The organism is Pseudomonas halotolerans (assembly GCF_039581215.1).
In the GTDB taxonomy this organism is placed as follows: domain Bacteria; phylum Pseudomonadota; class Gammaproteobacteria; order Pseudomonadales; family Pseudomonadaceae; genus Aquipseudomonas; species Aquipseudomonas tehranensis.
The window spans coordinates 1-56809 of sequence record NZ_JBCNTJ010000015.1 but is presented as its reverse complement, the minus strand read 5'-3'; the positions used below and the strand labels follow the sequence as shown (position 1 = coordinate 56809).

At 59.6% G+C, this 56809-nt stretch carries 58 protein-coding genes (1 of these 58 cut by a window edge); 39 read left to right on the top strand and 19 right to left on the bottom strand.

The annotated features are described in order from the left end of the window. The 4 genes from AAIS01_RS19430 to AAIS01_RS19415 all read right to left on the bottom strand — a co-directional run. Positions 1-330, bottom strand: the start of a protein-coding gene (locus AAIS01_RS19430) for a VapE domain-containing protein (RefSeq protein ID WP_343470286.1). Its footprint begins 1890 nt before the window's first position; only the first 330 of its 2220 coding nucleotides appear in the window; the start codon lies at positions 328-330; its stop codon lies off the left edge, out of view. Further along, positions 320-547: a TraR/DksA family transcriptional regulator gene (locus AAIS01_RS19425; protein ID WP_343470285.1), complete on the bottom strand. Its 228-nt coding sequence runs from the start codon at positions 545-547 to the stop codon at positions 320-322. Before AAIS01_RS19425 ends, AAIS01_RS19430 begins: the two co-directional genes overlap by 11 nt. Further along, positions 540-1058 (bottom strand): phage regulatory CII family protein, encoded by a 519-nt coding sequence (locus AAIS01_RS19420; RefSeq protein ID WP_043042002.1) that lies wholly within the window; start codon positions 1056-1058, stop codon positions 540-542. Before AAIS01_RS19420 ends, AAIS01_RS19425 begins: the two co-directional genes overlap by 8 nt. A gap of 326 nt (positions 1059-1384) precedes the next feature. Then, the gene (locus AAIS01_RS19415; protein WP_343470284.1) at positions 1385-1609 is read right to left on the bottom strand and encodes a helix-turn-helix transcriptional regulator; all 225 of its coding nucleotides are present in this window, start codon (positions 1607-1609) and stop codon (positions 1385-1387) included. A gap of 102 nt (positions 1610-1711) precedes the next feature. Here AAIS01_RS19415 and AAIS01_RS19410 point away from each other — a divergent pair, with 102 nt between their 5' ends. From AAIS01_RS19410 to AAIS01_RS19355, 12 genes are all read left to right on the top strand, one after another. Continuing rightward, the gene (locus tag AAIS01_RS19410) at positions 1712-2461 is read left to right on the top strand and encodes an XRE family transcriptional regulator (RefSeq protein ID WP_343470283.1); all 750 of its coding nucleotides are present in this window, start codon (positions 1712-1714) and stop codon (positions 2459-2461) included. A 76-nt stretch (positions 2462-2537) separates the two neighbouring features. Then, positions 2538-2714, top strand: a complete 177-nt coding sequence (locus AAIS01_RS19405) for a hypothetical protein (protein ID WP_167352833.1) — start codon at positions 2538-2540, stop codon at positions 2712-2714. After that, positions 2711-3295 carry a hypothetical protein gene (locus AAIS01_RS19400; RefSeq protein ID WP_343470282.1) on the top strand — a complete coding sequence of 195 codons (585 nt, stop codon included), beginning with the start codon at positions 2711-2713 and terminating at the stop codon, positions 3293-3295. The genes AAIS01_RS19405 and AAIS01_RS19400 overlap by 4 nt, the downstream gene beginning before the upstream one ends. A gap of 10 nt (positions 3296-3305) precedes the next feature. After that, on the top strand, positions 3306-3590 hold the full coding sequence (locus AAIS01_RS19395; RefSeq protein WP_072348346.1) for a phage antirepressor KilAC domain-containing protein: 285 nt from the start codon (positions 3306-3308) through the stop codon (positions 3588-3590). A 158-nt stretch (positions 3591-3748) separates the two neighbouring features. Then, complete coding sequence (locus AAIS01_RS19390; RefSeq protein WP_343470280.1) at positions 3749-4078, top strand: pyocin activator PrtN family protein; 330 nt, start codon at positions 3749-3751, stop codon at positions 4076-4078. Positions 4079-4122: 44 nt separating this feature from the next. Further along, on the top strand, positions 4123-4539 hold the full coding sequence (locus tag AAIS01_RS19385) for a hypothetical protein (protein ID WP_343470279.1): 417 nt from the start codon (positions 4123-4125) through the stop codon (positions 4537-4539). After that, positions 4536-4757 carry a hypothetical protein gene (locus tag AAIS01_RS19380; RefSeq protein WP_343470278.1) on the top strand — a complete coding sequence of 74 codons (222 nt, stop codon included), beginning with the start codon at positions 4536-4538 and terminating at the stop codon, positions 4755-4757. The genes AAIS01_RS19385 and AAIS01_RS19380 overlap by 4 nt, the downstream gene beginning before the upstream one ends. Beyond that, entirely contained in the window at positions 4754-5296 is a 543-nt protein-coding gene (locus tag AAIS01_RS19375) for a phosphohydrolase (RefSeq protein WP_343470277.1), read from the top strand. The genes AAIS01_RS19380 and AAIS01_RS19375 overlap by 4 nt, the downstream gene beginning before the upstream one ends. After that, positions 5293-5877 carry a hypothetical protein gene (locus AAIS01_RS19370; protein ID WP_343470276.1) on the top strand — a complete coding sequence of 195 codons (585 nt, stop codon included), beginning with the start codon at positions 5293-5295 and terminating at the stop codon, positions 5875-5877. The genes AAIS01_RS19375 and AAIS01_RS19370 overlap by 4 nt, the downstream gene beginning before the upstream one ends. Next, the gene (locus AAIS01_RS19365; protein WP_343470381.1) at positions 5778-6926 is read left to right on the top strand and encodes a tyrosine-type recombinase/integrase; all 1149 of its coding nucleotides are present in this window, start codon (positions 5778-5780) and stop codon (positions 6924-6926) included. Before AAIS01_RS19370 ends, AAIS01_RS19365 begins: the two co-directional genes overlap by 100 nt. Positions 6927-6948: 22 nt before the next feature. After that, the gene (gene folE / locus AAIS01_RS19360) at positions 6949-7494 is read left to right on the top strand and encodes a GTP cyclohydrolase I FolE (protein WP_010456659.1); all 546 of its coding nucleotides are present in this window, start codon (positions 6949-6951) and stop codon (positions 7492-7494) included. Between the two features lie 103 nt (positions 7495-7597). Further along, a complete protein-coding gene (locus AAIS01_RS19355) occupies positions 7598-7969 on the top strand; it encodes a glutathione S-transferase N-terminal domain-containing protein (RefSeq protein ID WP_092400302.1) in 372 nt (123 codons plus the stop codon). Between the two features lie 215 nt (positions 7970-8184). On the opposite strand, the gene AAIS01_RS19350 is transcribed toward AAIS01_RS19355, so the two are convergent. Then, positions 8185-9351 (bottom strand): aminotransferase-like domain-containing protein, encoded by a 1167-nt coding sequence (locus AAIS01_RS19350; protein ID WP_343470274.1) that lies wholly within the window; start codon positions 9349-9351, stop codon positions 8185-8187. Positions 9352-9433: 82 nt separating this feature from the next. On the opposite strand from AAIS01_RS19350, the gene AAIS01_RS19345 reads away from it, so the two are divergent. The 5 genes from AAIS01_RS19345 to AAIS01_RS19325 all read left to right on the top strand — a co-directional run bounded on the left by AAIS01_RS19345 (position 9434) and on the right by AAIS01_RS19325 (position 17889). Next, positions 9434-9874: a MarR family winged helix-turn-helix transcriptional regulator gene (locus AAIS01_RS19345; RefSeq protein ID WP_343470273.1), complete on the top strand. Its 441-nt coding sequence runs from the start codon at positions 9434-9436 to the stop codon at positions 9872-9874. A gap of 348 nt (positions 9875-10222) precedes the next feature. Next, the gene (locus tag AAIS01_RS19340) at positions 10223-11572 is read left to right on the top strand and encodes an NCS2 family permease (RefSeq protein WP_076383799.1); all 1350 of its coding nucleotides are present in this window, start codon (positions 10223-10225) and stop codon (positions 11570-11572) included. A gap of 61 nt (positions 11573-11633) precedes the next feature. After that, positions 11634-12263 (top strand): LysE family translocator, encoded by a 630-nt coding sequence (locus AAIS01_RS19335; RefSeq protein ID WP_343470272.1) that lies wholly within the window; start codon positions 11634-11636, stop codon positions 12261-12263. Positions 12264-12403: 140 nt separating this feature from the next. Beyond that, positions 12404-16129 carry a calcium-binding protein gene (locus tag AAIS01_RS19330; protein WP_343470271.1) on the top strand — a complete coding sequence of 1242 codons (3726 nt, stop codon included), beginning with the start codon at positions 12404-12406 and terminating at the stop codon, positions 16127-16129. A gap of 272 nt (positions 16130-16401) precedes the next feature. Then, the gene (locus tag AAIS01_RS19325) at positions 16402-17889 is read left to right on the top strand and encodes a hypothetical protein (protein ID WP_343470270.1); all 1488 of its coding nucleotides are present in this window, start codon (positions 16402-16404) and stop codon (positions 17887-17889) included. 294 nt (positions 17890-18183) lie between these two features. On the opposite strand, the gene uraH is transcribed toward AAIS01_RS19325, so the two are convergent. Then, the gene (uraH, locus tag AAIS01_RS19320; protein ID WP_214913452.1) at positions 18184-18537 is read right to left on the bottom strand and encodes a hydroxyisourate hydrolase; all 354 of its coding nucleotides are present in this window, start codon (positions 18535-18537) and stop codon (positions 18184-18186) included. 412 nt (positions 18538-18949) lie between these two features. Here uraH and puuE point away from each other — a divergent pair, with 412 nt between their 5' ends. From puuE to AAIS01_RS19290, 6 genes are all read left to right on the top strand, one after another. Next, the gene (gene puuE, locus AAIS01_RS19315) at positions 18950-19891 is read left to right on the top strand and encodes an allantoinase PuuE (protein WP_343470269.1); all 942 of its coding nucleotides are present in this window, start codon (positions 18950-18952) and stop codon (positions 19889-19891) included. Continuing rightward, positions 19888-20403 (top strand): 2-oxo-4-hydroxy-4-carboxy-5-ureidoimidazoline decarboxylase, encoded by a 516-nt coding sequence (gene uraD / locus AAIS01_RS19310; protein WP_047229635.1) that lies wholly within the window; start codon positions 19888-19890, stop codon positions 20401-20403. Before puuE ends, uraD begins: the two co-directional genes overlap by 4 nt. Before the next feature lie 67 nt (positions 20404-20470). Beyond that, positions 20471-21466, top strand: a complete 996-nt coding sequence (alc, locus tag AAIS01_RS19305) for an allantoicase (protein WP_092400246.1) — start codon at positions 20471-20473, stop codon at positions 21464-21466. A 147-nt stretch (positions 21467-21613) separates the two neighbouring features. Beyond that, complete coding sequence (locus tag AAIS01_RS19300; RefSeq protein ID WP_343470267.1) at positions 21614-22117, top strand: ureidoglycolate lyase; 504 nt, start codon at positions 21614-21616, stop codon at positions 22115-22117. Positions 22118-22168: 51 nt separating this feature from the next. Further along, the gene (locus AAIS01_RS19295) at positions 22169-23470 is read left to right on the top strand and encodes a urate hydroxylase PuuD (protein WP_343470265.1); all 1302 of its coding nucleotides are present in this window, start codon (positions 22169-22171) and stop codon (positions 23468-23470) included. A 508-nt stretch (positions 23471-23978) separates the two neighbouring features. After that, positions 23979-24764 (top strand): outer membrane protein OmpK, encoded by a 786-nt coding sequence (locus AAIS01_RS19290; RefSeq protein ID WP_343470263.1) that lies wholly within the window; start codon positions 23979-23981, stop codon positions 24762-24764. Positions 24765-24983: 219 nt separating this feature from the next. Here AAIS01_RS19290 and AAIS01_RS19285 read toward each other — a convergent pair whose 3' ends face one another. Beyond that, the gene (locus tag AAIS01_RS19285; protein ID WP_343470262.1) at positions 24984-26138 is read right to left on the bottom strand and encodes a patatin-like phospholipase family protein; all 1155 of its coding nucleotides are present in this window, start codon (positions 26136-26138) and stop codon (positions 24984-24986) included. Positions 26139-26170: 32 nt separating this feature from the next. After that, a complete protein-coding gene (locus tag AAIS01_RS19280) occupies positions 26171-27103 on the bottom strand; it encodes a lipid A biosynthesis lauroyl acyltransferase (RefSeq protein WP_343470260.1) in 933 nt (310 codons plus the stop codon). 118 nt (positions 27104-27221) lie between these two features. On the opposite strand from AAIS01_RS19280, the gene minC reads away from it, so the two are divergent. The 6 genes from minC to AAIS01_RS19250 all read left to right on the top strand — a co-directional run bounded on the left by minC (position 27222) and on the right by AAIS01_RS19250 (position 31986). After that, positions 27222-27959 carry a septum site-determining protein MinC gene (gene minC / locus AAIS01_RS19275; RefSeq protein ID WP_092400256.1) on the top strand — a complete coding sequence of 246 codons (738 nt, stop codon included), beginning with the start codon at positions 27222-27224 and terminating at the stop codon, positions 27957-27959. Between the two features lie 200 nt (positions 27960-28159). Continuing rightward, the gene (minD, locus tag AAIS01_RS19270) at positions 28160-28972 is read left to right on the top strand and encodes a septum site-determining protein MinD (RefSeq protein ID WP_042728954.1); all 813 of its coding nucleotides are present in this window, start codon (positions 28160-28162) and stop codon (positions 28970-28972) included. Next, positions 28972-29226 carry a cell division topological specificity factor MinE gene (gene minE, locus AAIS01_RS19265; RefSeq protein ID WP_003179111.1) on the top strand — a complete coding sequence of 85 codons (255 nt, stop codon included), beginning with the start codon at positions 28972-28974 and terminating at the stop codon, positions 29224-29226. The genes minD and minE overlap by 1 nt, the downstream gene beginning before the upstream one ends. A gap of 182 nt (positions 29227-29408) precedes the next feature. Then, on the top strand, positions 29409-30044 hold the full coding sequence (locus AAIS01_RS19260) for an RluA family pseudouridine synthase (protein WP_092400258.1): 636 nt from the start codon (positions 29409-29411) through the stop codon (positions 30042-30044). A 207-nt stretch (positions 30045-30251) separates the two neighbouring features. Continuing rightward, complete coding sequence (locus AAIS01_RS19255; protein WP_214913461.1) at positions 30252-31541, top strand: M18 family aminopeptidase; 1290 nt, start codon at positions 30252-30254, stop codon at positions 31539-31541. Between the two features lie 262 nt (positions 31542-31803). Next, positions 31804-31986 (top strand): hypothetical protein, encoded by a 183-nt coding sequence (locus AAIS01_RS19250; RefSeq protein ID WP_047229644.1) that lies wholly within the window; start codon positions 31804-31806, stop codon positions 31984-31986. Between the two features lie 7 nt (positions 31987-31993). Here the strand turns inward: AAIS01_RS19250 and AAIS01_RS19245 are convergent, their stop codons facing one another. Further along, positions 31994-32725 (bottom strand): UTRA domain-containing protein, encoded by a 732-nt coding sequence (locus tag AAIS01_RS19245; RefSeq protein WP_343470258.1) that lies wholly within the window; start codon positions 32723-32725, stop codon positions 31994-31996. A 349-nt stretch (positions 32726-33074) separates the two neighbouring features. Here AAIS01_RS19245 and AAIS01_RS19240 point away from each other — a divergent pair, with 349 nt between their 5' ends. The 6 genes from AAIS01_RS19240 to AAIS01_RS19215 all read left to right on the top strand — a co-directional run bounded on the left by AAIS01_RS19240 (position 33075) and on the right by AAIS01_RS19215 (position 38435). Then, positions 33075-34142 (top strand): ABC transporter substrate-binding protein, encoded by a 1068-nt coding sequence (locus tag AAIS01_RS19240; protein ID WP_343470257.1) that lies wholly within the window; start codon positions 33075-33077, stop codon positions 34140-34142. A gap of 183 nt (positions 34143-34325) precedes the next feature. Beyond that, positions 34326-35132: an alkaline phosphatase family protein gene (locus AAIS01_RS19235; protein WP_343470256.1), complete on the top strand. Its 807-nt coding sequence runs from the start codon at positions 34326-34328 to the stop codon at positions 35130-35132. A 5-nt stretch (positions 35133-35137) separates the two neighbouring features. Further along, positions 35138-35974, top strand: coding sequence for an ABC transporter permease (locus tag AAIS01_RS19230; RefSeq protein WP_177218206.1), 837 nt, complete (start codon positions 35138-35140; stop codon positions 35972-35974). Continuing rightward, the gene (locus tag AAIS01_RS19225) at positions 35961-36761 is read left to right on the top strand and encodes an ABC transporter permease (protein ID WP_092458581.1); all 801 of its coding nucleotides are present in this window, start codon (positions 35961-35963) and stop codon (positions 36759-36761) included. Before AAIS01_RS19230 ends, AAIS01_RS19225 begins: the two co-directional genes overlap by 14 nt. After that, positions 36758-37747, top strand: a complete 990-nt coding sequence (locus AAIS01_RS19220; RefSeq protein ID WP_343470255.1) for an ABC transporter ATP-binding protein — start codon at positions 36758-36760, stop codon at positions 37745-37747. Before AAIS01_RS19225 ends, AAIS01_RS19220 begins: the two co-directional genes overlap by 4 nt. 34 nt (positions 37748-37781) lie before the next feature. Then, positions 37782-38435 (top strand): HAD family hydrolase, encoded by a 654-nt coding sequence (locus AAIS01_RS19215; RefSeq protein WP_343470254.1) that lies wholly within the window; start codon positions 37782-37784, stop codon positions 38433-38435. 86 nt (positions 38436-38521) lie between these two features. Here the strand turns inward: AAIS01_RS19215 and AAIS01_RS19210 are convergent, their stop codons facing one another. From AAIS01_RS19210 to AAIS01_RS19200, 3 genes are all read right to left on the bottom strand, one after another. After that, positions 38522-39310, bottom strand: a complete 789-nt coding sequence (locus AAIS01_RS19210; protein WP_343470253.1) for a DUF2182 domain-containing protein — start codon at positions 39308-39310, stop codon at positions 38522-38524. 2 nt (positions 39311-39312) lie between these two features. Further along, positions 39313-39948: a DUF1326 domain-containing protein gene (locus AAIS01_RS19205; protein ID WP_343470250.1), complete on the bottom strand. Its 636-nt coding sequence runs from the start codon at positions 39946-39948 to the stop codon at positions 39313-39315. Positions 39949-40253: 305 nt separating this feature from the next. After that, the gene (locus AAIS01_RS19200; RefSeq protein WP_343470249.1) at positions 40254-41216 is read right to left on the bottom strand and encodes a zinc-binding dehydrogenase; all 963 of its coding nucleotides are present in this window, start codon (positions 41214-41216) and stop codon (positions 40254-40256) included. Positions 41217-41355: 139 nt separating this feature from the next. Here AAIS01_RS19200 and AAIS01_RS19195 point away from each other — a divergent pair, with 139 nt between their 5' ends. Further along, the gene (locus tag AAIS01_RS19195) at positions 41356-43434 is read left to right on the top strand and encodes a carboxy terminal-processing peptidase (RefSeq protein WP_343470248.1); all 2079 of its coding nucleotides are present in this window, start codon (positions 41356-41358) and stop codon (positions 43432-43434) included. A 130-nt stretch (positions 43435-43564) separates the two neighbouring features. Continuing rightward, positions 43565-45352: a bifunctional diguanylate cyclase/phosphodiesterase gene (locus AAIS01_RS19190; protein ID WP_343470247.1), complete on the top strand. Its 1788-nt coding sequence runs from the start codon at positions 43565-43567 to the stop codon at positions 45350-45352. 167 nt (positions 45353-45519) lie between these two features. On the opposite strand, the gene AAIS01_RS19185 is transcribed toward AAIS01_RS19190, so the two are convergent. The 7 genes from AAIS01_RS19185 to bamJ all read right to left on the bottom strand — a co-directional run bounded on the left by AAIS01_RS19185 (position 45520) and on the right by bamJ (position 53398). Then, complete coding sequence (locus tag AAIS01_RS19185) at positions 45520-45837, bottom strand: contact-dependent growth inhibition system immunity protein (RefSeq protein ID WP_343470246.1); 318 nt, start codon at positions 45835-45837, stop codon at positions 45520-45522. Next, positions 45827-50500, bottom strand: coding sequence for an RHS repeat-associated core domain-containing protein (locus AAIS01_RS19180; RefSeq protein WP_343470245.1), 4674 nt, complete (start codon positions 50498-50500; stop codon positions 45827-45829). Before AAIS01_RS19180 ends, AAIS01_RS19185 begins: the two co-directional genes overlap by 11 nt. A 211-nt stretch (positions 50501-50711) precedes the next feature. After that, the gene (locus AAIS01_RS19175; protein ID WP_343470244.1) at positions 50712-51113 is read right to left on the bottom strand and encodes an SEL1-like repeat protein; all 402 of its coding nucleotides are present in this window, start codon (positions 51111-51113) and stop codon (positions 50712-50714) included. Continuing rightward, a complete protein-coding gene (locus AAIS01_RS19170; RefSeq protein ID WP_003179080.1) occupies positions 51114-51485 on the bottom strand; it encodes a hypothetical protein in 372 nt (123 codons plus the stop codon). After that, a complete protein-coding gene (locus AAIS01_RS19165) occupies positions 51482-51823 on the bottom strand; it encodes a helix-turn-helix domain-containing protein (protein ID WP_343470243.1) in 342 nt (113 codons plus the stop codon). Before AAIS01_RS19165 ends, AAIS01_RS19170 begins: the two co-directional genes overlap by 4 nt. Before the next feature lie 113 nt (positions 51824-51936). Then, positions 51937-52392 carry a YkvA family protein gene (locus tag AAIS01_RS19160; protein WP_076383782.1) on the bottom strand — a complete coding sequence of 152 codons (456 nt, stop codon included), beginning with the start codon at positions 52390-52392 and terminating at the stop codon, positions 51937-51939. Positions 52393-52684: 292 nt separating this feature from the next. Beyond that, a complete protein-coding gene (gene bamJ / locus AAIS01_RS19155) occupies positions 52685-53398 on the bottom strand; it encodes a BamJ family beta-barrel-assembly machinery protein (protein WP_092457149.1) in 714 nt (237 codons plus the stop codon). A 270-nt stretch (positions 53399-53668) separates the two neighbouring features. Between bamJ and AAIS01_RS19150 the strand changes: the two genes are divergently transcribed. Further along, on the top strand, positions 53669-55474 hold the full coding sequence (locus AAIS01_RS19150) for a di-heme-cytochrome C peroxidase (RefSeq protein WP_343470242.1): 1806 nt from the start codon (positions 53669-53671) through the stop codon (positions 55472-55474). A gap of 31 nt (positions 55475-55505) precedes the next feature. Next, a complete protein-coding gene (locus AAIS01_RS19145; protein WP_343470241.1) occupies positions 55506-56642 on the top strand; it encodes a catalase family protein in 1137 nt (378 codons plus the stop codon). The last annotated feature ends 167 nt before the right edge of the window (positions 56643-56809 follow it).

Below are 56809 nucleotides of genomic sequence, written 5' to 3'. Positions count from 1 at the left end.
GTTGGCCGCTCGACGTGCAGCGTTGGCAGCCTTCTCTGCGGCCTTGCGCTTAGCCTCCTCCTGACGAGCGCGCATGACTTCACGCTCTTCAGGCGTCATCCGGCCGGGTTTCACCTTGATCTTGTGCGTGTCCCCTGTACGCCAGTCGCCGAACGCACCGAAGATCAAAGTTTCGCCTTTCTCGGTGTGGTGCTCGTGTAGAACGTACCAGCCGTTTTTCTCTTTGCCCTTATCCAGGGCGGTCTTGCATCGAGTCAGCTTGCCGTAAAGCAGTGGCTGCGCGGGCTCCAGACCGAAGTCCGCAAATTGATTCAGCACGTCATCGAGCATGGCGAGCCTCTCGCATCTCATCGATGGACTGGCAGTTCACACATTGCGTGCAGCCCTGCTGGGCCAGTCGACGCGCCTCGGGGATCGGGTCGTCACAGCTTTCACAGAACAACAACGAATGCCCAGGCAACGTCGGCTTGAACGCACTGCGAGCAGCAAGCGCCTGATCGATACGCTCCTGTACCAAGTCATTGGCGAAATCAGCAATATCAGCCACGGCCGTCACCCCGCGTTGTGTGGTTGACGTACGTGGCGCGGTTGAACAGGCCCAGCAGCCCCTGGATACCTCGAAACACCTGCAGGCGGATCGCGGCCAGCTCGTGGTCGCTGACCACACCATCGCCAATACTCTTGGCCCAGGTATCTGCCAGGTCAGCCACCTGACGAAAATACTCGGCAAGACCGATGGTCAAGGTTTCGGGCATATCAGTGGTGTACACCTCGGACAGCTCATGCCAGATCGTATCGCCGACCAAGGCATGCACCGCATCCAGGATGCGTCTGTCCTTCGTCAGTTCGAGGATCTCGCCAAACTCTTGGATGTTCACCGAGTGACTGGGGTGCGTGGGGGACAGCTTGTGCTGCAGCGTGGTGGGGTTTCGGCCGGTGGTGGCGGCAATTGCAGCGGCGCCGCCAGGGTAGTCCCGAGCGGCATGGTAAAGCGCCAGATCGAGCGGCAGGACTTCCCGCTGTGCTCGTTCGACGCAACTCAGAGCGATTCGGCTCATGGCATTAATCCTAATAAGTTGCCAGTGCCGCGCGACATGCAGTGGTGATACATTGCCGCGTGGCTTGAAAGGGCCCAAACGCCGGCTAGATCTTAGGGATCGATACCGGCACGTGCCGGGGCGAACAATCCGTTGTTCACCCCTGGCGCAACAGCTGCCCAATCTGTGGTGGAGAAGGCAGCAACACCAAGGCTTCCGAGTCTTGGGAAAGCGCGATAAAGGGAGGTGGTTTGCATGTGGTGTGCCCGCCTACCTTTATCGCGACCCGGCAGCGCTGTGGTGGTGCGTGTCGGGAGGAACTGGGCGACCTTTGGGTCGCCTTTTTTCTATGCCGCTTGAGGGGCTTCGATTTCTGGAGGAAATACATCGTCCAATGTGCACACAGCTCCAAGCCTGTTCAACGCAGCAACAATTGCCCGGCATTCCGCTAAACCGGCGGTGCGCCTACCGGCTTCGTAGTTGCTAACCCTGGTTTGGGTCCAACCCAATGCAGCAACCAGTTCGCGCTGTCGAATACCGGATCTCTCTCTGTGCTCAGCAATGCAGTTCATACTTTGACCTCAGATGACTCGCGCCCATCTTAAGCACGAATCGTGAACTTTTCAACACGCAAAGTGCAAAAGAAATATTTCACTACGTGGTAAAAAAAGCACATGAACACATTAGGCCTACGCATCAAAAAACTCAGGAAAGCGAAGGGCATGACTCAGGAAGATCTTGCCCACGCTTGTCAATGGGAATCCCAGTCTCGGATAGGGAACTACGAGCGCGGAACCCGTCAACCGAACCTACAAGATCTGGAAAAGCTAGCTCAGGCTTTGGATGTGACTCTTCCTGACCTAGTTGCAGGACGTGATCGATCAGAACTCGAAACGTTACCTGATGCCATTCAGGGGCGCGTCCGGTCAGAAGATCGCTCCGTGCAGGCCTTTGGCCGCTCTAAGGATCACGGACAACCTGTAAGCAGTAATGCGGGATGGGCTAGAGAAGGAAGAGTCCCAGTGGTAGGAAACGCACAACTTGGAAATGAAGGATATTTTGAAGCCTTGGATTTCCCCCCGGGACATGGGGACGGCTACCTGAATATTCATAGTGATGACCCCGACGCTTATGGGCTTCGCGTCACCGGAGACAGCATGCTGCCTCGTATAAAAAACGGTGAATTCGTACTGGTAGAGCCGAACAAAAGCTTCTATAGCGGCGACGAGGTAATGGTGCGCACCACCACTGGACGTACGATGATCAAGGAGTTCATCTATTTGCGCGACGGGATGTATCGGTTGGACAGTGTCAATGCCGAGCACAACTCTATTCATATTGCGGAAAGCGACGTCCTGGAGATCCATCTCGTAGGCGGGATCTTGAAATCATCACGCTTTTTACACAGTGCCAGTGATATTTAAGCACGATACGTCTTGACGATAATTGCACGATACGTGATATTTGCCTCACTCTTCCACCACAGAGCGAGGCAAAACCATGCACACCACAGCATCCCTGCACGTCCATCCGGCCGTTGCCGACCTATCCCGCATCTTCGAAGTAAGGCGCCTGGCCCGTATCTACGGCTGCACCTTCATTCCGTCTAAACCCAAGCAACACGCCCGTACCGCACCGACTTCCTTCGATCCAAACGATGGAGGCCGGGCAGCATGAGCAAATACCTGATCGACAACCGCACACTGACATTGCTCAGCGCCCAGGTGAACCTGAGCGGGACTTTCAATCACACCCTTCGGCGCCTGTATCGACGCGATGTGTTGGCGTTTCGGCTAAAGGTTGAACGCAACAAGACCGACAGCACCTTCACCGTTGAGCTGGGTTCAGAGCGACACACCCTGACCGTGCCCAACACCAAAAAAACACACCTGAAGCTCGCCGACTTCATAGAGGAGGTCGTCAACGGCCCTGCTGACCTGACAGGCGAACCCCAGCCTAAACGACATGCTGAACGCGAGTACGGCGCTTTCAGCAGCCAGCAGCGGGAACAGGTTTACAGACTGGTTTCCACAGGTGGGTTTATCGACCTGGACCTGGGCTTTGAACTGCCGATCCGGCTCGCCGTGCACCGGACACGTACACGCTCGGGCATCACCGTAGTCATGAGCATCGGCGTCAAGAGCCCGCGCACCAAGTGCTTCACCGTGTACGGCACCGACGCCGAGATGTACGAGCAGGTTTGCGAATCCATCAACCACCTGGCTGCGCTGGCGACACCCGCCGCGCACGCAGCATAGGAGGGCTGAAATGGAGCGCAATCTCGAAAAAACCGCCAAGCACTTCGGCCTGACCCGCCCCGCCCTGATCAAGCTCATGCGCGAGAAGGGTCTGCTCACCGACCGCAACCTGCCGGCGTTCCCCGTCCGTGACCGTGAATACCTTCGGGTCAAGGACAGCAACTGGTACCACGACACGCTGGGCATGCAGTACAGCCAATCGACGCGAGTTCGACAGGCCGGCATCCCCTGGCTAGCAGAGCAACTGGGCCTCGACCTTCCTGCCATCCCGGCAGACAACCGTGACGTGGCCTAGGGAATACGCCCGCCAGATCATCGCCCTACGCACCCGAGAGGAGCGCAACGCCGCGCTTCTTGAGGTGCCGGAGCATCTGCGCGAGCTGACCAAACGCCATTGCCTAAATGCCTGGAACCACCCGGCCCGACACAAACACATGGAGAGCCAAAAACCTCATGAGTAACCAGCCTCAAAATCCGCTGCGCCTGATGCCGGCACCAGAGACGGCCACCATCGAGCTGCTGTATCGCACCTTCGGCGACGTGCTTATCCCCCTCGAAAAGCTGCGCGCGCAGTACTTCCGAAATATCAACGCTGAGCGATTTGCTGCGGAGATCAACAGCGGACGCATACAGCTTCCAGTTACGACCCTGGACGGTAGTCGTAAGGCCTTGAGGTACGCACACATCCGCCACGTTGCTGCACTCATCGACATCCAGGCGTACAAGGCCGACGAAGTCCACGCGAAGACCCACGCCGACGCAATTGAAGAAACCCAACCGTAACGGCTGCCACCACCAGCCACCCAAAACTACCTGGAGCACACCACATGACTGCAATTCAAATCTGCGCATTGATCGGCCTGATCCTAGGCTACGGTCTCATCTACTGGACCGGCTACCGAGGCGGGCTCATCGACGGCCGCGTCGAAGGCATCGAAGAGGGCACGAACGACGAACGCGCCGCCAACGCGAAAACCATTCGTGAGCTGGAGGCATCCCTCCAATTCATTCGCGCCGATCACAAAAACCTCGCAGCCCATGCGAAGCGGCTGAGGGAAAGCCAAGCCTTCGGCCCTCAAGAGCGCCAAACGCTTATGCAGATCGCCGAGAAACTGAGGTTGGCCTCTGACACCTTCCGCGCCATGAGTTCGAAGGCACAGGCACAGCAGGCGCTCGACCTGCGCGAAAAAGCGCTGGGCATGGCCGCTCTGCTGGATCAGATCAAAGTAGAGGACGCAGCATGAGCCGTCATTGCCCGACGCTACGCCTCTCACCTCAAGACGCCGGCGTGCTGCACCAGCAACACGCCAAAGCCACCGCCGAACTGCGCGAAGTGACTCGATTCCGCAAAGAGTTCGACCGGCAACTGTCGCTGCTGATCGGCTACGACGCCCTGCGCAAGTTGCATAAGGACACCCAGAACGCCCTGTTGCTAGCCGACTTGGTCAAGGAGGCAGCATGAACTGGATCCTCACGCATACCGGCAAACGCTTTGACTTGTTCGAGCCGGACGCCGACATGATCGACCCGAGGGATATTGCCCACTCACTGGCTCATTTGTGCCGCTTCAACGGCTACACCAGCGAGTTCTACAGCGTGGCCCAGCACAGTTGCTTGGTTGCGGATCTGGTGCCGGCCGAGCACAAGCTCGCCGCCCTCCTCCACGACGCGACCGAAGCCTACATCGGCGACATGGTGCGGCCGCTCAAACAGTGGATGCACGCCTACCACGACGTCGAGACATGGATCTGGGAACGCATTTGCACCCGCTTCAGCATCGATCAGGATCTGCCGGCATCCGTCACCCAAGCCGACCTGATCGCCCTGGCCACCGAGCGCCGCGACCTGATGCCACCCGACCCGGCCACCTGGGATTGCCTTGTCGGCATCGAACCCGCGCCCGAACGCATCCGACCGTGGTCACCCACCGAAGCCCGACTGACCTACCACCAGCGCCTGATGGACCAACTCGCTATCGAACACCGGAGGAAAGCGGCATGAAGCAGGAACAGTACGCCCCGCAAACCCAGTCCGCTTTGCTCCGCAGCGCCAGTTGGGTCGACGCGCCTGTAAACAACAGTCTCTGCTGCGCAGCAGCAGGCATTACTGCTTCTTTCCAAGCCACCGCCGAGGCACTTATACCCCACGAAAGGCTGCGCCGGGCAGCAGCACCTGAAGCCACGCTGATAGCTCAGCACCGCCCGCCCGCGCAGCCTGCCTTAGGGTATACGCATTTCGACACCGCAGCGGATCCGCCACCGCTGCAGTACCAAGTGGACAAGATTCCCGAGGACAAAATGGCCGAGCTGGTCGGTACGACCCGCCGAGCACTGCAGGGCAAACGAGCCAGAGGGGTCATCCCTAAAGGCGTCTGGAACACCATCGACAACCGCATCTATTACAGCATCAGGAGATACGAGGCATGGCTCGAAAGCCAATGGGATTGCCCACCGGAGTTGAATTTGTCGGCCAGTCCGTCAGGATTCGCTTCACTTGGAACGGGCAACGCCGTTGCGAAACCCTCCCCTATCCCCAGACACCGAAAGGCATTAAAGCGGCATCCGATCTACGCGCTAACGTAACCAGCCTGATCAAGCATGGCGTTCTCGACGACCAACGTTATGCGGAGCTGTTTCCCAACTCCACTTATGCCACCTACTCCGCTACTCCCCGCTTCGGGGAGTATGCCCAGGAGTGGTTAAACAGTCGGGAGGTGGTAGCAGGCACCCGCAAGAACTATCGAGCGTCCCTCAATCTGTATTGGATGCCTCACTTAGCCCTGCTACCCGTCGACGGCATCACCTCGGTGCTGTTGCGCAAAATCGTAGCCAGCACAGAATGGAAATCGCCGGGCGTTAAGCGCTCGGCAATCCAGCGGCTGACGACGGTGTTCAGCACCGCCGTCAAAGACGGCCTGATCAATCGCAACCCGGTCGAGTCCATCGAGCTTCCCGTGAAAACGAAAAAGCCCATCGACCCCTTCACGGTGGCAGAGGCCAACGCCATCATCGAGCACCTCTATAAAACGCTGACTCATTCGATGCGGGTCTACGCTGCTTACTTCGAGTTCGCCTTCTATACCGGAATGCGCCCTAGCGAAATAGCGGCCCTGCGCTGGGACGAGGTAGATAAGCAGAAACGCTTAGCCACCGTGTGTCGGATCGTCGCGGACTATAAGATTGAGGAGCGCACTAAAACCCGCAATGAACGGCAAGTGATGCTCAATAGCCGGGCCATGCGCGCCATTGAGGTCGCCGAGCAAATCGCCGAACAACGTGCGAAACAGAGCCGTAGAAAGCAGGCGAAGTCTCCTTATGTGTTCCCACCTACAAAGAATTTTGAGTTCATCCAGCAGTCCAGCGTCACCGACAAGCACTTCCAGGCGGCTCTGACCGAATTGGAGATTCGCGCCCGTCGGCAATACAACTGCCGACACACATACGCTACCATGTGCCTCATGGCGGGTATGAACCCTGCGTTTATTGCCACTCAGCTGGGTCACAGCGTTCAGATGTTGCTCTCGACCTATGCCCGATGGATCAACTCCAGCACCGACTGGGGCGAACTCGGGAAGCTCGAAAACAGCTTGAGTGGTACAAAATTGGTACAGACAGAACAAGTACCCTCCTGAAACCCTTATGGAATCAGCCTCTGTGACACTGGAACAGAACTACACCGCGATCCTCGGCCAATTGGGCGAGGACGTTTCCCGCGAGGGCCTGCTCGACACGCCCAAGCGCGCTGCCAAGGCCATGCAGTACCTCTGCCGCGGTTACGAACAGACCCTCGAAGAAGTCACCAACGGTGCCTTGTTCAGCTCCGACAACAGCGAAATGGTGCTGGTCAAGGACATCGAGTTGTACTCGCTGTGCGAGCACCATTTGCTGCCCTTCATCGGCAAGGCCCATGTGGCCTACATTCCGAGTGGCAAGGTGCTGGGGCTTTCGAAAGTCGCACGCATCGTCGACATGTACGCCCGTCGTCTGCAGATCCAGGAAAACCTCAGCCGCCAGATCGCCGACGCGGTCCAGCAGGTGACCGGAGCTCTGGGCGTGGCGGTGGTGATCGAGGCCAAGCACATGTGCATGATGATGCGCGGTGTGGAAAAGCAGAACTCCTCGATGATCACCTCAGTGATGCTCGGCGAGTTCCGCGAAAACGCCGCGACCCGCAGCGAGTTCCTCAGCCTGATCAAGTAACCCCTGCATGAAAAAAACCGGCATTGATCGCCGGTTTTTTTTCGCCCGTGAAAAATCAGGTAAGCTGCGCGCCCTCTTCTTCCCTGTCGCGAGGCTTAATACCGTGATCGTCAAAGCGCTGCGAGTTGGCCTGGGCCAGCTGATCATTTTCATCGACTTCATCACCCGCCCCGGCAAGAAGCAACGTCCGGCCGAAGCCCAGGCGCAAGTCAATCAGGCCGCCCGCAGCCTGACCCTCTATCAGTTCCACGCCTGCCCGTTCTGCGTGAAGACCCGCCGCACCTTGCACCGCCTCAACGTGCCGGTGGCCTTGCGAGATGCCAAAAACAACGAGCAGGATCGCCAGACGCTGCTGGAGCAAGGCGGCAAGATCAAAGTGCCGTGCCTGCGTATTGAAGAGAACGGTGAAACCACCTGGATGTATGAGTCCAAGGTGATCATTGAGTATCTGGATCAGCGGTTTGCTGCAGTCTGATAGTTTTATGGTGTGACGACTGGCCTCATCGCGAGCAAGCTCAGCTCCCACAGTGGGCCTTGGTGAACGCTGGATTTGTATTCACCACCCCCCTTGTGGGAGCCGGCCCCCACAGGGGGCCTTGGTGAACGCTAGGTTTGTATTCACCACCTCCCCTGTGGGAGCCGAGCTTGCTCGCGATGGGGCCCGGACAGCCATCACAAAGCCCCTTGATATCAAGCCGCCTTTTCAGCCAACGCCTCCCGCACCACCCCCGCCAATCGCTTGAGCCCTTCATCCAGCCGCGCCGGGTCGATGTGACTGAAGTTCAAACGCAGGTGCCCCGGATGCATGTCCGGCTCGGGAAAGAATGGCTCCCCCGGCATGAACGCGACCTCCGCCGCCAGGGCGGCGTCGAGCAAGGTACGAGTGTCCAGCGGGTGTTTGAGGGTCAGCCAGAAAAACAGCCCGCCCTGGGGCACGTTCCAATCCGCGATGTCGGCAAAATGCCTGTGCAGTGCGGTCTGGAACCGGTCGCGACGATCCCGGTAGAAATCCCTCAATTCACTCAAATGATGGCGATACTGCTCGGTGCCGATCCATTGCAATGCCTGCCATTGACCGATGCGATTGGTGTGCAGGTCCGCCGACTGCTTGAGCCGCAGCAAGTGGGGGAACAGATCCGGGCTGGCGATCAGGTAACCCACCCGTAGCCCGGGTAACAGCGTTTTCGACACCGTGCCGGTGTAGATCCAGCTGGCTTTCTTCAAGCGACTGACAATCGGTGTGGCGCTGCCGCCGTCGAAGGTCAGCTCACGGTAGGGCTCATCCTCAAGCAGGGTCACGCCAAACTCATCCAGCAATGCCGCCACCGCGTCGCGCTTGGCCTCGCTGTAGCGCACCGCCGACGGGTTCTGAAAGGTGGGAATCAGGTAGATGAACGCCGGCCGATGCTGTTCCAGGCGGGCTCGCAACTGTTTCAGATCCGGACCGTCGGCCTCCAAGGGCACCGTGATGCAGTCGGCGCCAAACAGCTGGAAAATCTGCAACGCGGCCAGGTAGGTCGGCGCTTCCAGCATGACTTGGGTGCCGACATCGATGTGCAGCTTGGCCGCCAGGTCGAGGGTTTGCTGTGAACCGCTGACCACCAACGCCTGGCTCGCTTCACAGGCCAGACCCAGCGAGCGCGCCTGCGCCGCCAGGGCTTCGCGCAAGGCTGGCTCACCTTCGCTCATGCCGTATTGGCCCACGGACACCGGCATGGCCTCCCAGTCCACTTTCGGCAACAAGGCTTCGGCCGGCAGGCCGCCGGCGAACGACATCACTTCAGGGCGCTGCGCCGCGGCGAGGATTTCTCGGATCAAAGAACTTTTGAGGCGCGAGACACGTTCGGAAAAAGCCATGGGGGTCACCTGTAGCGGGTCACTGGAAAAATGAGTCAAACTGGTTGACCGAAACTACTCCGACCTCCATGGATACGTCAACATGATTGACCTTAAAAACCCGACCTCCCAGCAGATGGCCATGGAAGCGTTCTTCTTCGGTTACCAGGCGTTTACCGCCAAGGCCGATGAAATGCTCGAGCGTCGCGGGCTGAGCCGGGTGCATCAGCGCATCGTTTTTTTTATCGCCCGCTATCCATCCTTGAGCGTGAAGGAATTGCTGACCCTGCTCGGCGTGAGCAAGCAGGCGTTGAACATGCCGTTGCGCCAGTTGATGGAAATGCATTGGGTGAACAGCGTTGCGTCCGAAACCGACAAACGTAAGCGGCTGCTGGCGCTGACGGCCGAGGGCGAGCGGTTCGAACAGGCGTTGCGTCGTGAGCAGGTGAAATTGCTGGAGCGCGTGTTTGCCGAAGCTGGGGAGGAAGCCGTGGATGGGTGGCTGGCGGTGAATCTGGCGCTGGGGAAGGGCTTGGTGAACTGATGTCAGCTCTGCTGATTTTGTAGCGCGCGAACTGACGCTATCGCGAGCAGGCTCGCTCCCACAGTGAATCCGGGTGCGCACAAAATGTATGAACGACGCCGCCCTCTGCGAGCCTGCGCGCGATGGCGTCCTCACAGTCGATATATCCCTATTCCCCAGACTTTTCGTCGACAAGACAGAAAACATTATTTGCTTTATTTGTATACAAAAGCATAATTCGCTTCGTGCGAGTTCCTGACCATCAGGTCAAAAAAACCTCGCCAGCCTTACCTGCCTCAAAGCAACGCCGCCACCCTCAGGGGGCGGGCGTGCTGGAAATAACAATAAAACTCTTGAGGAGTACTCGCTGTGGAAAGCCGCAAACCCGAAGCCCGGACGCTGGACCTCTCGCCGCCACTACGCACTGGCTGGCTGGAGCGCATCTTCAAACTCAGCTTGCATGGCACCACGGTGAAGACCGAGCTGATTGCCGGTCTGACGACCTTCATCACCATGGCCTACATCATCTTCGTCAACCCCAACATCATGGCCGACGCCGGCATCGATCACGGCGCCGCATTCGTCGCGACCTGCATCGCCGCCGCCTTGGGTTGCCTGTTGATGGGCCTGTACGCCAACTGGCCGGTAGGCCTGGCACCGGGCATGGGCCTGAACGCATTTTTCACCTACACCGTGGTCGGCACCATGGGCTACAACTGGGAAACCGCATTGGGCGCGGTGTTTGTTTCCGGTGTGCTGTTCATGTTCCTGACCCTGTCGCGGGTGCGTGAATGGCTGCTCAACAGCATTCCGGTGAGCCTGCGTTATGCCATGGGGGCGGGAGTCGGGTTGTTCCTCGGCCTGATCGGCCTGAAGACCGCTGGCATCGTCGTGGACAGCCCCGCGACCCTGATCAAGCTCGGCTCCCTGCACGAGCCCGGCCCGTTACTGGCTGCGGTGTGTTTCCTGATGATCGCCGTGCTCAGCTATCACCGCGTGTTCGGCGCGATCCTGATCAGCATTATTGCCGTGACGCTGGCCGGCTGGGGCCTAGGGCTGGTGCAATACAACGGGGTCATGTCGACACCACCGAGCCTGGCGCCCACCTGGATGGCGATGGATGTGGTCGGTGTATTCAACGTCAGCATGATCAGCGTCGTGCTGGCCTTCCTGTTCGTGCACATGTTCGACACCGCCGGCACCCTGATGGGCGTTGCCCAGCGTGCCGGGCTGGTCAAGCCTGATGGCAAGATCGAGAACCTGTCCAAGGCCCTGAAAGCCGACAGCGCCTCCAGTGTGTTCGGCGCCATGGTCGGCGTGCCGCCGGTGACCAGCTATGTGGAAAGCGCCGCGGGTGTCGCGGCGGGTGGCCGTACAGGGCTTACCGCCGTGACGGTCGGTGTGCTATTTATTGCCGCGATGTTCTTCGCACCACTGGCCGGGATGATCCCCGCCTACGCAACCGCGGGTGCCTTGATCTATGTCGCCATGCTGATGATGGGAGGCATGGCCCACATCGAATGGGACGAAGCGACCGACAGTATCCCGGCCATCGTCACGGCCATCATGATGCCCCTGACCTTTTCGGTCGCCGACGGTATTGCGCTGGGCTTCATCACCTATGTGGTGCTTAAGGCCGGCACGGGTAAACACAAGGAAATTTCTGTCAGTCTGTGGGTGCTCTGCGCGATCTTCATCGCCAAGTTCATCTTTTTGTAGGCACGGATATTCATCAGCCTCACCCCGTCGGGTGAGGCGTTCTTGCATCAGGAGCAAAGCAATGAATCTGGAAACCTGGCTGTTGTTCAGCGGCGCCGCCCTGGTGGTGATCCTCATCCCCGGCCCACTGTCGTTGCTGATGATCGGCAACAGCCTGAACTATGGCCTGCGCCGTTCCTATCCGGCGTTCCTGGGTGGCGTGATCGCCTCGATTTGCCTGTTGAGCGCTTCGGCGCTGGGGCTCGGTGCATTGCTGTTGGCGTCGGAGCAACTGTTCAGCGCCTTGAAGATTGTCGGTGCGTTGTATCTGTTTTACCTGGCCTGGCAGAGCTGGCAGCAATCGCGCCAGCCATCCCAGGGGGCCGAAGTGCCCCAGGCCGCCGCCATCCCACGCTTTCGCGCCCTGTTCGGCCGGGCATTCGTGCTGGGTGCCAGCAACCCCAAAGACATTCTGTTCTTCGCCGCTTTCCTGCCGCAGTTCTTGAGCGCCGAACAACCGTTCCTGCCGCAACTGCTGATCATGATCGCCACCTGGACCGTCCTTGATCTGCTCTGCAAGTTGGCCTATGGCCTCGGTGCCCATGGCGCCGCGCGGTATTTGCGCACAGGTAAAGGTCAGAGTTGGTTCAATCGCATCAGCGCAGGGTTATTTGGCGGCGCGGGCGCGGCCTCTTTAATGTCCAGCCATTGAACCCGCTGGTTTTGCGAAATCGCTTATCTTTTTGACTTAAGGCTTTGGCAAAACATAGCAACAACCCATCGATATACACCGTTAAGGAAAACATCTTACATAGAGGGCCATTCACTTATCGTTGAACAAGGAAGTTCAAAATGGCCAAAGTTTTCCAGCCCTCCTCAATTCCTGACGATCACGCCGTGATCGTTACGGATCTGGATGTTCATACCAATAAGTACACGGTCGAGACGCTCGACTTCAAGGTGGCCGATCAAAGACAGCCCATTGAGGAACATAAGCACAGGCAGGCCCAACTGGAAGTCGTGGACAAGCTCTACGGCCCGCTACACATCGGTTCCGTAAGCATCACTCGCTCGGCTCTGAATGCGCTTGGCGCAACGACCGATGGACAGCCGCTCGAGGGTGACAATACTTTTTTCCGTAGCGCCAATCGCTTTTTCGTGAACTCGCTACAGTTCAGTGCAGTGGCTGTCGAGACCCGCCTGAAACTAACGACCGATGCCAACGATTATCGCTTGCCCTCTTTGCTATTCGAGATGGCGAGTCAACGCCCGGTCTCCGCGCCCCCCCTGTTGAGGAGAACGCCTGAATTACAAGCGGGGACCGGCGGTAACTGCAACACGCTCGACAAACTTCTGAAGTCTGCCCAAAGGCTCGATGTCGGTGGGCTTGCGTTGAGAACATTCAGTTGGGTCAGCACAGCCAAGAGTCAGATCCTCGTTCCTACCGGGCTGGGACTTCAGGCTTTCGGCATCTACAGCGGCCTGTGCGGCCTGCAGGACGCCATTCGCGACAAAGACACCTACCAGACCGTTTTCAACGGCGCCAGCGTCGCCGCCGAAGTCGCGTCAATCGGCGTCGAAGCGGCCGTGACCAGACAAGCGACCCAGATGATCAGAGCCGGCCAGCGTTCACTTGGGGGCTTCGCTAAAACGACGTTCGCCACAAGACTGGCACGGGGAAGTGGCTTGATTGCCAGCGTGCTGACGCTGCCTTTCGACATCATCGCCGCTGTCGACTCTTTCAAGGCTGCCGCCAACACCACCGGCAACGAGGCCATCGATCACTACGTCAGCGCGGCCTTGAGTGTCACCAGTGCCGCCATGACCGTAACCATCGGCATCGCGGCCCTGGCGGGGTTCAGTTCAGCCGGCCCCGTGGGCCTCGCCGCAGGGCTTATCCTGATGGTCGGGTCACAGGTCTGGGGCGCGGTTCGTCAGGTCGATGAAATCGACGACTATATTGAACTCACCGTACACGAACGCCTGCGCACCGGTTGGTTCGCCTTCTGGACGATCAGCCCGGATCAGGATGTACAGGACCGGTACATCATCGCCAAGACTGGCACTGAACATACGAAACGCCTTCGGGCCAATGCCTTGAACTTACTCAAGGGGCCACTGAAAGACAGCACTGAAGCGGTTGTGAATGGCAAGTTCACCGTAGAACTCGAAGCGGTGAACTACAACACCTGGAACTGGTGGACCGGGGAAAAATACCAAGCGACCGCAGTGCGCCCCAGGATCAAAGACAGCGACGACTGGATCGATGCGCGTGAAGGCGTGACCGCTGAAACGCCCGGGGCAATCCTCGGCGCAGCGGCAGACCATAAAGGCGTCCATTGGTATATCGGCGGTGGCGACGACACGGTTCTTGGCGTGGAAAACAAGCCCAATGTCTTCCATTACGGCGCGGGTGTTAAAAAGCTCAGCGGCGGCTTGAAAGATGACGTCTTCATTTTCGAAGGTTCGACGCAAGTGCCCGGCGCAAACCCCACCTCTTCAGACAGTAGCCTGGTGGGAGGCTTGGGCAATGACACGCTCATTTTGTCAGGGCGTGCCAGCCATCGTCAGGCGCCGCGCCTGGGCTATCAGGTCGACCTGGACGCCGGACATGTGTCGATCATCACCCAAGCCACGCCTGACACCGAGAACGGACGGTACCGCCACGCCGTGCTTGAAGGCATCGAGAATGTTGAAATCCTCGAGGGTGGTACCAACGTCATCAAAGGCAGCGCCGGCTCAAACATCATCAAATCCCGCGGCAACGATTCAATCGAGGCTGGGGCGGGAGATGACCAGATTTTCATCCTGAGTGGAAACAACCGTAACGCCGATGGTGGTCCTGGCGATGACGCCTACGCCATCGCACATAAACCCGGCCACGTATCGATCACCGAGGACGGCGTGGGCAACAGTGTCATCGCACTGGACTGGAGAGCGGACCTGATTGACAGCTGGCGAATCGAAGAAGGCTGCCTGGTCATTACTTCATGCTTCGATGCAAACGACTGGGAACTTCGCAAAGTCACCCTCAGGACAGTCTACGAAGACACGGAATATCCAAGGGCCTTACAGAACAGCAGGCTGACGTTCGTCACGAAGGATGGCTACCACTTGGTTCCCGACCTGCCTGACAGGATCGAGCACGCGAGCCCACTGGACATTGCAGCAGTCATCGTGCAACAGGGCACACCGCAAAATCCGGCCATCTTGCCAGATCGAAGCGAGCAGCAGGTCCCCTTCGACAGAGACTCGGCCTATCATGTTTCCCGTCTTGTCGAGCTCACTACCCTGACGATAAAACAAAAGAGCGCGTTCTCCACCACGCTCCATCTGGACTGCCTTCACTCCGACCTGACCCGCATAGAGGCCCATTACAACGCCCACGTCACGCAGGAGGACGAAGGGGACACTGTGCGCTATGGCGAGTGCGGCCTGACGTTACACTTCGGCACCCGTCGAGTTGTCCTGAAGAACCTGGCAAGTTCCGATGAGCGTTATAGCGCGCAAAACGCCAAGACCGGGCGACGCGTACTTTCCGCCTTGGGTTCGCATCATACGTTTATCCTCGTCATGAATGACGGCTCGTCTTACCGTCTGACCCAACCCTCCCCCGACTACGGCCTGTTGCTGGACGAAACCTTCATAGACAAAGACCCGGTGGCGTGGAAAAAAGAAGCGCCCCTGCCGCTCATGCCAACAAGAAAGCCCTACACCTATCTGCAGCCCATGGATAAAAAACCCTACTACATGCGCAGCCGGGCGACCTGCGCCATGCTCACATCACCCGCTGAGCAAACGGGTATTGAGGTGCTGATTGGCGAAGGCTCGACCTACCTCGTTCACCTGACCCCGAACATGACCCTGCGCCTGTCCACGCCGGGCGCACTGGCCAGCGCCAAGCCCCAGTTACCCCATGCCTCCCGATGGGAACTCGATGCCACGCACCTGGGCCAAGTGGAGATAAAACTGACCGCCAACCTGCTGCAGGTGGGTGCAACCGTCATTTACCTCCCCGTTTATGAAGCCCAAGACCTGATCGATTCGATACGAGTCATTACCGCACAAGGTGTCATTTATGCTGTCGACAGCCTGTTCGAGCGAGTTTACGTGGAAGCGCTTGATGGCCGCTATTTCGTTCCGCCGGTCGATGTCAGCGCAACGTTATCCGACGAGTTGTCCAAGCTGGCGGCCAAAGAACTGAAAGTCTTGAACATTGCCGTCAAGGATGGATCTGCCGGCGCGCTGAGTTATCACCTGAAGACCCGCCAGTGGACGCTGGATAGCGACAAGTCACGTACGATCACGGCAGCACAGCTGAAAAAAATAAACCTGTGTGACCATCACCTCAACATCTATCGGGAACTTGCCCGCGAAGGCCTCGACCAGACCCCACCCGCCAGCGATGAGGCACTTCGTTCATTGCGGGAAAAGTGCATCGAGCTGGTGGAGAACCTGACATTGAGTCACTCGATGGTACGTGCGCAAGCGGCAACGCTGGCCGCGGCTTTCGGCACGGAACTTCCCTACTTTGACTGGGCGCTTCGCGTCGACGAAAGGCGCCCTGAACAAAAGTAACTTTCACCCTCCGATTATTTTTAAGTGCAATACATATGTAGTGCACTTACCGGTTCGTTTTCATTGAACATGTTTTAAGCCCGTGGCCTGTCAACTGCCGTTGCTCGACAGGCCATGAACTTTCAGGGCGCATTAGTTTTTATATCTTCAACTTAAGAGCCATTACCTCAATGAGTCCAAAACGAAACACCCGTCCCAATATTCCTACCTCATCCCGCGATGCCCCCCACACCCGTCGCGACTCGACGGTGGACTCCCTGCTCAGGAGTGCCTTGAGCGGAGAAAGAGCCGATCAAGGTTCCGCCTCCCAGCCCGGACGACAGACTGAAGCCGCTGAACCCCAGCCGCCGACCATTCAGGTATCGGACATCGCATCACAGCCATCCACCCGTTCCGCTCATCTCTCGGAGTCGCTGGACAACTATTATCTTTCACCCGAGCTGGTCCCCATGTTATCGGAGCCAGACGCAACCACCGGAATCCGCACATTCCGGACGCGCACCTATGTCGAGCTTGAAGAGGGTGGGACGGTGCTGCTTGGTCGTGACTCCGCGGATCGATACCGGGCCCGGGCAGGCATTGAACTCATCGCCTCCGGACCACGCCTGGAACAAGTGGAAGGAAGCCTGCTATGGCGGCGCGCCACAGACCATGTCGTGACGCACAGCATTGATCCCGATCTCACTATCACACTACAAAGCCTGTCGGACGATGACCTCTCTGACGTGGTGGCGCCCAAGCGCGCGCGCACGTCCCCTCCACCCAGCGAGGAAGTTGCGCAAAGCGCCCTGGCATTCACCAAGAATTGGGGGGTTGAGCCAAGATTCACGGTGCCTGAATACATCACCATAGACAGCGTTCATTTCAAGGTGGTGACCCACAGCGACGCCCGCGAATACCCGATCGCCTACATCCAGCAGCCCACCCACCCCGCCTATGATTTCGACGTGCTGGAGGCGACGCTCAGGCATACCCCCGACGAGCAGCCCCGAAGCGCAATACGAGTGCCCCCGGACAATCACTGGGAGATCGACGCCAGGCTTCCCTTCGAGAAACCACTGACGGGTTACGTCAGGGACTTTTTCCCGGAAGTCACGACCGTCACCCTGGAAAACATCGCAAGAAGGCAATTTGAGCTGGCCAATAACTCGCCTTTTGCCGATGCCGCGGGCTTGACCGCGCTCAGGCAGATCTACAACGGTTGGAAAAACGCCACCCCCTCACTGCATCCGCAATGGTCCGATCCGTTATTGATGCTACCGATTATCCCGACTTCACCCACGGCCAGAGGCGCTGCGCGAACAATAGACCTGCCTGTGGCTTCTTCGAGCGGAACGTTGGACCGGCTGGATTTTGATCCCTTGCGGTTCCAGCGCCAGTGGCTGTTTTTCCTTACGACTTACTCGCCCGTGGACCTCAAACGCTTTATGGCCAGTCTTCTGACCCGTAATGGCTATACCGTCATGGAGCCCAACGCGTTCAATAGTTTTCCGGCGTTGGTATTTCGCCGGACAGGGCATGACTATGTATTTTTCATGAGCCTGCATCGCACCAGACTCCCGAAACTGTCCCTGCCCACGCACATGAATCCAAATACAACCGGTGTCAACCTCGAAACCCAGGTTGGCGAGGATGCCGCCAAAGCGGTGAGAGATGCCCATCAGGCCAACAAAATCATCTGGCTCAAGGGCGGCTCTCAAATCCGCCCCGGTTTTGCTGATACGGTCTTCATCATCCGGGACGACAATTCCAGGCTGTGAGTACATTCCCCAAAAAAAGACCAGGGCATTATTGGCACTGTTTGCATGCAACACGCCGCTTCAAAACCTAGGAGCGGCGGGCTGCTTACCTACTGGGAGACCCGGTAGAACAGATCAAGACTGCCGTCGTTCAGCACCCTGATGTGTTCGGCCTATACCGGCATATTTCGATCGAAAACAGCGCAAACATATTCAAAACTAAGCCGGCAAAAAAAAGCCCGCAGTGTGAGCGGGCGAAAACCAAAGAAGCTATATGCGCAGTCGCTTCCAGGGAAAGGCAGCTGCTTGGGGGGATCAGCTGCCTCGATACGTTGAGTAAGCGTAGGGCGAAATCAGCAGGGGCACGTGGTAATGCTCCTGCTCGGCCGAAATGCCGAAGCGCAGCACCACCACATCCAGAAACGCCGGCTCGGACAGCTGGACGCCACGGGCGCGGTAGTAATCACCGGCATGGAATTGAATCTGATAGACGCCGCTACGGTAGTCATCCCCTTGCAACAACGGCGCATCGCAGCGGCCGTCGCTGTTGGTCAGCGCGCTGGCGACCCGTTGCAGTTGCGCACCTTCGACGCGGTACAACTCGACCTTGATCGAGCTGCCCGGGCAGCCGTGCGCGGCATCCAAAACGTGAGTAGTCAAACGTCCCATTGATTGAGCGCGCCTCGCTGCACAGCAGTCCGGCACGACGCCTCCTGATCAGTTGAAAGACAGACCGCACCGTTTCGGAGCACGAAACGCTGCGGCGATGAGCGAATTAAGACACTTCAAACGAAAATTGTACACAATAAAAAACAGAAATTTATCCTTTCCCTCATTCGCGGCGGGTTCTGACCCGATCGGCAATCAAACCAGCCGATACAATGGATTGTCCTGATTTAGCTGACCAAGTGGGCAGGTTTCTTGCAGTGTAGACCCGCGAGGGTCGGCGATGAAAAATGCAAAAAATCAGGCTTACAAAGTGAGCATAAAGTTGTATACAATCAATCCATCGCTGTGACGCCAGCCTGTGATTCATCGCCCAGGCGCCACCTATATGGTTCGAACAAGAAGGAAAACTGCAGTGAGCGCTGACTACCCACGCGACCTGATCGGTTACGGCAGTAACCCTCCCCACCCTCAGTGGCCGGGCAACGCCCGCATCGCCCTGTCCTTCGTGCTCAACTACGAGGAAGGCGGCGAGCGCAACGTGCTGCATGGCGACAAGGAGTCCGAAGCGTTTCTCTCGGAAATGGTTTCGGCGCAACCGCTGCAGGGCGAGCGCAACATGAGCATGGAATCGCTCTACGAGTATGGCAGCCGCGCCGGTGTCTGGCGGATCCTCAAGCTGTTCAAGGCATTCGATATTCCGCTGACGATCTTCGCGGTGGCCATGGCTGCCCAGCGCCACCCGGACGTGATCCGTGCCATGGTCGCCGCCGGTCACGAAATCTGCAGCCACGGTTATCGTTGGATCGACTATCAATACATGGATGAAGCCCAGGAACGCGAGCACATGCTCGAAGCGATCCGCATCCTCACCGAAATCACTGGCGAGCGTCCACTGGGCTGGTACACCGGCCGCACGGGCCCCAACACTCGCCGGCTGGTCATGGAGGAAGGCGGTTTTCTCTATGACAGCGACACCTACGACGACGACCTGCCCTACTGGGAACCGAACACCCCCAACGGCAAGCCGCACCTGGTGATTCCGTACACCCTGGACACCAACGACATGCGCTTCACCCAGGTCCAGGGTTTCAACACGGGCGACGATTTTTTCCAATACCTCAAGGATGCCTTCGACGTGCTGTATGCCGAAGGCAGCGAGGCGCCGAAGATGCTTTCCATCGGCCTGCACTGCCGCTTGATCGGCCGCCCTGCCCGCCTCGCGTCCCTCAAGCGTTTTCTTGAATACGCCAAGGGTCATGAGCAGGTCTGGTTCAGCCGTCGCGTCGACATCGCCCGCCACTGGCAACAGACCCACCCGCATCCGGGCGTTTTGAAATCAGGGGCTTCGAAATGACCGCATTCCAGACCCTCAAGCCTTCGACCTTGAGCCGCGAAGCGTTCGTCAAAGCCTTCGCCGACATCTACGAACATTCGCCATGGGTGGCCGAAAAGGCTTTCGACCTGGGCCAGGACCCCTCGATCGACCAGATCGAAACCCTGCACCAGCGCATGAGCGACATCCTGCTGTGCGCCGATCACGCCAGCCAACTGGCACTGATCAACGCACACCCGGACCTGGCCGGTAAAGCCGCCGTCCAGGGCCAACTGACCGAGGCCAGCACCAACGAACAGGCTGGCGCCGGTATTCACCAATGCTCGAGCGATGAGTTCCAACGCTTCACCGAGCTGAACGAGGCCTACAAAGCCAAGTTCAAGTTTCCCTTCATCATGGCGGTAAAAGGCAGCAACCGGCATCAGATCCTCGCGGCGTTCGAAACGCGCATCCACCACTCGGCAGACACCGAGTTCAAATGCGCGCTGGCAGAGATCAACAAGATCGCGTTGTTCCGATTACTGACTCTTTAGCGAGCAGCCCTGAGGCCCAGGCCCCTGCAAGCATCCCCAGCCAACTTACTAAAGGCAGACAAGAAGAATGAAAGCTTACGCCGTACCCTTCGAGAAGTTCGTCAACCTGGCCGACGCCCGCCTGGGCACCAAGATCATTTCGGTCACCGATGACTGGTTCGCCGACGCCAACCGTCTGTTCCAGCCGACGCCGGCCGTATGGAAGGAGGGCGTGTTCGATGACAACGGCAAGTGGATGGACGGCTGGGAGTCGCGCCGCAAGCGCTTCGAAGGCTACGACAGCGCGGTGATCCGCCTGGGCGTGCCGGGTTCGATCAAGGGCGTGGACATCGACACTTCATTCTTCACCGGTAACTACCCGCCGTCGGCGTCCCTGGAAGCCTGTTTCCTGGCCTCGGGCGAACCAGACGAACATACCCAATGGACTGAAGTGCTGTCGGCCGTGGAACTGCAAGGCGACAGCCACCACTACCATGAAATCAGCAATGACCAGGCCTTCAGCCACCTGCGCTTCAACATCTACCCCGATGGCGGCGTGGCCCGCCTGCGGGTCTATGGCATTCCGTACCGCGACTGGTCGGCCGTGGGCGACAATGAACAGATCGACCTGGCCGCAGCCCTCAATGGCGGTCGCGCCCTGGCCTGTTCCGACGAACACTTCGGTCGCATGAGCAACATCCTCAACCCCGGTCGCGGAGTGAACATGGGCGATGGCTGGGAAACCGCCCGTCGTCGTACCCCGGGCAATGACTGGGTGATCGTCGCCCTGGGCCATGCCGGCGAGGTCGAGAAAGTCATCGTCGACACCTTGCACTTCAAGGGTAACTACCCGGACAGTTGCTCGATCCAGGGCGCGTTCGTCAAGGGCGGTACCGACAGCCAGATCGAAACCCAGTCGCTGTTCTGGCGCGAATTGCTGCCCAGCCAGAAGCTGGAAATGCACGCCGAACACACCTTCGCCGAGCAGATCAAAGCCTTGGGGCCGATCACCCACATTCGCCTCAATGTGTTCCCGGATGGTGGTGTGAGTCGCCTGCGGGTGCTCGGCAAGGTCGCGAAGTAAACACCGTACCTGTGGCGAGGGAGCTTGCTCCCGCTGGACTGCGCAGCAGTCCCATTTTGAGGGCCGCTTCGCGCCCCAGCGGGAGCAAGCTCCCTCGCCACAGAAGCTGAACAAACGACACAGAATTTTTTGGATAAGAAGACCAGCATGCGCACACTCAAGATCGAACCGTTGACCAAAGAAGCCTTCGCCCCGTTCGGTGACGTGATCGAAACCGACGGCAGCGATCACTTCATGATCAACAATGGTTCGACCATGCGCTTCCATCGCCTGGCGACGGTGGAAACCGCCGAGCCGGACGACAAGGCGATCATCAGCATCTTCCGCGCCGATGCGCTGGACATGCCGCTGACCGTGCGCATGCTGGAGCGCCATCCGCTGGGCAGCCAGGCGTTTATTCCGCTGCTCGGCAACCCCTTTCTGATCGTGGTCGCGCCACTTGGCGATGCACCTGTATCAGGTTTGGCCCGCGCCTTCGTCACCAACGGCAGGCAGGGCATCAATTACCATCGCGGCGTCTGGCACCACCCGGTGCTGACGATCGAAAAGCGGGATGACTTCCTGGTGGTTGATCGCAGTGGCACAGGCAATAACTGCGATGAGCATTTTTTCAAAGAGGATGAGTGTTTGATCCTCGCCCCCCACCAATAAGAGAAGGTCCGATCACGCGAAAACAAGCGTGACGGGCGAGAGGTAAAGACTGTGGAAGCACATATGCTGGAATGGCTGAACCTGAGCGTACGCTGGGTTCACATGATCACTGGCGTGGCCTGGATCGGCGCGTCGTTCTACTTCGTCTGGCTGGAAAACAACCTCAATCGCGTCAACCCCAAAAGCGGTCTGGCCGGTGATTTGTGGGCCATCCACGGTGGCGGCATCTACCACCTGGAAAAATACAAACTCGCGCCGCCGTCCATGCCAGACAACCTGCACTGGTTCAAATGGGAAGCCTACTTCACCTGGATGTCAGGCGTCGCCCTGCTGTGCCTGGTGTTCTATTGGAACCCGACCCTGTACCTGCTGGCACCGGGCAGCAGCCTGAGCGGGCCCGAAGGCGTCGCCCTGGGCATCGGCTCGTTGTTCGTCGGCTGGTTCGTGTATTCCTTTCTCTGCGACTCGGCCCTGGGCAAACGCCCTGCCCTGCTCGGCCTGATCCTGTTCGTGCTGTTGATCGCCGCGGCCTATGGGTTCAGCCAGGTGTTCAGCGGTCGCGGTGCCTACCTGCATGTCGGGGCGGTCATCGGGACGATCATGGTCGGCAACGTGTTCCGCATCATCATGCCGGCCCAACGCGCGCTGGTGGCGGCCATTGCCGAGAACCGCACGCCGGATCCGGCGCTACCGGCCAAGGGCCTGCTGCGCTCGCGCCACAACAACTACTTCACCCTGCCGGTGCTGTTCATCATGATCAGCAACCATTTCCCCAGCACTTACGGCAGCCAGTACAACTGGTTGATCCTGGCTGGGATCGCCGTGGCGGCGGTGTTGGTGCGGCACTATTTCAATACACGTCACGACAGCAACAAGTATGCCTGGACGCTGCCGGTCGGCGCGCTGGCGATGATCTGCCTGGCTTATGTCACGGGTCCAAAACCCATGGCCACAGCGCCGGAAGTGGCCAAGACCCCTGGCGTGATCGAGTACCAACCGTTGCCGGAAACGGCAGTGGGGGGCGGCGCGAAACCGGCAACGCCCGCGGCCGCACCGGCATCGACGCCGGCCCAGGCCGCCAACGCCCAAGGTCCTTCCTTCGAGAAGGTCCACAGCGTGATTCAGGAGCGCTGCTCGGTCTGTCATTCGGCCAAACCCACCAGCCCGTTGTTCAGCGCCGCGCCGGGCGGGGTGATGTTCGATACCCCGCAACAGATCCAGCAACAAGCCGCGCGCATCCAGGCCCAGGCCGTGGCGACGCAGATCATGCCCCTGGGCAATATCACCCAGATGACCCAACAGGAACGCGACCTGATCGGCGCGTGGATCACCCAGGGGGCGCGGACCAACTGAGTTCCGCCCACCTCAAACCTGGTATCACCCACTACACGTAATACCGCTGACAGGCAGACCGGCACACCACCGGTCGCCCGTCAACGACTGCCTGCGCCTCAACAATAAAAACAAGAGGAAAGCATCAGATGACCCAGCCCCGCCATCACGCCCCAAATTCGCCACGAATGCGCCGTTGCAGGGCACTTGAGCCCATGAATGCAGGGCCGTATCCTGCGCGGCCGTTTGAATCCGGTGCCGCGTACAACCAGCAGATCCTGACCGATACGCCAACTATTGCAGTGTTGGCAGATATCGGCTCCCGCTGAACACACTTTTTCGACCGCTTCAAACCCCTGAACCAGCCATTTTTCCGATTTACCCCGGTCTTGGCTCAGCTCTTGCTGTCAGCGCTTGTCACAAACAAAAAGCTGACCGAACGGATGTTTTTTTCCGTAGAAAAAAGCGCCACACCAGAGCGCTGATCTTAAAAAAAATGCAGTACCACTTACCTTTGGGAGCAAACCGAATGAAACATACGTGCACCAGCCTGATACTTGCGGGATCTTTGCTGACCGCTGGCCAAGCGATGGCCGACGACCTGTTCCAATGGCAGAACAACAGCCTGACCTATCTCTATGGCAAGGATTTCCAGGTCAACCCGCGCATCCAGCAAACCGTGACCTTCGAGCACGCCGATGCCTGGAAATACGGCGATAACTTCTTCTTCCTCGACCGGATCTTCTACAACGGCCAGGACGACAGCACTTCCGGCCCGAACACCTACTACGGTGAGTTCAGCCCACGCCTGTCGTTCGGCAAAATCTTCGACCAGAAGCTGGAACTGGGTCCGATCAAGGATGTGTTGCTGGCCATGACCTATGAGTTCGGTGAGGGTGACAACGAGTCTTACCTGATCGGTCCGGGCTTCGACCTGGCGATCCCCGGTTTCGATTACTTCCAGTTGAATTTCTACAACCGCCAGACCGAAGGTCCGCGCGCGGGCGACAACGTCTGGCAGATTACTCCAGCCTGGGCCTATACCCTCCCAGTGGGTTCATCGGACATCCTGATCGACGGCTTCATCGACTGGGTGGTGGACAACGACAGCAACTCCAAAGGCACTTACCACGCCAACCTGCACATCAACCCGCAAATCAAGTATGACTTGGGCAAGGCACTGAAGCTGGGCGCCAAACAGTTGTATGTGGGTGTGGAATACGATTACTGGAAGAACAAATACGGGATCAAAGACAGCGAAGGCTTCAAGACCGATCAGAGCAATACCAGCTTCTTGCTCAAGTATCACTTCTGATTGATTCACCTGAATTCTGGAAACACAAGGATCCAGGTGGGAGCGAGCTTGCTCGCGATGGAGGTGGGTCAGGCTAAATAGCTGTTGGATATGCCGCCGTCATCGCGAGCAGGCTCGCTCCCACAGTTTTTTCCGGGTGGCTGCAAGATTCACATCCACCCAAATCCCCTGTGGGAGCGAGCCTGCTCGCGATAGCGGTGGGACTGCTTGCATCAATCTTCAGGACAACCGCAAAAACCGGCTCAACGCCTCGCGCTGGGCCAACGCATCCTGGCGTCCCAGCTCGATCAGTTCACTGCAATAGCCCGCTTCGAACAGCAGATAACTCAGCACCCCGGCGCCGCTGGTCTTGGTTGCGCCCGGCCCGCGCAGGAACATGCGCAGCGCCCGGGGCAACTCCAGGCGATGGCGGGCGGCGATTTCGTCGATCGGCTGGCTTGGCGAAATCACCAACACGTCCACTGGCGCCGCCCCCAGCGCATGCGCTGGCACGTCATCGGGCAGCAAATGACTGAAACCGTTCAGGCGCTCCAACAACTCGATGTCGCTTTCCAGGCTGTCAATGAACGTACTGTTGAGCATGTGGCCACCGATCTGCGCCAGGGTCGGTTGCTGGCCGGTGTAACTGCGCTGCAACGGCTCTGACGAACCAAGGCCACGCGGATTGCCGCTAACCCCGATGACCAACACGCGATTGGCCCCCAGGTGCAGGGCCGGGCTGATGGGAGCCGATTGACGCACCGCGCCGTCGCCGAAATATTCCGGGCCGATCCTGACCGGCGCGAACAGCAGGGGGATCGCCGAACTGGCGAGCAGGTGCTCCACCGACAACAGGGCCGGTACGCCGATTCGCCGATGCCGCAACCAGGCGCCGATGGTGCCGCGGCCCTGATAGAAGGTCACGGCCTGGCCGGACTCATAGCCAAACGCAGTCACTGCCACGGCCCGCAGTTGCTGCTGCTCGATTGCCTGTTCGATACCGGAGGCGTGGAATTGAGACTGGAGCAGTTCACGCAACGGCGAACTGTCAATCAGCGCCACCGGTAACCGGGCGCCCAGGCCCAGCAGGCTGTGGCTGATGAAACGGCTCGCCTGGGCAATCACGCCCCACCAATCGCTGCGCATCACCTGATGGCTGCGCACCGCTTGCCAGAAGGCCGTCAGACGCTCGATGGCCGCTTTGAAGTCCATCGCCCCGCTGGCCAGGCTGACCGCGTTGATTGCCCCGGCGGAGGTGCCGACAATCACCGGAAACGGGTTATCCGCCCCGTCCGGCAACAATTCGGCAATCGCTGCCAATACCCCCACTTGATACGCTGCCCGCGCCCCGCCGCCGGAAAGAATCAAACCTGTCACCGGTTCAAGTGGGGTCATCGCAACGCTCCGTGTTCAATAAGTGGACAGGCTCAACCGCGTTTGTCATACAGCTTGGGCTCGCCCGGCGGACGGCTCTTGAAGCGCCGGTGAGCCCAGAGGTATTGCTCAGGACATTGGCTGACCGACTGCTCCACCCACCGATTGATACGGATGCAATCGGCCTCTTCGCTCTCCCCTGGAAAATCTTCCAGCGGCGCCTGGATCACCAAACGGTAACCACTGCCATCAGCCAGGCGTTCCTGGATGAATGGCACCACCCGTGCCTTGCCCAGGCGAGCGAACTTGCTGGTGGCCGTGACCGTCGCGGCCTGGATCCCGAACAGCGGCACGAAGACACTTTGCTTGGCGCCGTAGTCCTGGTCCGGTGCATACCAGATCGCCCGGCCGGCCCGCAGCAACTTGAGCATGCCACGCACGTCGTCACGTTCCACCGCCAGGGAATCAAGATTGTGTCGCTCGCGCCCGCGCCGCTGAATGTAGTCAAACAGCGGGTTCTTGTGCTCGCGGTACATGCCGTCGATGGTGTGCTGCTGGCCGAGCAACGCCGCGCCGATTTCCAGCGTGGTGAAGTGCAGCGCCATCAGAATCACGCCTTTGCCCTCGCGCTGGGCCTGCTTGAGATGCTCCAGCCCTTCGACATGGGCCAGCTTCGCCAGACGCGAGCGCGACCACCACCAACTCATGGCCATTTCGAAGAAGGCGATGCCGGTGGAGGCAAAATTTTCCTTGAGCAGGCGCTTGCGCTCGGCAGCGGACTTTTCAGGAAAACACAGTTCCAGATTGCGCTGGGCGATGCGCCGTCTGTCGCCGGCCACACGATACATCAGCGCACCCAATGCACGACCGGCGCGCAGCAACAGCGGATAGGGCAACTGAACAATCAGCCACAACAGCCCCAGACCGCACCACAGCAGCCAGAAACGTGGATGAAAAAATGCAGCTCGAAAACGCGGGCGATCCATTACAGCTTCCATAAAGACATGGGCCGCGCATTCTACATCGTTCGACCCGGCTTGCGGCCCGGGGACGATCTCGTTATAAGTCTCGGCACTTTTAGTGACAAGCCGTTGTACGCCGACCATGAGCCAAACCGAACCGCTAGACCAAGATCCCGTGTTCCAGCTGAAGGGCAGCATGCTCGCCATTACGGTGCTGGAGCTGGCCCGCAACGACCTGGAGAGCCTTGACCGGCAGTTGGCGGCCAAAGTCGCCCAGGCCCCGAATTTCTTCAGCAATGCCCCGTTGGTACTGGCCCTGGACAAACTCCCGGCCGGCGAAGGCGCCGTGGATCTGCCGGGCCTGATGCGGGTTTGCCGCCAGCACGGCCTGCGCACCCTGGCGATCCGGGCCAGCCGCATCGAAGACATCGCGGCTGCCATCGCGGTGGACATTCCGGTGCTGCCGCCTTCCGGCGCACGGGAACGGGTACTGGAACTGAGCCCGGCCGAAGCCAGGAAAAAGCCGGAAAAACCACCCGAACCGACCATCAAGCCGACTCGAGTCATCACCTCTCCGGTACGTGGCGGGCAACAGATTTATGCCCAGGGTGGCGATCTGGTCGTGGTGTCCTCGGTCAGCCCGGGTGCGGAACTTCTGGCCGATGGCAACATCCATGTATACGGCCCGATGCGCGGCCGTGCCCTGGCCGGTGTCAAGGGCGATACGAAAGCCAGGATTTTCTGTCAGCAGTTGAGCGCTGAACTGGTCTCCATCGCCGGGCAGTACAAGGTTTCCGAGGATCTGCGTCGCGACCCGCTGTGGGGGGCCGGTGTCCAGGTCAGCCTGTCGGGCGACGTGTTGAACATCATTCGGCTTTAACGGATACTGCCGCATTTTCCAAGCATCTCTAAAACGTAGCGAAAACGGCTTAAACGACGTAGGAAAAAGGATAAGGCAGTGTTTACCGGAGGTAGACCCCGTCCAACATCCGATTCCAGCCAAGCCTGTCCAATTGCAGCAGTTTCAAGAGATGTTTTTCAGGGGCTGACAAAGTCCTTTTTCCTTAGGGGTGAAACACCTTGGCCAAGATTCTCGTGGTTACATCCGGCAAGGGTGGTGTGGGTAAGACCACCACCAGCGCCGCTATCGGTACCGGCCTCGCTCTGCGCGGCCACAAAACAGTCATCGTCGATTTCGACGTCGGCCTGCGTAACCTGGACCTGATCATGGGTTGCGAGCGTCGCGTGGTCTATGACTTCGTCAACGTGGTCAACGGTGAAGCGAACCTGCAGCAAGCCCTGATCAAGGACAAGCGCCTTGAGAACCTGTACGTGCTGGCCGCCAGCCAGACCCGCGACAAAGACGCGCTGACCCAGGAAGGCGTGGAAAAAGTGCTGATGCAACTCAAGGAAGACTTTGAGTTCGTGGTGTGCGACTCCCCGGCCGGTATCGAGAAAGGTGCCCACCTGGCGATGTACTTCGCTGACGAAGCGATCGTCGTGACCAACCCGGAAGTCTCGTCGGTACGCGACTCCGACCGCATGCTGGGCCTGCTGGCGAGCAAATCCCGTCGCGCCGAGAACGGCGAAGAGCCGATCAAGGAGCACCTGCTGCTGACCCGCTACAACCCGCAACGCGTCAGTGATGGCGAAATGCTGGGCGTGGAAGACGTCAAGGAAATCCTCGCCGTTACCCTGCTGGGCGTGATTCCTGAATCCCAAGCGGTACTCAAGGCCTCCAACTCCGGTGTGCCGGTAATTCTCGACGACCAGAGCGATGCCGGTCAGGCGTACAGCGACGCGGTCGATCGCCTGCTGGGCAAAACCGTAGAGCATCGGTTCCTCGATGTCACGAAGAAAGGTTTCTTCGAGCGCCTGTTTGGAGGTAGGTAATGAATCTTTTTGACTTCTTTCGTGCCAACAAAAAGCCAAGTACCGCCTCGGTCGCGAAAGAGCGTCTACAGATCATCGTGGCGCACGAGCGCGGCCAGCGCAGTACCCCTGATTATCTGCCAGCCTTGCAGAAAGAACTGGTGGAAGTGATCCGCAAGTACGTCAACATCGGGTCTGATGATGTGCATGTGGCGCTGGAAAGCCAGGGCAGTTGCTCGATTCTGGAACTCAATATCACCCTGCCGGATCGCTGATCGAGCCTGCGGGAGCCACGGCGGCTCGGGTCCCCACAGCCCTTTTTGTGGGAGCGGGCTTGCTCGCGAAGACGGTGGCACATTCAATATCAATGTGCCTGAGACACCGCTTTCGCGAGCAAGCCCGCTCCCACAAGGGCCGGGCCCGAGCCGCCGTTGGCGTTTGTTACGAGACTGTTTGAATGCCCCTGTCCAACATCCGCATCATCCATCAGGACGCCGCCGTCCTGGTGGTCGACAAGCCGACCCTGCTGCTGTCCGTGCCCGGCCGGGCCGACGATAACAAAGACTGCCTGATCACCCGCCTGCAGGAAAACGGCTACCCGGAAGCGCGAATCGTGCACCGGCTGGACTGGGAAACCTCCGGCATCATCCTGCTGGCCCGAGACCCGGACACCCATCGCGAACTGTCTCGGCAGTTTCATGACAGGGAAACCGAAAAGGCCTACACAGCACTGTGCTGGGGCCAACCGGAGCTGGACAGCGGCAGCATCGACCTGCCCCTGCGCTACGACCCGCCGACCAAACCGCGCCACGTGGTGGATCATGAGCACGGCAAGCACGCCCTGACCTTCTGGCGCGTGCTGGAGCGTTGCGGCGACTGGTGCCGGGTCGAACTGACGCCGATCACCGGGCGCTCGCATCAGTTGCGCGTGCACATGCTGTCCATGGGTCATCCGCTGCTGGGCGACGGCCTCTACGCCCATCCCCAGGCCCTCGCTGCGTGGCCACGGCTGTGCCTGCACGCCAGCATGCTCAGCTTCACCCACCCGCAAAGCGGCGAACGCCTGCGCTTCGAGTGCCCGGCGCCGTTCTGAAAAATAGCGGCGCTTGCATCGCGAGCAGGCTCGCTCCCACATTGGATTGCAGGCGTACACAAAATTTGTGTTCACCCTGAGCCCCCTGTGGGAGCGAGCCTGCTCGCGATGGGGGCGGCACATTCAACGCAGATATCAATCACTGGCCACCCTCCCCATCGCCCCCCAATACGGTAAACTCCCGCGCATTGCTGTCTGGAGTTATTTATGCGCGCAGAGTTGAACCAGGGCCTGATCGACTTTCTCAAGGCCTCCCCCACCCCGTTCCATGCCACCGCCAGCCTTGCCCAACGCCTGGAGGCGGAAGGTTATCAGCGTCTTGACGAGCGCGAGACCTGGGCCACCGAGGCCAACGGCCGTTACTACGTCACGCGCAACGACTCTTCAATCATCGCCTTCAAGCTGGGCCGCAACTCACCGCTGCACGATGGCATCCGCCTGGTCGGCGCCCACACCGACAGCCCCTGCCTGCGGGTCAAGCCCCAGCCGGAGCTGCAACGCCACGGGTTCTGGCAACTGGGCGTGGAAGTCTATGGCGGCGCGTTGCTGGCGCCGTGGTTCGACCGCGATTTGTCCCTGGCCGGGCGCGTGACCTTCCGCCGCGATGGCAAAGTCGAAAGCCAGTTGATCGATTTCAAGGCACCGATCGCCACGATTCCGAACCTGGCCATCCACCTCAATCGCGAAGCCAACCAGGGCTGGGCGATCAATCCACAGAATGAGCTGCCACCGATCCTCGCCCAGTTCGCCGGTGACGAGCGCGTCGACTTCCGTGCCGTGCTCACCGATCAACTGGCCCGCGAGCACGGCCTGAACGCCGACGTGGTGCTCGATTACGAGCTGAGTTTCTACGACACCCAAAGCGCCGCGCTCATCGGCCTGCATGGCGATTTCATTGCCGGCGCGCGCCTGGACAACCTGCTGTCGTGCTACGCCGGCCTGCAAGCCTTGTTGAACGCCGACACCGAAGAGACCTGCGTGCTGGTGTGCAACGACCACGAGGAAGTCGGTTCTTGCTCGGCCTGTGGCGCCGACGGTCCGATGCTGGAACAAACCCTGCGTCGTTTGCTGCCTGAAGGTGAAGCGTTCGTACGGACGATTCAGAAATCCCTGCTGGTTTCCGCGGACAACGCTCACGGCGTGCACCCCAACTACGCCGACAAACACGACGCCAACCACGGCCCGAAACTCAACGCCGGGCCGGTGATCAAGGTCAACACCAACCAGCGCTACGCCACCAACAGCGAAACCGCCGGGTTCTTCCGTCACCTGTGCATGGCCGAGGAAGTACCGGTGCAGAGCTTCGTGGTGCGCAGTGACATGGGCTGCGGCTCGACCATCGGCCCGATCACCGCCAGTCAGTTGGGTGTACGCACAGTGGACATCGGCTTGCCGACGTTCGCCATGCACTCGATCCGCGAACTGTGCGGCAGTCACGACCTGGCGCATTTGGTGAAGGTGTTGAGCGCGTTTTATGCGAGTCGTGAGTTGCCTTAACTGCCGAACCTATTTGGGCCAGAGACATGCAGGCTCTTGTGGCGAGGGGATTTATCCCCGCTGGGTTGCGCAGCAACCCCTACGCCCTACCGGATAATCGCGGTGGTGGGTCGACTCTGGGGCTGCTTCGCAACCCAACGGGGATAAATCCCCTCGCCACAAGAGTGTTCGCCTCTGGATTGGGTGATGTGACCCACATCATCACACCCCGGCAAAACCCCAACTAAACTGACCTTATCGCCCCCCCGACAAGGCCGTCGCCATGATCCCGATGTCTGCATTCAACGCCATGCTGGTGCCCATCATCGCCGGCATGATCCTGCTGGCCATCGGCTTCAACTTTCGAGACAAGAACGTCGGAGTGTTTGCCATGTGGATCGGCATGTTGCTGATCCTCGCCACGGTGGTGTTCAGGATCCTGGCCAAGCTCAACGAGTCGATCTGAGCGCACCTCAGTCAGCCGCGGGTTGCTCCGGCACGTCCACCCCAACGTGAATCGCATCGTGTCGCCAGAACTCCAGGTCACAATCGATCAGCCGCTGACGCTGGTCATAGTTGACCCGGGCAATCCGCAAACCAGGGCTGCCGACCGAGACTTTCAACGCCGCCGCCGCTTCAGGCTGTAGCGAGGTCGGCACAATCTCGAACTTCACCCGGCCGTAGTGCAAGTCGTAATGACGGGCGTACAACTCGGTAATGGACTGATTGAGGTCGAATTCGAGGATGTCCGGGAAGTACTGCGGGTTCAGGTAGTGCTCGACATACAGCACCAGCCGCTCATCGATACGCCGCACGCGGCAGATCTGGATCACACTGGACAGCGCCGGCAACTGCAGCCAGGCACACACCGCCGCCGAAGCCGGTTGCAGGCGGGCCGAGATTACCTGAGTGGAAGGCACTCGCCCTTGGGCAGTCACCATCGCGTGGAAATGGCTGCGCTGCATCAGGTTATAGGCCAGGCGTGGCGGCGAGACAAACCAGCCACGGCGCTCCTCGCGATAGATCTGCCCCTGGGCTTCGAGCTGCAACAACGCTTCACGCACGGTGATGCGGGTAGTGCCAAACAATTCGCTGAGCTTGCGCTCGGCCGGCAACTTGCTGCCGGGCGCCAACAAGCCGTGGTCGAGCTGCTCCTGCAGGACTTGCCCGATGGTTGTCACCGCTTTGGTTGTCTCGATGCGCATCAACGTTACCTATCTGGACTAGACCAGCACTCTTTCGGGGCGAAATCGATGGAGCATCGATCCGTTTCTCATGCTTGCAAGCCTAGGCACTGCACATGACTGGTAGATGACAGAACCGCCGAACGGTTCATTGACTTACCTGCAAGTTAGCGGCCAAGTCCTTGCAGATCAGCCGGTTAACCATGGTCTACGCTTAGTTGGCAGCCACTTTGCCCCAGCCTGGCACGGGCCAACCTCCCCTGCACCGACATCAAAATGTCACAGGAGTCGCCTACATTGGCTCAGGTATTGCTGACCTAGACCAACACAACCGCAATCGCAGCGTTGAAAACGCCCATAGGAGCTTCGGATGAAACAGTTTTTCCTGGCATCACTGTTAGGCTCGACCATTGCCATGTGCACTGCTGCCATGGCCGCTGACACCGATTTGAAAACACTGGAAGCCGCTGCGAAAGCGGAAGGCACCGTGAACAGCGTCGGCATGCCCGATGACTGGGCGAACTGGAAAGCCACCTGGGCTGACCTGGCCAAACTCTATGGTTTGAAACACATCGACACCGACATGAGTTCGGCCCAGGAAATCGCCAAGTTCGCCGCCGAGAAAGACAACGCCAGCGCCGATATCGGTGACGTGGGCGCCGCTTTCGGCCCGATCGCGGTCAAGCAAGGCGTGGTTCAACCCTACAAGCCGAGCACCTGGGAACAGGTTCCGGACTGGGCCAAGGACAAAGACGGCAACTGGGCCCTGGCCTACACCGGCACCATTGCTTTCATCGTCAACAAGAAGCTGCTGCATGGCTCCGAAGTGCCGACTAAATGGGCCGACCTGAAAACCGGCAAATACAAAGTTTCCATTGGTGACGTGAGCACCGCCGCCCAAGCCGCCAACGGTGTGCTGGCCGCGGCCCTGGCCAATGGCGGCAACGAGAAAAACATTCAGCCGGCGCTGCTGATGTTCGCCGATATCGCCAAACAAGGGCGCCTGTCCATGGCCAACCCGACCATCGCCACCATGGAAAAGGGTGAAGTCGAAGTCGGCGTGGTCTGGGACTTCAACGGCCTGAGCTACAAGGCCAAGATGGCCAACCCGGATGATTACGTCGTACTGATTCCTTCCGACGGCTCGGTTATCTCCGGCTACACCACCATCATCAACAAATACGCCAAGCATCCGAACGCCGCCAAACTGGCTCGCGAGTACATCTTCAGCGATGCCGGCCAGATCAACCTGGCCAAGGGCAACGCCCGTCCGATTCGCGCCGAGCACCTGACCCTGCCTGAAGAGGTCAAGGCCAAGCTGCTGCCCAATGAGCAGTACAAAGGCGTGACCCCAATCAAGGATGCGGACGCGTGGGAAAAAACCTCCAAGGAACTGCCGCAGAAATGGCAGGAAGAAGTGATCATCAATATGGAGTGAGGCAATAGCTCCCGCTCGGAAATCCACTGAGGATCCCTTGTGGGAGCGGGCTTGCTCGCGAATGCGGACTGTCAGCCAACATCACTGTTGAATGTCAGTCAGCATTCGCGAGCAAGCCCGCTCCCACATTGAGCCCTGTGGTCAGCCCGAGTTTCCTGGTATCTGTCTGGAGTTCCGGTACCCATGAAGCACAACGTCATCCTGGTGGTGCTCGACGGCCTCAACCATGAGGTCGCCCGGCATGCCATGGGGCATTTGCAGGCCTATGTCAGCGCAGGACGCGCGGCGCTCTACACACTGGAATGTGAACTGCCCGCCCTGTCCCGTCCGCTCTATGAATGCATCCTCACCGGCGTTGTGCCGCTCGACAGCGGGATCGTGCACAACAACGTCTCGCGCCTGTCGAACCAGCGCAGCATCTTCCACTATGCCACCGCAGGCGGCTTGAGCACGGCAGCCGCGGCCTATCACTGGGTCAGCGAGCTTTACAACGCATCCCCATTCATCGCCGGCCGGGATCGTCATACCGACAACCCCGAGCTGCCGATTCAACACGGCCATTTCTACTGGAACGACCACTACCCCGACTCTCATCTGTTTGCCGACGCCGAACACCTGCGTCAGCGCTACCTGCCGAATTTTTTGCTGGTGCATCCCATGAACATCGACGACGCCGGCCACAAGCACGGCCTCGACAGCCCGCAATACCGCAACAGCGCCCGCTCGGCCGACATCAACCTGGCGGTTTACCTGCAAGCCTGGCTCGACGCCGGTTACCAGGTGCTGGTGACATCCGACCACGGCATGAACAACGACCGCTCCCACAACGGCCTGCTGGCTGAAGAACGGCAAGTGCCACTGTTTGTCCTGGGCAGCGGCTTCAGCCTCAACCCCAATGCCGCGCCCAGGCAGACCGAACTGTGCGGCAGCATTTGCCAGTTGCTCGGTGTCGCCCACGACAAACCCTATTGCCAGGAGTTGCTCAAGTGAATGCCATGACGCGCGGCAAATGGCTGGCAGCGTTGTGCCTGGTGCCCTTCGCGATTTTCTTCATCGTGTTCCAGATCGCCCCGCTGCTGTGGGTGCTGGTCAACAGCCTGGAATCGCAGGAATTCGGTTGGGGCCTGGCCAATTTCAGCAAGATTTTCAGTTCGAAGTTCTACCGCCAAGCGATCCAGCACAGCCTGGAGATCAGTTTCTGGTCCAGCGTGTTCGGCATCATCATCGCCGTGCTCGGCAGCTATTCCTTGCGCCGGGTCGACTCGCGCCTGCGCAACTTCGTCAACGCCTTCGCCAACATGACCAGCAACTTCGCCGGCGTGCCCCTGGCCTTTGCCTTCATCATTTTGCTGGGCTTCAACGGCAGCATCACCATCATGCTCAAGCAGGCGGGGATCATTGAGGATTTCAACCTGTACTCGAAAACCGGGCTGATCATTCTCTACACCTACTTCCAGATTCCCCTGGGCGTGCTGCTGCTCTATCCGGCGTTCGATGCGCTGCGCGAGGACTGGCGCGAATCCGCCGCGCTGCTGGGCGCTAAAGGCTGGCAGTACTGGCGACACATCGGCCTGCCGGTGCTGACCCCGGCGCTGCTGGGCACCTTCGTGATCCTGCTGGCCAACGCCCTCGGCGCCTACGCCACCGTGTATGCGCTGACCACCGGCAATTTCAACGTCCTGCCGATTCGCATCGCCGCCATGGTCTCCGGGGACATTTCCCTCGACCCGAACATGGCCAGCGCCCTGGCCGTGGTGCTGGTGGCGTTGATGACCCTGGTGACCGTCGTCCATCAGTTGCTGCTCAAGAGGAGCTACCATGTCTCGCGCTGAATCGAGCTCTGCCGGGCTCTATCATCGGGTGGTGGTGTACCTGCTGTTCGCCATCCTGCTGCTGCCCCTGGCCGGCACGCTGATCTACTCCATCGCCAGCAGTTGGTCGGCCACCGTGCTGCCCAGCGGCTTCACCTTCAAATGGTATGTGCAGTTGTGGAGCGATCCGCGCTTTCTCAACGCCTTCGGCCAATCGCTGATCGTCTGCGTCGGCGCGCTGGTGCTCTCGGTGGTGTTGATCCTGCCGCTGCTATTCGTGGTGCATTACCACTTTCCAAAACTCGACGCACTGATGAACATCCTCATCCTGCTGCCCTTCGCGGTGCCGCCGGTGGTGTCGTCGGTGGGGCTGTTGCAACTTTACGGTTCCGGGCCGCTGGCGATGGTGGGCACGCCGTGGATCCTGATCGGCTGTTACTTCACCGTCGCCCTGCCGTTCATGTACCGCGCGATCACCAACAACCTGCAAGCGATCAATCTGCGCGACCTGATGGATGCGGCCCAACTGCTCGGTGCCAGCACCTTCCAGGCGGCTTTGCTGGTGGTACTGCCGAACCTGCGCAAGGGCTTGATGGTGGCGCTGTTGCTGTCCTTCTCGTTCCTGTTCGGTGAGTTCGTGTTTGCCAACATCCTCGTCGGCACCCGTTATGAAACCCTGCAGGTGTACCTGAACAACATGCGCAACAGCAGCGGTCACTTCACCAGTGCGCTGGTGATTTCCTACTTTTTCTTCGTATTGGTCCTGACCTGGGCGGCCAACATCTTGAACAAGGACAAAAGCCAATGAGCTACGTCAGCGTCCAACACCTGCAAAAAAGCTATGCCGGCACACCGGTGTTCAGCGACATCAATTGCGAAATCCACAAGGGCGAGTTCGTCACCCTCCTCGGCCCTTCCGGCTGCGGCAAGTCCACACTGCTGCGCTGCATCGCCGGCCTGACCACCGTGGATGCCGGCCAGATCCTGCTGGACGGCCAGGACATCGTCCCGCTGAGCCCGCAAAAACGCGGGATCGGCATGGTGTTCCAGAGCTACGCCTTGTTTCCCAACATGACCGTGGAGCAGAACGTCGCCTTCGGCCTGCGCATGCAAAAGGTTGCGGCCGAGGACAGCCGTCAGCGGGTACTGGAGATTTTGCGGCTGGTGGAGCTGCACGACTTCGCCGCTCGCTACCCCCATCAACTTTCCGGCGGCCAATGCCAGCGCGTGGCCCTCGCCCGCTCCCTGGTGACCCGTCCGCGCCTGTTGCTGCTGGACGAACCGCTGTCGGCCCTGGATGCACGGATTCGCAAACACTTGCGCGAACAGATCCGCCAGATTCAGCGCGAGCTGGGCCTGACCACGATCTTCGTCACCCACGATCAGGAAGAAGCCCTGACCATGTCTGACCGGATTTTCCTGATGAACCAGGGAAAGATCGTACAAAGCGGCGATGCCGAAACCCTTTACACAGCGCCCGTCGATGTCTTTGCCGCCGGCTTCATCGGCAACTACAACCTGCTGGACGCCGACAGCGCCAGCAAACTGCTGCAACGGCCGGTGACCGGTCGCATCGCCATTCGCCCGGAAGCCATTGAACTGAGTCGCAGCGGCGAGCCCGATGCACTGATCCGCAGCCACAGCCTGCTGGGCAACGTGATCCGTTACCGGGTCGAGGCCCGCGGCGTGGAGTTGGTGGTCGATGTGCTCAATCGCTCCGCCGCCGACCTGCACCCCGATGGCACACGCCTGTCACTTTCCATCGATCCAACAGCGCTGTGTGAGGTAGCCTGATGGCTTTGTTGATTTTCAAGAGAGAAGCGCGCTGATGGCCCTGGCAATTTTTGATCTGGACGAAACCCTGATCCATGGCGATTGCGCCACCCTCTGGAGCGAGCAGATGGGGCGCCTGGGCTGGGTCGATCCCGAGTCATTCATGCGCCGCAACAACGAGCTGATGGACGCTTATAGCCATGGCAAGCTGCGCATGGAGGAATACATGGACTTCAGCCTGGAACCGATGATCGGCCGCACCCCGGAAGAAATCGAACACCTGGTGGCGCCATGGGTGGAAGACTTCATCGAACCGATCATCTTCAGCGACGCCACCAAAGCCATCGCCGAACACCGCAAGGCGGGGGACCGGATCCTGGTGATCTCGGCCTCGGGCACGCACCTGGTCAAGCCGATCGCCGAACGCCTGGGCATCGATGAAATCCTGGCGATTGAACTCGAAGTGACCCATGGGGTGTACAGCGGCAAGACCGTCGGCACCCTGACCTATCGCGAAGGCAAGATCGCACGGCTGCTGGATTGGCTGGATGCCGAGGAAGAAAACCTTGAGGGTGCGAGTTTCTATTCCGACTCGCGCAACGACCTGCCGTTGCTACAGCGGGTGGATTACCCCCATGTGGTGAACCCGGATCCGGTGTTGAAGGCCCATGCCGAATCGGCCGGGTGGCCGATTCATAGCTGGAAATGAACACTGAGCAGTACCAGGAAGAACACCCTGGCTTTTGTGGCGAGGTGTGTCGGTAACTCCTGGCAATAAGGCTCCCACAGGTCAGCCTAGCCCAGCAGCAACCAAAGGCTCCAGCCGAGCAACAACACGCCGCAGATACGACTGAGCCAGAGTCCCTGCGGCAGGTTTTTCTCCAACAGGATGAAGGCGCCGATCACTGCCACCCAGAGCAGATTCATCACACCGACCACGAACAGCAGGCCCATCAGGGCCCAGCAGCAGCCCAGGCAGTAAGCGCCATGGGCCAGCCCCATGCGCCAGCCGCCAAACACACCGGGGCGCCAGTAGCCGAGCAGAAAATGCAGCGGCCCGCGACAATGCTCAAGGCAGACCGCCTTGCTGGGCAGCCACTGATAGACGCCTGCGACCAGCAGCAGGCCGGCGCCCAACGCGGTACTGCTGACGCGCATCCCCGGACTGAGCAGGGTGAGCTGCTCGAGGGCCCATTGCAGCGCCGTGGCGCCTAGGGCAAAGCCGGCCCAGACCAGGCCATAGGCGCAGCAGAACAGCAGCAGGGCCAGGTGTCGCTGCGGTGCCGGCATGCGCTTGCGCAGCATCTGCTGGTAAATCAACAGCATAGGCAGGGCGCTGGGCAGCATCATGCCGATCATCATCACCACCCACATGGCGAACATCAGCAGCGCATCGCCCAGGCTCCAGGGCATGAGCATACCGGCCATTGCCGCATCGGCCATACCGCCCGGCGCGCTCATGTCGCGGGCCATCTGCAGCAGTACCAGCCAGGCCAGGGCAGTCAACGCGAGCAGGCAGAGCAGGAACAGCAACTGCTCGCCTGTCAGTCGCTTGCTCTGCGTCACCGCCTGAGGCTCTGCCATCTTTACGGCTCTATGCCATGACCGGTGAAGTGCACGTGGGCGAGGTGGCTATGACTGTCCTGGGATTGGAGCTTGAGGGCTGAATGCGTCTGGTAGCTGCCGCTGGCGACTTCGGCCTCAAGGAACTCGAAACCGTCGGGCAGCGACAGGCGGACTCGATGCGGTGACCCGTCGATGGGGCTGCGGATCGGCTCGCCACTGGCCTGCAGCACGCCGGGAATGTCCAGGTGGGCCAAGCGTTGATCGACATCGATGGACAGGGTGATGGGCACGAACTGCGGTTCGAACATTTCACTCATGGTGCTGCTGAAGATCTGAAACACGTTGGCTCCGGGATCGCTCTCCAGGCCAGAGAGGATGGTCAGCAGGGCCTGGCGTTGCGCCTCGTCGGCGCGTTCATCGATGAACACCTGACAACTGCCATTGCCCTCATGGATGGCGCCCGGCCAAGCGAAGGTAGCGGCCCAACACAAACCTCCCAACGCCACCTGATTGAAATACCCCTGTTCCACTCGCATCGACGCCACCGCGTGGCAGTGGCCATGGGTCGGTGGTGCATTGAATTGACACGGGCAGCCCCAGTTGCAGTTGCAGGCAATGAATTCGACGCCCTGCATGCGCCATTCGGCGATGGCCATGATCGACCTCTTCACCTGATGGGTGAAATGAACGCTGCGGTTACCCCGTCCCCCCATTAATTAACGCTAGCAGTACGCGTGAATCGGATACGGGCTGCCGACCAAAGGTCGGCTTGCCCGTGGGTGCCGGTCCGAGGTGCGAGTCGTGTCGGCAGCGGCCTGTAGGAGCTGGCGAAGGCTCGGGCCGCGTTCGGACGATCTTTTGATCTTTCGCTTGAGATTCAAGGGCCTGGGGGAAAGATCGCAGCCTCGTTGCACTCGACAGCGCCTACACCGCCGCCGCAGGGCACACATAGCTGCCGAAATCAGCTCAGGCTCTCATCGATTATCAGCACCAGCTTGCCTGAAACCTTATTGGTCGCCAGCTCCGCAAATGCCGCTTCGGCATCCATGATCGCAAAGGTCCTGGCCAGTTGCGGACTCAGGCGTTGGTCGGTGAACAGCGGCCACACCTGCTGCCCCAGCTCACTGATCAGGTCGGCCTTGAACTGATCGTCCCGACTGCGCAAGGTCGAGCCGAGCAATTGGATACGCTTGCCCAGCACCTGCGCCAGATCGAGTTCGGTCGAGCGCCCGCCCATCAACCCAATCAACACCCAACGGCCGTCAACTGACAAAAGTTTCACGTTCAACGCGGCGTAGTTCGCGCCCACCGGATCGAGGATCACGTCGAAGGGGGCGAAGTCGTTCAGGCTCTCGAGGCCATCGGTACGCACCACCCCGCCCTGGGCGCCCAGCGCTTCGCAATAACTCAGACGATCAGCCGAGCCGACGCTGACCCAGCACGGGTTGCCGAAAGCCTTGCACAACTGGATCGCGGCCGAACCGACACCACTGGCCCCGGCGTGCAACAGCACTTTCTGACCCGGTTTGAGGGCAGCCAGTTGAAACAGGTTGAGCCACGCGGTGCTGTAAACCTCAGGCAGCGCGGCCGCTTCAGCCAACGACAGCCCCTCAGGCACCGGCAGCACATGCCGGCCATCGACCACTACCTCTTCGGCCATCCCGCCGCCGGCCAGCAAGGCGCAAACGCGATCACCGACCTGCCACGAGGAGCCGGCCCCAACCTCGCTGATCACCCCGGAACACTCCAGGCCCAGCACCTGACTGGCACCGGGCGGCGGCGGATAATGCCCGGCCTTTTGTAACAAATCGGCTCGATTCAGACCGGCGGCCGCCACACGGATGCGAACTTGCCCTACATCACACGTCGGACTTGGCTCATCTGCCCATACCACTTGGCCTTCAACGCCTTGCAATGCTTTCACGGTGCCTCCATAGTGAGTCTCGACTGGGCCCGCTGCTGTAACGCCGGGCTTTCTTGCATTATGCGCCCGGGCCACATGGAACCGGCGACTTCAAAGACGGCCTAATATGCGTTATCAATTGTCCCTGCGTCGAATCAATATGAAGCGTTTGTTCCCTAGCACTGCACTTGCCCTTTTCATTGGCCTTGGCGCGTCCACGCTCTCGGGCAACACGTTCGCAGCCAACAGCTGGGACAAGCTTCAGCCCGATCGCGACGAGGTGATAGCCAGCCTCAACGTCGTTGAATTGCTCAAGCGCCATCACTACAGCAAGCCGCCGCTCGATGACGCGCGCTCGATCATCATCTACGACAGCTACCTGAAGCTGCTGGATCCGTCGCGCAGCTATTTCCTGGCCAGCGATATCGCTGAATTCGACAAGTGGAAAACCCAGTTCGACGACTTCCTCAAGAGTGGCGACCTGAACGCCGGGTTCACCATCTACAAGCGCTACCTGGACCGCGTGAAAGCGCGTCTGGATTACGCCCTTGCCGAGTTGAACAAAGGCGTCGACAAAATCGACTTCAATACCAAGGAAACCTTGCAGGTGGATCGCAAGGACGCCGCCTGGCTCAGAAGTACCGCTGAACTGGACGACCTGTGGCGCAAACGCGTCAAGGACGAAGTGCTGCGCATGAAGATCGCCGGCAAGGATTCCAAGCAGATCCAGGAAACCCTGACCAAGCGTTACAAGAATCAACTGGCTCGCCTGGAGCAGACCCGCGCCGAAGATATCTTCCAGGCGTACATCAATACCTTCGCCATGTCCTACGATCCGCACACCAATTATCTGTCACCCGATAATGCGGAAAACTTCGACATCAACATGAGCCTGTCCCTGGAAGGCATCGGCGCGGTGCTGCAGAGCGACAACGATCAAGTGAAGATCGTGCGCCTGGTACCGGCGGGACCTGCCGACAAGACCAAGCAGGTCGGCCCGGCGGACAAGATCATCGGTGTCGCCCAAGGCAACAAGGAAATGGTCGACGTGGTCGGCTGGCGCCTGGACGAGGTGGTCAAGCTCATCCGCGGGCCGAAAGGCTCGGTGGTGCGCCTGGAAGTCATCCCGGCCAGCAATGCGCCGAACGACCAGACCAGCAAAGTCGTGGCCATCACCCGTGAAGCGGTGAAGCTGGAAGAGCAGGCGGCCAAAAAATCCGTCCTCAAACTGAAACAGGACGGCAAGGACTACAAACTCGGTGTGATCGAGATTCCGGCCTTCTACCTGGACTTCAAGGCCTTCCGCGCCGGCGATCCGAACTACAAGAGCACCACGCGCGATGTGAAGAAACTGCTGACTGAGTTGCAGAAGGAAAAAGTCGACGGTGTTGTCATCGACTTGCGCAACAACGGCGGCGGCTCCCTCCAGGAAGCCACCGAGCTGACCAGTCTGTTCATCGACAAGGGCCCGACCGTGCTCGTGCGTAATGCTGATGGCCGTGTGGACGTGCTGGAAGACGAAAACCCGGGCGCGTTCTACAAAGGCCCGATGGCCTTGCTGGTCAATCGCCTGTCGGCCTCGGCCTCGGAGATTTTCGCCGGCGCCATGCAGGACTACCACCGGGCACTGATCATCGGCGGCCAGACCTTCGGCAAAGGCACCGTACAGACCATCCAGCCGCTCAACCATGGCGAACTGAAGCTGACCCTGGCCAAGTTCTACCGCGTTTCCGGCCAGAGTACCCAGCATCAGGGCGTGTTGCCGGACATCGACTACCCGTCGATCATCGACACCAAGGAAATCGGTGAAAGCGCCCTGCCCGAGGCCATGCCGTGGGACACCATCCGACCTGCGATCAGGCCGGCAGTGGATCCGTTCAAGCCGTTCCTGGCGCAACTCAAGGCTGATCACGATGCTCGCACGTCCCAGGACGCGGAGTTTGTCTTCATCCGTGACAAGTTGGCTTTGGCGCAAAAGTTGATGCTGGAGAAAACCGTCTCCCTCAACGAAGCCGAGCGTCGCGCGCAGCATGCCGACATCGAAGCCAAGCAACTGACCATGGAAAATCTGCGGCGCAAGGCCAAGGGTGAAGAGCCGCTCAAGGAACTGAAGAAAGAAGATGAAGACCTGATCGCCGAGCCGGAAAAAACCAAACCGGAAGACGATGCCTACCTGAGCGAGACCGGTCGTATCCTCCTCGATTACTTGAAACTCAACACGGCGATTGCCAAGCACTAAGATGATGGCCATTTAATGCTGACGCTCCCCGGAGCGTCATCAAACTGACATCATTCTGTCGTGAAATACAGGACCGGGCGCCTCCTTGAACGGAAGGCGCCCAGTCCTTTTTTTATCGCCAGAGATTGCCATGACCACGACAGAACAGCTGAGTGCATTGAGTTCAATCCTGGCTCAAAGCGGTTTGCACAGCTTGTTCCAACCCATCATCTGCCTTTCCGAACGGCGTATCGTCGGGTATGAAGCCCTGACCCGTGGTCCGTCCAACAGCCCGCTGCACTCGCCCATCGCTCTGCTTTCCGTGGCCCGCCAGGCCGGACGCCTCAGTGAGCTGGAACTGGCCTGCCGACGCAGCGCCTGCCAACGTTTCAATGAGCAGAAACTGCCGGGCAAGCTGTTTCTCAACGTGTCCCCCGAATCCTTGCTTGAAGCCGCCCACCAGACCGGGCGCACCTTGCAACTGCTGCAGGATTTCGGTATCCCGCCCAGCCAGGTGGTGATCGAACTGACCGAACAAACGCCGATCGACGACTTCCAGCTCCTGCAAACGGCCCTGCATCACTACCGGGCCATGGGCTTTTCCATCGCCCTGGACGATCTGGGCGCCGGTTATTCGAGCCTGAGGTTGTGGTCCGAATTGCGCCCCGATTATGTGAAGATCGACCGGCACTTCATCGATGGCATTCACCAGGACGCCCTCAAGCGCGAGTTCGTCGGCTCGATCCTGAAAATTGCCCGGGCTTCCCGTGCCCAAGTGATTGCCGAGGGCATCGAACTGCCGGAAGAACTGGCGGTATTGATAGAAATGGGTGTCGATCTGGTTCAGGGTTATTTGCTCGCTCGACCGCAAGAGCATCCCTCCCAAGACGCCAGGGCGCTCATGCCCCGGCAGGACGCCGGTGCGGTGGCGTTGACCGACGAAGTCAACGACCTCGGAGCACTGCTCAACGAACAACCGGCGGTGGCCCATGACACGCCGACAGCCACCGTGCTGGAGGCGTTTCGGCGCCAGGCCAACCTCAACTCCCTGGCGGTATTGGACGATCAGGACCAGCCCTGCGGCATTGTTCATCGTCATTCGCTTTCGGATGCCTTGCTCAAACCCTTCGCCACCGACCTCTTCGCCCGCAAACCCATCAGCCGCCTGATGAGCGATGACTTCCTGGCGGTGGAACTGAATCAGTCACTGCAACAAGTCAGCCGCCTCATCACCAGCCGCGCCCGACAGCGTATCGAAGAAGATTTCATCATCACCCTCAACGGCGGTTACCTGGGCCTGGGCCGGGTGATCGACGTGCTCAAGCTCATCACCGAACTGAAAATCCAACAGGCCCGCTACGCCAACCCACTGACCCTGCTGCCGGGCAACGTGCCGATCCAGCAGTGCCTGACGCGGCTGCTGCAACAACGACAGGAGTCGGTGATCTGCTACGTGGACATCGACAGTTTCAAACCCTTCAACGACATCTACGGCTACGGCCGCGGCGACGAAGTGCTGCTGTGCCTGGCTCAATGCCTGAACGAACGCATCGACCCCAGCCGCGATTTCGTCGGTCACATCGGCGGCGATGACTTCCTGCTGGTCCTTGGCCCGGAAGACTGGCGCAAACGCCTGAATCAGCTACTGAGCGACTTCCAGACCCACTGCCGGCGCTTCTACCGCCCTGAACATCTGGAGGCCGGGTGTTTCACCGCGTTGAATCGCCAGGGGGTTCGGCAGGAATTTGCCTTGCTGTCGCTGTCGATCGGGGTGGTGCATCTGCGGGCCGAGGCCTGTGGGGAACTGGATGCCAGCCAGTTGGCGGAACTGGCTTCGCAGGCCAAGCATCATGCCAAGGAGATTTTGGGCGGGAGCGTTTATTTGGTGGATGGGTTGGCTGAGCGCGTGCCGGTGGTGGAGGTGGGGTTGTCGGTGTGACAACGGCTACACCGCGGGATTTTGTAGGAGCTGGCGAAGCCTGCGATCTTTTGATCTTGATCTTTCGCTTGAGATTTAACTGTCCGGGAAAAGATCGCAGCCTCGCTTCGCTCGACAGCTCCTACAGGCCCAGTGGGAGCAAGCTTTGTCGCCACAAGCGCAATTCATTAGCGCTCGGCACAATCGACATTCTCGTTATCCAGGATTTCAAGAATATGGTTCAGCCAAGCTTCAGCGGACTCCCAGTCCAGCCAATAGCAATAGTTGCAAGGCATTTTATCCATGATGAAATCTCTAAGACTTTCTTCGTCAAGATTCATTGCAAGCAACGTTGAAATTTCTTCTTTGATAACTTTAATTTTATGAGGCGCAGAGTCCGCTATATAGGTTCTGATGATGCCATCAGGATCCGATGAGTCGCACATCCAGTCCTGATGGAAATAGCAGCCAAGAAATTGAAAGAGTTTCGGGTATTTATTTCTCATTTTTTTCGACGAATCCTGTATGTAAGTTATATCCGACAGGGGATTTATTAGACTTCCTAAGGACCAGGGTCACAACCGAAAGTGATTCTAATTTTCCACTTTTACGTATAACGCCGACCCCAACAGGAGAAGGGAAAGATTGCTGTAGAAGAAGCGACTTCTCTAACTTGTCACTCAAAAAAAAATCTATTTCTTTTCTCTTCGTTTTTAAGACGCTGGAGGCCGCCGACTCCGCCGTTGCTCTATCAGGAAATGTCGATGCGGTAGGCACATGAGGCTCTGAATCAAGGCGCTCTCTTAACTGAGCTTCAGAACGACCTATATGCTTTTTCATCAAATGTCCTCCTCGAGCCTCATGCGCAGCCAACCCTCCCCCCGGCACAATCTCGCTGAATGGTCCATCGGCGTCGATATCACCAGGACACTGACATACCAACCCCAACGGATCCACCCACCCCGTCGGGTTCAGGGTGTAGCGATACCCGTTAAGCCCACCCGCCAGTTTGCTCGGGTCGGGCGTCAAATAACGGCCGGTCTCGGGATTGTAGTAGCGGTGCCGGTTGTAGTGCAGGCCGCTTTCCGGGTCGAAGTATTGGCCCTGGAAACGCAGCGGTTGGTCCAGTTGTTCGCCGCCGCCGTGCTGGATCTCGCGGACTTGGCCGTAGCCGTTGTAGCGCGCCGACCAGACGATGGTGCCGCCGTAGTTGGTCAGCTCCTGGGGCGTGCCCAGGTGGTCGAGGTGGTAGTAGAACGGGCAGGCGTTCGGGCCTTTGCCGTCGAGCAGGGCCAGTGGGCGGAAGGTGCCCGGTTCGTAGACATAGCTGCGGTGGTGGCGCGGGCTGCTTTCGGCGACGACCTGGTCGCCTTGCCAGAAAAACTCTGTGGTCAGGCCGTCCACGGTCTTGCTGATGCGTCGGCCGAAGGCATCGTAGCGGTAGGACGTTTCGCGTCCGTCCGCCGTGGTGACGCCGATCAGGCGGTGTTGGCTGTCGTAGCGGTATTCGCTGACGAGGCACTGGGCCTTGCCGCGGCGTTCGCGGATCAGGTTGCCGAAGGCGTCGTAGTCGTAGTGACGGTCACCCTCCATCAAGAGGCGGTTGCCCTTGAGGGTGGTCGGGCCGGGGCGGTCCTGCATCAGCAGGTTGCCGGCCGGGTCGTGGGCGAAGTGCTCCGGCGGCTCGCTGTGGGAATAGTCGATGCCGATCAGGCGATCCAGCGGGTCGTACTGGTAATGGCGGCGATTGCGGTTGTCGGAAATGGACTGCAGATTGCCGTTGGCGCTGTAGGCATAGTCGCGCCAGAACAGTTGCTGCTGGTGCTGCCACACCGTCTGGGCCTTGAGCCGGCCCTGTTCGTCGTAGGCGTACTGGCTGAGCAGCAGGCCTTGCTGGCGCTGCACTTCGCGACCGCCACGGATCTGGTGCCCGGTCAGGCGCGAGCCGTTCAGGTCGATGGCCGTCAGCGCGCCACCCCGGGCGTGGTGGTAGTCAAGCTGGCTGTTGTCCGGCAGGCGCAGGTGGTTGAGGCGCCCGCAGGCGTCGTAGCGATAACGCAGGGTGCCCCAGCCCTGGTGTTCACTGATCAGCCGGTCCTGGGCGTCGTATTCGAAGGCCAGCGGGTGATTGCTGCCGTCGTTGACGTGGACCAGCCGGCCCAGCCCGTCGTAGCGGTATTCGATGGTCTGGCCGTCGGGCAGGGTCTTGACCAGCAGCCGCCCGGCCGCATCGCGCTGGTAGCGGGTAACCCATTGGGCGCCGTCCGCGCCGTGCTCGGTTTTCTCCAGCAGGTGGCCGTTGAGGTCGTAGGCGTAGGCAGTGCGTTGCCCGTCAAAGCCGATCTGCTGTCGGATCAGTCCGTTGGGGGTGTAGTCCAGCTGATATTTTTCGCCGGATTCGTTTTCGATCTCAGTCAGCAACAGCCGCGCCGAGTCGTAGCGATACTTCAGTTCGCTGCCGTCGGGATTGAGGCGGCGGCTGATCAGGTGCAGGTCATCGGCGTATTCATAACGGGTGGTCCGCCCCAGCTCATCGCGCTCGGCGGTGACCTTGCCGTAGGCGTTGTAGCACCAGGCGCGGGTCGAGCCATTCGGCAAGGTGGTTTCGAGCAGGCGGCCCACCGCGTCCCATCGGTAGTGCGTGACGGCGCCGTGTGGGTCCTGGCGGGTCAGCAGACGCCCCAGGGCGTCGTAGGAAAAACACCGCTGCCCGCCGTCCGGCAGGGTTTCTTCTGTCAGTTGGCCCAACTGATTGCGGGTCAACCGGTGTTCGCCACCGTCCGGGTAACGGATCGTCCGCAGTTGCCCTTGGGCGTCGTAGTCATAAGCGGTGCGTTGTTGATCCGGGTCGATGACCTCGATCACATCGCCCTGGGCATTGCGCCGGTAGATCCATACGGCATTGCCGCGCGAACGGGCGTGCAGGAAACCGTTGCGGTATTCGTAGGACGTAGGCTCATCGTCCGGTGGAATCAGCGCCACCAGCCGTCCGGCTTCGTCGTAGCGGTATTCGGTGACGGCGCCCAGCGGGTCCTGTTCGGCGATCAGCCGGCCCTGTGGGTCATAGGCCTTGAGGTGCTCGCCGCCATCAGGCTCGACCTTGCGCACCAGCCGCGCCCGCTCGTCGTGGACGTACACCTCCTGGCTGCCATCCAGATGCTGGACCGTGACCTGCCCGTCCTCGCCCCAGGTGTAGCGAGTGTCCATCTGCGCAAACGAGGCCCAGTGCCGCACGCAGCGCGCCGCTTTGCCGATGCCTTCCCATTCCCAGAAAAAACTCGCGCCGCCGGCCAGTTGCCGCTGGAGGATGACGTGCTGGTCGTCGTAGTCGTAGCGTTCGCTTTCGCCGGCGGCGTTGGTCGCTTCGATCAGTCGGAAACGTCCGTCGTAACGGTAGGAGACCAGCGTCTGTTCGGTGCGCCAGGCCTCATCAAGGGTTAGGGCCGGGTGAAAGCGCTGATAATCGATGGCGACCAGGTGACGCTGTTCGTAACGCAGGCGCAGGGCACGCCCGGCTCCGTTGTCCAGGCGGCTGATGGCGCCGTGGATGTTGCGCTGGACCGTCAGGCGGTTGGCGTAGCGGTCGCTGAGGGCGGTCAGATGGCCGTCGCGAAAGTGCAGGAACGGGGCGTTTTCCCCGGGCTGGGCGATGATCAGTTCGTCCGGCTCGATCCCGAGGTAAATGGCTGCCCGGGCCAGGCTGTTGTGGATCGCCGGGCGCTGCTCGGTGGGCAGCGGAAAAGGCGTACGGCGGTTTTCCTGGTCGAGCCAGATGACCTGCTCGCCCTCAAGCAACAAACGATGGGCCAGGGCATGGCTCCAGCCGCGGCCCAGACCGACGTCCAGGTCCACCGCGCTGGTGCGGTACAAACGGGTGAAGACAAACGGCAAGCAGCCATCGAGGGTGCCGTCGTCCAGGGTCAGCAGTTCCTCGCCGGTGACCATCGACACCGGGCAGCCGCTGGTTTGGGTCAGGGCTGCGGTGTCGGCGCTGTCACCGTTGGGATTTTTCGATTGGGCCGGGGCGTCGTCGTGGGGTTCGTCCTTTTTCAGTGTGGTATTGCGCTGCGCGTCCCAGCGCAGTTGCATCCGCCCTTTCTTTATTCCCGCCGCCACACCCCGCGCCGCCACGGTTTTGTAGCGATCTACGTAGGCCATGAAACCGTTGACCACCGCAAAGATAGCGCTGACGAACCGCTGGGCAGCACTCAGCAAACCCGCGCCAAGCTTGCCCAGACGCAGCGACAAGTAAGCAATACCAGCTCCCGCCCCGGCGAAGGTCAGCACTACACCGATCAACAAATCGATCAGCAGCGTCACCACCGCCGTCGACAGAGCTTCGGCAGTTTCGCCCGCCATCTCACTGGGCGGCAGCATCTCCAGCCAGAGGCTGGCGGTGCGCACTAGCAAGCACAAGGCGGCTTCGTCACTGGCCAGCAGTTGCAGCTTGGCCATGAGCAATGGCGTTTCTTCCGCCAGTTTTTTTAGCTGATCCGCGCTCTCGCCCAACCGATCAGCAAACTCGCCGGGATCCTTGAGAATGTCCGACAGCAGACTGATGCAGTCCCACACGCCCTCGATCGCCTTCCAACTGCCAGCGAGCAAACCGTTGCCCACCGCAGCCGCCGAGGTCGCCAAGGATTGCTGCGTCCATTGCGGCTTGAACCCCTGCCATTCGCCGCGCAACCAGTCCGTCAGATCCTTGCTCAAGCCATCGTAGGAAGAAAACAGATCGGCGATTTGCTTGGGGGACACTTCGCCCTGGACATGAACCCGATAGGTCTTACCCGCCGTCCCCTTGAAGATCCCCAGGCCCTGGGCATCCAGGGTGACCGGTTTGACCTCGCCGCTGTCCACGTCCACCACATCCACCACGATGTCGCCCAGCGGAATGTCGTACACCGACTCGAACTTACTCTCGATGGTCATCACCCCGCCCTGAGGGCACTGGACGACGGTGGAGAGGAAATCATCGTCGCCAGCGCTGACGACGGTGGTGCTATCGCCGAAGCGAATCAGCCGCTCCATGCCCATCAGCGAAGGCAAATCGGCCACATGACTGGCCCGGTCCGCCGTCTGGCTATACAAGCGGTCGAGCTGCTCGCGGTAGAGCGTCAGGGTGTCTTTGAAGCTGTCGAGCGCCTGCTCGATACGGCTCACCTGATCCATCAGGGGATGACTCGATCAAGGGTCGGCAGGAAAAAACGGTCGAACATGGGCAGACGTCTCGCAGCGCTCAGGAAGCGCGAGACTTTGCCCGGGATAGCTGGAGAAATAAGTCAGGGGAAGAAGCGGTGGATGTAGGGCGATTCGCTAATCGCCCCGCATGAAAACAAGCAGCCAACCAGAGCGGAACGTCTCTGGGCAGCCTGTGGATAAACTACAGGTCGCGACCTTCGAGCGTTTTGAGCTTGATCTCGGCCAACGGATGCCCGGCCTTCGCCGCCAGCGTCCACCAACGCGCTGCCTCTACCGGATCTGGAGCCTTGCTGGCGTTACCCGCCAGGCTGATCACTCCGACCTGATAGGCGGCCTTGCCGTCACCCGCCAGCGCCGCCAACCGCAACAGGCGGACGCCTTCTTCCCGGGCGCCCAGCCCCTGGCCGCGAAATGTCAGAATATGCCCGTAGAAACTCTGCGCACCGACATCACCCAGATTCGCCATGCGCGAGAACTGTCCCTCGAGCCAGGCCCAGCCACGCGGCTGGCGAACGAACCAGGACCAATGAAACAATCGCCGCGCCAGCCAGTAGCCGGCCCGCGCCTTGATACGCCAGAGCATTCAGGCCTCCGCTGATTCCGGGTACTCGTATTCGAATACCCGGACCACTTCCGACGCGTGCCAGGAAGCAGCGGCCACGCCATCGGAAGGCCCGGAAAAGCGCCCGAGACGTTCAACGCACTCGAAGAAGCCGGTACGCGGCAACCGGCTGGCCCCCTGGCTGATGACCAGCGAACTTCGCAGCGGCTGTTCAGCCCGGGCATCCAGCGCCGCCAAGTGTTCAAGGGCTGCGGTCAAGGTCTGCATGGCCGGGCTGGGAAGCTGCAAGCGCTCCAACAAGGCCCGGTACGTCAACAAATGGCGCTGGCGACGCGCCTGATCCAGCTCACCCAACAACCCGTCCCAATGCTGCCGACTGATGCGAACACTCACAATTGATCCCTCCAACCCGGCACCGTCAACTCCCAGGCCAGACTGCGCCGAATCGCGGCATCGGGCTGACGCTCGCCGCTTTCGATCATGGCCAGATAAGACGGGCTTATACCTACTGTGCGGGCCAACGCCTCAATGGCGATGCCCTTCCCTTCGCGCAAACGGCGGAGTTGATCCAGACCAGGAAGAACCTGATCGGGTGCCGCCGCATGACGGACTGTGGCTTCATGCGGCGGTGCTTGATTGATGCCGGCTGCCTTCAATAGCGACTGGTACTGCTCCCACGGTAAAACCGCGTATTCGGGTTCTCCGTCGCGTGTAATTATTTGAATATCCATGTCTACCCCGTAGGACAACAACACTTAGCGAGTCAGCTTTTTCCTTGGAAGTGTAATCCTAATAGCGGCTAAGGTCGCGGGGCGATCAGTCTCAGAAGATAAACAGGACCGGTTCAGTGCTTTTTCTGGCCTTGGAGCTGAAGCTGTTCCGGAGTATCGGGAAGCCGCTCGACTTGAGCGAGCTTTTCGGGGGATTGCCGATAACGCCAGGCGCGGAAGGCTTCGAGTTCACTGTCGAGGGTCTTCATGATCCACGCTAGCACGGCGATATCGTCAAACATGCCGAACATGGGCAGAAAATCCGGAATCGCGTCCAGGGGGCTGAGGAAGTACATCAGTCCTGCGACGATAGAAAGCAGCGATTTGGCGCTGACGGCCCGATACTCGCCACGCCAGTAAGCCAGGCACAGGGCCTGCAGCAAACGCAGATCCTCCTTTAGCTTGCCTAACCGACCGCCTTCCCGGGCGCCTTTGCTGGCGACGGCAAACAACAACGTCGGCAATCGACCGCGGGCCAGCAGTCGTCCTGCCAAGGGCAGAAAACGTGCAAAATTCCACGGAGCCTTCATGTTTTCTCCCACTGAAATGTTATCCACACAAATTGTGGATAACCTTGTGAACAGAGCTGCATTTGCGCGCTGAAGGCCCCGTTAAATAAGGCTCCCAGTCAGATCGGGCGTTTTTTACTCACATAAAAAAACCCAATATTTCATTGACTTGACGGCCCGACTGGGTCTAGCACAGCGTGCGTATTGCCTATGACTATAACCCGCGCCGAGCGTTCGGTTTTTTGCTGTTTATCAAAGCCCGGATGCGACAACGCCCCGCATAAGCGAGGCGTTGTCGTTATAACAGCCGTGGTTACTTGGCTGCTTCTTCTTTTGCCGGATCCTTGATCGCCAGCAGTTCCAGGTCAAATACCAGAACCGAGTTGGCGGGGATGGCCGGGCTCGGGCTTTGGGCGCCGTAGGCCAGGTCGCTTGGGATGTACAGCTTGTACTTCTCGCCGACATGCATCAGTTGCAGGCCTTCGACCCAACCCGGGATCACACCGCTGACCGGCAGATCAATCGGGCTGCCACGCTCGACGGAGCTGTCGAACACCTTACCGTCGGTCAGCTTACCGGTGTAGTGAACAGTCACGACGTCGGTCGGCTTAGGCTGCGGGCCGTCGGCTTTCTTGATCACTTCGTACTGCAAACCGGAAGCGGTGGTAGTAACCCCTTCCTTCTTGCCGTTTTCCTCGAGGAATTTCTTGCCGGCGGCTGCCGACTCTTCACTCATTTTGGCCATGCGCTCTTCGGCACGCTTTTGCAGTGCGGCAAAGGCTTCGACCAGTTCTTCGTCTTTCAGCTTCTGTTCTTTCTTGCCGACGGCATCTTCGATGCCCTGGGCGACTGCTTTGGAGTCCAGGTCATCCATACCTTCCTGAGCCAGGCTTTTGCCCATGTTCAGGCCAATACCGTAGGAAGCTTTCTGCGCCGGGGTTTTCAGCTCTACGCTGGTCTGCGAGTCGCAACCCGCGAGTACCAGGCCAACCAGGGCCACCGCCGCCGCCAACCGATGCTGTTTCATGCTATTTCCTTGTTCATGCGCCATAAGGGCAATCGAGTAAAGCCGCGAGCTTATCAGGCGGCCACGACCAATGGCTACCGGCATGTGAGCAGCAAAGCACTGATAAGTTCACGACCACAAACGCTTTTTAATCCAGGGCGGATGAAGCATCTGTCATCTATTACCTACAGGGACAAATGGCCACTCCCCCGCAGCGCTGCCGGTAATGGCCACTTGCCGGCCACGCGACACTGAGGCATAAGGGCATATCAAAAAAACAAGGACGTTACCGTGCGCCTGCTATCTCGCCTTCTCTTGTTGCTCCTCGCGCTGCTCGTCGTCGCCGTGGCCGTGGTGCTTTATTACGTGGCCAACCCTCGCCTGCCGGCCTATACCCCGGTCGAACAGGTGCATTATCTGGATCAATGGAGCGCCGCCGAACGCCAGACGTACTATTTCACGCCTCAGGGCACGCAAGTCAAAGGCTTGCGCTATGACTGGTTCACCGCCCTCGAATTGCCGTTCTCGCAGCAGCGCTTCGCTTCGCCTGAATACCTGGCCCGATTCGGCTTTCTGGTGGACCCGGCGCAGAAACCCTCGGCAGACAACCCTGGCAATCTGCCCGTAGGTTTTACCCGCCACCAGAATCCGGGCAGCGCCGACCAGTTCCTGGATATCACCTGCGCCGCCTGTCATACCGGTGAGCTGCACTTCAAGGGCCAGGCGATACGAATCGATGGTGGCTCGGCCCAGCACGTCCTGCCTTCGAGCGTTCCCACATTACGCGGTGGGAGTTTCGGACAAGCCTTGGTCGCCAGTCTGGCCTCGACCTACTACAACCCCTGGAAATTCGAACGTTTTGCCCGCCAAGTCCTGGGGCAGGACTACGACGCCCGCCATGAACAGCTGCGCCAATCATTCAAAGCCTCCCTGGATACATTCTTGCGCGTGGCCTGGAACGACACTCACCGCGGCCTCTACCCCACCGAAGAAGGGCCTGGCCGTACAGATGCCTTTGGGCGTATTGCCAATGCCAGCTTCGGCGATGCTATCTCGGCCGAGAATTACCGCGTCGCCAACGCACCTGTGGATTACCCGCAGTTGTGGGACATATGGACTTTCGATTGGGTGCAGTGGAACGGTTCGGCCCAGCAACCGATGGCCCGCAATGTCGGCGAAGCGTTGGGTGTCGGCGCTACGTTGAATTTCTTCGATGCCCAGGGCAAACCATTGCAAGGTGATGCGCGATACCCTTCCAGCGTACGCGTTCGCGATCTGCACAAGATTGAAGAGACCCTGCAGTTGCTCAAGGCCCCGCAGTGGCCTCAAGAACTGCTTGGCCCTATCGATAGGCCGTTGGCCGCACAGGGCCGGGCGCTGTTCGCCGAAAACTGTGCCGGCTGTCACGTACCCAAAGTGATTCAAGGCCCCGACAGGCCCGTCCAGCACTTGAACATGTTGCCAGTGAAGGTGATCGGCACCGACCCGGGTACCGCCAATAACATTGCCGACCACCGTTTCGATCTGACCAGCCTGCAATGGGACCCGGCCGAACTGGCAAAACTGGACGTGCAACTGCATCCGACGCCGACCACGCCACTGGATCTGAGCCAGGTTTCGGTCGCTAAAGGCCTGGCCTACGTGACCGCGTTCGTTGAAGAACGGGCTTACCGTGATGCAGGCGTCACACCGCTGGAGCGTCCGGCACTGGATGGTTTTGGCCTGCCCATCGGCGTACGCGAACTGCGCGCCTATAAAGCCCGGCCCCTGGCTGGCGTCTGGGCCACGCCGCCCTTCCTGCATAACGGCTCGGTGCCGACGATCTATCAGTTGCTGTCTCCTCAGGACGAGCGGGCGATCACTTTCTATAAAGGCAGCTTCGAATACGACCCACGGCACCTGGGCTATCGCACCGAAGCCTTCACCAATGGCTTTTTGTTCGATACCCGCATCACCGGCAACCACAACAGTGGCCATGAGTTTCGTGCCGGTGAGCGGGGTAATGGCGTGATTGGTCGGCTGCTGCAGCCACAGGAACGCTGGGCGTTGCTGGAGTATCTCAAAGTGCTGGGCGGGCCATTGGAATCGCAACTGTGATGATGAAACCTTCAAGCAAAAGGATTGACCCATGCTGATTACGCTCTGGCTGCGCCTCGGCGCCTTTTTGGGCAAGACGCTCCTGTGGCTGCTGGGCATCGGGCTGCTCGGTTGGGCGCTGGCCACGGCCTGGTTCGCCTGGCAACACAGCGGACCGGTCTCGGATAAAGAGCAGATTCCACCCGGCGAAGCGGCCATGACCCAGGACATCATTCAGACCGCCATCCGTATCGTCGATCAGCACCGCGAAGGTACGCGCTACCTGCGCGATGCCCATGCCAAGGCCCACGGCTGCGTCATGGCTCAAGTGCAGGTGCCGGACGATCTACCAGCCCCCTTGCGTCAGGGTGTATTTGCCGAGCCGGGGAAGGTCTGGCAAGCGACGATGCGCTTGTCCAACGGCAACGCCTACCCGCAGTTCGACAGCCTGCGCGATGCGCGAGGAATGGCGATCAAGCTGCTGGACGTACCGGGCAAACAACTGCTGGGGGACCGCCAGTCACAAGGTGAACAGGATTTTGTGATGTTCAATCATCCGAACTTCTTCGTCAGCGATGTCGCCGAATATCGTCAGAATGTGGCCGCCCAGGCGGATGGAAAAAAGGCGATGGCGTTCTTTCCGAGCCTGGATCCGCGCAGTTGGCAGATACGTCACCTGTTCATCGCCCTGGAAACACTTTCACCAGCCCCTGACAGCCCCACCCAGACCACATATTTTTCGGTATCGCCCTACAAATTCGGCGAGGCCAACGCGAAATTTCGCGTAGCGCCCGACCCGGATAGCTGCCCGAGCTACACCCTGCCCGCACAAAACCAGGCACTGCCGAACTTCTTGCGAAGCGCACTGGCGCAACAGTTATCCACAGACCGGATGCCGGCGTGTTTTGTCCTGCAGATCCAGCGCCAGGACCCGAGCAAGTACATGCCGATTGAAGACACCAGCATTGAATGGAAAGAAAGCGACGCACCGTTCGAGACGGTGGCGCGAATCACCGTGCCGGCCCAGGATTTCGATACGCCCAAGCTGAACCTGGCCTGCGACAACCAGTCCTTCAACCCGTGGTTTGGCATCGAAGCCCACCGCCCCATCGGCGGCATCAACCGTTTGCGCAAAGCCGTGTATGAGGCGGTCAGCGATTACCGTCATCGGCGTAATGCCGAACAGTAGCTAACCGGCAAACACCAGACAGCAAAAAGCCCGCTCAATGAGCGGGCTTTTTGATGGCAACCTGGCGTTCAGTGTTCCAGGTTGCCGAAGATGGCGCAGCGGACGGGACTCGAACCCGCGACCCCCGGCGTGACAGGCCGGTATTCTAACCGACTGAACTACCGCTG

Excerpts from the sequence above, each read along its gene's own strand:
- AAIS01_RS19260 (WP_092400258.1), top strand. The coding sequence starts at position 29,409 with ATGCCCCTGTCCAACATCCGCATCATCCATCAGGACGCCGCCGTCCTG.
- AAIS01_RS19400 (WP_343470282.1), top strand. The coding sequence starts at position 2,711 with ATGAGCAAATACCTGATCGACAACCGCACACTGACATTGCTCAGCGCC.
- bamJ (WP_092457149.1), bottom strand. The coding sequence starts at position 53,398 with ATGAAACAGCATCGGTTGGCGGCGGCGGTGGCCCTGGTTGGCCTGGTA.
- AAIS01_RS19280 (WP_343470260.1), bottom strand. The coding sequence starts at position 27,103 with ATGGATCGCCCGCGTTTTCGAGCTGCATTTTTTCATCCACGTTTCTGG.
- AAIS01_RS19380 (WP_343470278.1), top strand. The coding sequence starts at position 4,536 with ATGAGCCGTCATTGCCCGACGCTACGCCTCTCACCTCAAGACGCCGGC.
- AAIS01_RS19385 (WP_343470279.1), top strand. The coding sequence starts at position 4,123 with ATGACTGCAATTCAAATCTGCGCATTGATCGGCCTGATCCTAGGCTAC.
- AAIS01_RS19330 (WP_343470271.1), top strand. The coding sequence starts at position 12,404 with ATGGCCAAAGTTTTCCAGCCCTCCTCAATTCCTGACGATCACGCCGTG.
- AAIS01_RS19230 (WP_177218206.1), top strand. The coding sequence starts at position 35,138 with ATGACGCGCGGCAAATGGCTGGCAGCGTTGTGCCTGGTGCCCTTCGCG.
- AAIS01_RS19220 (WP_343470255.1), top strand. The coding sequence starts at position 36,758 with ATGAGCTACGTCAGCGTCCAACACCTGCAAAAAAGCTATGCCGGCACA.
- alc (WP_092400246.1), top strand. The coding sequence starts at position 20,471 with ATGAAAGCTTACGCCGTACCCTTCGAGAAGTTCGTCAACCTGGCCGAC.
- AAIS01_RS19285 (WP_343470262.1), bottom strand. The coding sequence starts at position 26,138 with ATGACCCCACTTGAACCGGTGACAGGTTTGATTCTTTCCGGCGGCGGG.
- uraH (WP_214913452.1), bottom strand. The coding sequence starts at position 18,537 with ATGGGACGTTTGACTACTCACGTTTTGGATGCCGCGCACGGCTGCCCG.
- AAIS01_RS19145 (WP_343470241.1), top strand. The coding sequence starts at position 55,506 with ATGCTGATTACGCTCTGGCTGCGCCTCGGCGCCTTTTTGGGCAAGACG.
- AAIS01_RS19250 (WP_047229644.1), top strand. The coding sequence starts at position 31,804 with ATGATCCCGATGTCTGCATTCAACGCCATGCTGGTGCCCATCATCGCC.
- AAIS01_RS19160 (WP_076383782.1), bottom strand. The coding sequence starts at position 52,392 with ATGAAGGCTCCGTGGAATTTTGCACGTTTTCTGCCCTTGGCAGGACGA.
- AAIS01_RS19185 (WP_343470246.1), bottom strand. The coding sequence starts at position 45,837 with ATGAGAAATAAATACCCGAAACTCTTTCAATTTCTTGGCTGCTATTTC.
- AAIS01_RS19390 (WP_343470280.1), top strand. The coding sequence starts at position 3,749 with ATGAGTAACCAGCCTCAAAATCCGCTGCGCCTGATGCCGGCACCAGAG.
- minC (WP_092400256.1), top strand. The coding sequence starts at position 27,222 with ATGAGCCAAACCGAACCGCTAGACCAAGATCCCGTGTTCCAGCTGAAG.
- AAIS01_RS19255 (WP_214913461.1), top strand. The coding sequence starts at position 30,252 with ATGCGCGCAGAGTTGAACCAGGGCCTGATCGACTTTCTCAAGGCCTCC.
- AAIS01_RS19225 (WP_092458581.1), top strand. The coding sequence starts at position 35,961 with ATGTCTCGCGCTGAATCGAGCTCTGCCGGGCTCTATCATCGGGTGGTG.
- AAIS01_RS19415 (WP_343470284.1), bottom strand. The coding sequence starts at position 1,609 with ATGAACTGCATTGCTGAGCACAGAGAGAGATCCGGTATTCGACAGCGC.
- AAIS01_RS19205 (WP_343470250.1), bottom strand. The coding sequence starts at position 39,948 with ATGGCCATCGCCGAATGGCGCATGCAGGGCGTCGAATTCATTGCCTGC.
- AAIS01_RS19375 (WP_343470277.1), top strand. The coding sequence starts at position 4,754 with ATGAACTGGATCCTCACGCATACCGGCAAACGCTTTGACTTGTTCGAG.
- AAIS01_RS19335 (WP_343470272.1), top strand. The coding sequence starts at position 11,634 with ATGAATCTGGAAACCTGGCTGTTGTTCAGCGGCGCCGCCCTGGTGGTG.
- uraD (WP_047229635.1), top strand. The coding sequence starts at position 19,888 with ATGACCGCATTCCAGACCCTCAAGCCTTCGACCTTGAGCCGCGAAGCG.
- AAIS01_RS19180 (WP_343470245.1), bottom strand. The coding sequence starts at position 50,500 with ATGGATCAGGTGAGCCGTATCGAGCAGGCGCTCGACAGCTTCAAAGAC.
- AAIS01_RS19345 (WP_343470273.1), top strand. The coding sequence starts at position 9,434 with ATGATTGACCTTAAAAACCCGACCTCCCAGCAGATGGCCATGGAAGCG.
- AAIS01_RS19350 (WP_343470274.1), bottom strand. The coding sequence starts at position 9,351 with ATGGCTTTTTCCGAACGTGTCTCGCGCCTCAAAAGTTCTTTGATCCGA.
- minE (WP_003179111.1), top strand. The coding sequence starts at position 28,972 with ATGAATCTTTTTGACTTCTTTCGTGCCAACAAAAAGCCAAGTACCGCC.
- AAIS01_RS19195 (WP_343470248.1), top strand. The coding sequence starts at position 41,356 with ATGAAGCGTTTGTTCCCTAGCACTGCACTTGCCCTTTTCATTGGCCTT.
- AAIS01_RS19175 (WP_343470244.1), bottom strand. The coding sequence starts at position 51,113 with ATGCTCTGGCGTATCAAGGCGCGGGCCGGCTACTGGCTGGCGCGGCGA.
- AAIS01_RS19405 (WP_167352833.1), top strand. The coding sequence starts at position 2,538 with ATGCACACCACAGCATCCCTGCACGTCCATCCGGCCGTTGCCGACCTA.
- AAIS01_RS19235 (WP_343470256.1), top strand. The coding sequence starts at position 34,326 with ATGAAGCACAACGTCATCCTGGTGGTGCTCGACGGCCTCAACCATGAG.
- AAIS01_RS19165 (WP_343470243.1), bottom strand. The coding sequence starts at position 51,823 with ATGGATATTCAAATAATTACACGCGACGGAGAACCCGAATACGCGGTT.
- AAIS01_RS19290 (WP_343470263.1), top strand. The coding sequence starts at position 23,979 with ATGAAACATACGTGCACCAGCCTGATACTTGCGGGATCTTTGCTGACC.
- AAIS01_RS19300 (WP_343470267.1), top strand. The coding sequence starts at position 21,614 with ATGCGCACACTCAAGATCGAACCGTTGACCAAAGAAGCCTTCGCCCCG.
- AAIS01_RS19410 (WP_343470283.1), top strand. The coding sequence starts at position 1,712 with ATGAACACATTAGGCCTACGCATCAAAAAACTCAGGAAAGCGAAGGGC.
- AAIS01_RS19245 (WP_343470258.1), bottom strand. The coding sequence starts at position 32,725 with ATGCGCATCGAGACAACCAAAGCGGTGACAACCATCGGGCAAGTCCTG.
- AAIS01_RS19240 (WP_343470257.1), top strand. The coding sequence starts at position 33,075 with ATGAAACAGTTTTTCCTGGCATCACTGTTAGGCTCGACCATTGCCATG.
- AAIS01_RS19210 (WP_343470253.1), bottom strand. The coding sequence starts at position 39,310 with ATGGCAGAGCCTCAGGCGGTGACGCAGAGCAAGCGACTGACAGGCGAG.
- AAIS01_RS19395 (WP_072348346.1), top strand. The coding sequence starts at position 3,306 with ATGGAGCGCAATCTCGAAAAAACCGCCAAGCACTTCGGCCTGACCCGC.
- AAIS01_RS19190 (WP_343470247.1), top strand. The coding sequence starts at position 43,565 with ATGACCACGACAGAACAGCTGAGTGCATTGAGTTCAATCCTGGCTCAA.
- AAIS01_RS19370 (WP_343470276.1), top strand. The coding sequence starts at position 5,293 with ATGAAGCAGGAACAGTACGCCCCGCAAACCCAGTCCGCTTTGCTCCGC.
- AAIS01_RS19215 (WP_343470254.1), top strand. The coding sequence starts at position 37,782 with ATGGCCCTGGCAATTTTTGATCTGGACGAAACCCTGATCCATGGCGAT.
- AAIS01_RS19420 (WP_043042002.1), bottom strand. The coding sequence starts at position 1,058 with ATGAGCCGAATCGCTCTGAGTTGCGTCGAACGAGCACAGCGGGAAGTC.